We start from the raw sequence: 56,730 nt of genomic DNA, 5'->3' as shown, positions 1-56,730 counted from the left end.
GACCTGGCGTCGGGGCGGGTCCGGTGGTCGCTGCCGCAGTCGCTGGTCACGTTCAACTACCACCGCCGGGGCGAACTGGTCGACCGGGTGGTGGTGACCTCCGACCTGCTGCCCGGAGCCGACCGGGACGGGCGGATCGAGGTGCGGGACGTCGTGTCCGGGGCGGTGCTGGCCGCCCGGGACCTCAAGGGCCGGGAGCGGCCGACGTACCGGCAGGTCAACCTGGCCGGGGAGCTGCTGCTGGTGACCGAGGGGGAGCCCGGCGGGGGCGCCGTGGTCACGGCGTACGGGCTGGCCGCTCTGGACCGGCGCTGGGAGCGGCGGCTGGCGGAGTTCGGGCAGGCCGAGCAGTGCGGGGCGCTGCTCTGCGTCTCCGCCCCGAGGCGCGGGGAGGTGTCGGCGCTCGACCCGGCGACCGGCCGGACCCGGTGGAGCAACCCGCGCTGGCCGTGGTTCCTGGTGGCGCGGGGGGACCGGCTCCTGGTCGGCGCCGTCGACCAACGGCCGACGGGCGGCGGGTTCGCCGTGCTGGACGCGGCGACCGGGCGGCAGCTCGGCGAGCTGGGCCGCTGGCAGTTGACGTTCGCCCGCGACCCGGACGCGCCGCTGTTCGGCGTCCGGCGCACGCGGGAGGGCGACCTGCTCGTCGCGGAGCTGGACCTGGCCCGGGCGGAGGCCCGGGTGCTCGACGTGCTGCCGGACGCGACGGGGGAGTGCGTCGTCGCGGGGCGCAGCGCGGTCTGCCGCCGTGTCGGCGGGGCGTTCGGCTGGTGGCGGCTGCGCCGGTGAGCCCGGCCGCCCCGGCTACCAGTTGGGCTGGGCGGGTGGCGGGGGCAGTGGCACGTCGGGCGGCCGGATCACGTACACGATCCCGCCGCTGCCGCCCTGCCACGCCGCCTCGAACCGGTGCCGGTCCCCGGTCCGGCGGACCCCGGCGTCGTCCGGGGCGTACGGGTCGTTGAGCACCGGGTCGCCGTCGGCGGTGAACCCGACCAGCACCATCAGGTGACCCCGGGTGTCGTAGTCCAGCCCCGGCACCTCGCCCCGCGGAACGCGGCGGAGAGCACGAGCGGCACCCCGGCGGCCACGAACGCGCCCGCCTCGGCCAGCGACCGCAGCCGGGTGACGAACGCGTCCACCCCGTGCCCGGCCGCGTACGCGGTGTTGAGCGCCCAGTTGCCCGCCCCGCCGTACGCGGGGTCGTAGCAGTGCCGGGCGGCGTGCGTCACCGCCGGCCGGGGACCGGGGGGCGACACCCAGGCGTACCGGTCGGGGGTGGGACCCACGTCCCAGAAGTCCAGCACCATGGTGACGCTGGTGGGGCTGCACCAGGAGTCCCGCCGCCGCCCCACCGGCGCTCCGGCCCGCCGTGCAGCCGCTGCGAGTACCGGGTCATCGCCGCTCCCTCCGCTGCACATCAGCGCCGCGAAGCATCCCGTACCTGAAGGTTTCTGCAACGCCGGGAGGTCGGGGCCTGCCGGCCGCGGCCGTGGTCCGACCGGTGGGACGCTGGTTTGGCGGGCGGCACTAGGTTGTCGGGGAGTCCGCGGCGAGGAGGTCTGGTATGCGGGTACTGGTGGTCGAGGACGAGCGCAACCTCGCCGACGCGATCGCGCGGGGGCTGCGCAAGCGCGGCATGGCGGTCGACGTCGCGTACGACGGGGACACCGGCCACGAGATGGCCTTCGTCACCCGGTACGACGTGGTGGTGCTCGACCGGGACCTGCCCGGCATGCACGGTGACCAGATCTGCGCCGAGCTGGCCGCCTCCGGCACCCTGACCCGGGTGCTCATGCTCACCGCCAGCGGCACGGTCGCCGACCGGGTCGAGGGGTTGCAGCTCGGCGCGGACGACTACCTGCCCAAGCCGTTCGCGTTCGACGAACTGGTGGCCCGGGTGCAGGCGCTGGGCCGGCGGGCCACCCCGGCCGCCCCGCCGGTGCTCGCCGTGGCCGACCTGGTGCTGGACCCGGCCCGGCGGGTGGTCACCCGCGGCGGCGCGCCGGTCGACCTGACCAACAAGGAGTTCGGGGTGCTCTGCGAGCTGCTGAAGGCGCGCGGGGCGGTGGTCTCCAGCGAGGAGCTGCTGGAGCGGGTCTGGGACGCGAACACCGACCCGTTCACCACCATCGTCCGCGTCACCGTGATGACGTTGCGCAAGAAGCTCGGCGACCCGCCGCTGATCGAGACGGTCGTCGGGGCCGGCTACCGCACGGCGGAGACGGCCCTGTGAGCGCGAGGAGTGAGCCGGGGTTGCGAGCCCCGCAGTCGCGAACCGAGGTGGCCCTGTGAGCGCGAGGAGTGAGCCGGGGTTGCGAGCCCCGCAGTCGCGAACCGAGGTGGCACTGTGACCGGGCGGTTGCGGCCCACGCTGCGGCTGCGGCTCACCCTGCTCAACGGGATCCTGCTGGTGGGCGCCGGGGCGATCCTGGTGCTGCTCGCCTGGCTGCTGGTGCGCGACGCGCTGCGCCCCACCGACGAGCTGCTGCCCGGCACCACCGTGCTGCTGGCCGACGGCCGCTCCCTGGACGCCGCGACCTGGCAGCGGCAGCTCGTCGACGCGGCCTCCCGGGAGCTGCTGGCCAAGGGTCTCGTGGCGCTGCTGGCGATCAGCGTCGTCGGCGTGGCCGGCGCGTACGCGGTGGCCGGGCGGGCGCTGCGCCCCCTGCACCAGGTCACCGCCACCGCGCAGCGGCTCGGCGAGGCCACCCTCGACCAGCGGATCGGCTGGTCCGGGGCGGACGACGAGGTCGCCGAGCTGGCGAAGACGTTCGACGCGATGCTGGACCGGATCACGGCCGCGTTCGAGGCGCAGAGGCGGTTCGTCGCCAACGCCTCGCACGAGCTGCGTACCCCGCTGGCGGTGATGCGTACCGAGATCGACGTGACGCTGAGCGACGACGAGGCGGACGCCGCCGAGTACCGCCGGATGGCCACCGTGGTCCGGGACGCCTCCGAGCGGGCCAACAGCCTGGTCGACGCGCTGCTGGTGCTCGCGCGCAGCGAGGCCCAGGCGGGCCGGCGGCTGGGCCGGCGCACCGAGTGCGACCTCGCGACCGGCACCGCCAACGCCCTGTCCGCGATGCGCCGCGAGGTGGAGCGGATCGGGTTGCGGGTGCAGACCGCGCTGGCGCCCGCCCCGGTGGTCGGCGACCCCGGCCTGCTCGACCGGCTGGCCGGCAACCTGATCGAGAACGCGGTCCGCTACAACCACCTCCAGGGCCGGATCTGGGTGCGCACCGGGTCGGACGGCCGCTCGTCCTGGCTGGTGGTCGGCAACACGGGGTTCGAGGTCAACCAGGCGGACGTGCCGGGGCTGTTCGAGCCGTTCCGGCGGGGTGGGCAGGAGCGCACCGGCGCCCGGGGATCGGGGCTCGGGCTGTCCATCGTCCGGGCGGTCTGCGACGCCCACGGCGGCACCGTACGGGTGGTGGCCCGGCCCGGGGGCGGCCTGGAGGTCACGGTGACCCTGCCCGCCGCCGACGGCGCGCCGAGCGTGACCGCGCCGGTCCCGGGCGGCGGTCGCGGCGGGGCGGACCGCTAGGCCCGGCAGAAAGGGCCGTCGCGGGGTGGACGCCGGCTGCGTCGTCGGCCAGGGTGTGTGATGGCACCGTCTACGCACGGTGCGCGCCCCGGCCGGTCGGTGCCCACGCCGTCCGGGTGGGGCCGCTTCTCCGTGTCCGCATCCGCTCCGGGAGTTGCCCGTGACCCATTCCTCGGCCCTGCTCCGCCGCACGCTGGCGGGGCTCACCGCGGTTGCCGTGACCGCCGTCGGCCTCGCCGTCGCGCCGGCGGCGCACGCCGCGCCCGACCACGACACGGTGGTCTCCGCCGTCCCGTCCGCCGCGTCGCCGAACATCATGGACGGCACGGTCTTCGCCATCCACGACGCCGGCACGAAGATCATCGCCGCCGGTTCGTTCACCAGGGTGCGTGACCGCGGCTCCGACGTGGACATCACCCGCAACTACGTGCTCGCCTTCGACAAGGCCACCGGCACCGTAGACACCGCGTTCGCGCCGGCCGTCGACAACGAGGTGTACGACGTGGCGGCCGGCCCGGCCGCCGGCACCGTCTACCTGGCCGGCAAGTTCAACACCGTCAACGGGATCACCCGGCGCAAGGTGGCGGTGGTCGACGTCGCGACCGGCGCCACGGTCACCAGCTTCGCGGGTCCGGCGTTCAACGGCCTGGTCAACGACGTCGCCGTGGCCGGCAACCGGCTGCTGGTGGGCGGCATCTTCACCACCGCAGGCAACGCCAACCCGCGCGGCGGGCTCGCGTCGCTCAACGCCGGCACCGGCGCGCTCGACGGCTACCTCACCACCTCGCTCACCGAGAACCACAACTGGGACGGGGTCAGCGGCGCCAAGGCCGGCGTCGGCGCCGACAAGCTGGCGCTCTCCCCGGACGGCACCCAGCTCGTGGTGATCGGCAACTTCCGCAAGGCCGACGGGGTGGTGCACGACCAGATCGTGCGCCTCGACCTCGGGGCGACGGCGGCCACCGTCGCCGACTGGAACACCAGCCGGTACACCCCGCGCTGCTCGTACTGGGCGTACGACTCGTACGTGCGGGACGTGGCCTTCGCCCCGGACGGCAGCTACTTCGTGGTGGTCACCACCGGCGCGGCGCACGGCGGGACGCTGTGCGACACCGCCGCCCGCTGGGAGGCCGCCGCCACCGGCGACGGGCAGGAGCCCACCTGGGTGAACTTTTCCGGCGGCGACACCTTCCTCTCCGTCGGGATCAGCGAGCAGGCCGTCTACGTCGGCGGGCACCTGCGCTGGGTCAACAACAGCTTCGGCTCGGACGCCGCGCAGGCCGGTGCGATCGGCCGGGCCAGCATCGCCGCGCTCGACCCGCGCAACGGGCTGCCGCTGTCCTGGAACCCGGGCCGGCACCCGCGCGGCTACGGCGTGGCCGAGCTGCTGGTCACCCCGGAGGGCATCTGGCTCGGCTCGGACCAGTCCTGGATCGGCAACTTCCGCTACCGGCGGGAGCGGATCGCGTTCTTCCCGCTGACCGGCGGCGACGCCCCGCACCCGACCACCACCGCCGGCCTGCCCGGCACCGTGTACCGGGCCGGCGTGCCGGCGCCCACGAACGTGCTGTACCGGGTCAACGCGGGCGGCCCGGCGGTCCTCGCCGCCGACAACGGGCCCGACTGGAGCGCCGACGACGGCGGCAACCCCAGCCCGTACCACAACACGGGCAGCAGCACGGCCGGGTTCGCCGCGGTCGGCAGCCTGGACGCCACGGTGCCGGCCGGCACCCCGGCCGCGCTGTACAGCGACGAGCGGTACGACGGCGGCGGCGCCCCGGAGATGCAGTGGGACTTCCCCGTCCCCGCCGGCACCGAGGTCCAGGTCCGCCTCTACCTGGCCAACCGGTACGACGGCACGGCCGCACCCGGCGCCCGGGTGTTCGACGTGACGCTGGACGGCACGCTGGTGCTCGACAACCTGGACCTGTCCGCGAGCGTGGGCCACAACGTCGGCACCATGCGGTCGTTCACGATCGTCAGCGACGGCACCGTCGACATCGACTTCGGGCACGTCGTGGAGAACCCGCTCGTCGACGCGATCGAGATCGTCAAGACCGGCCCGCCGCCGGCCGGCACCGGCAACGAGGTGCAGGCCCGGTCGTACGACGGGGCGGCCACCGTCGGCGCGCCGGTCGACGTGGCCAACCCCGACGGCACCGCCTGGTCCACGGCCAGGGGCGGGTTCTGGGTCGGCGGCACCCTGTTCTACGGGATGAACGGGGCGCTGTGGCGGCGCACCTTCGACGGGTCCACGTTCGGCACGCCGAGCCTCGTCGACCCGTACCACGACGCGTACTGGGACACGGTGGTGACCGATTCCGGCCCGGAGGGCCAGACGTACGCCGGGTCCACGGTCAACTTCTACCCCGAGGTCCCCAACGTCACCGGCATGTTCTACACCGCCGGTCGGCTCTACTACACGCTCGCCGGCCAGAGCGGGCTGTTCTGGCGCTGGTTCACCCCGGACAGCGGCGCGGTCGGCGCCGAGCGGTTCACCGTCGCGGGGGTCACCGGCTTCACCGACAGCGGGGGCGTCTTCCTCGCCGGCGGTACCCTCTACCGGGTCAGCCGCTCGACCGGGGCGCTCGCCTCGACCTCCTGGTCCGGCGGCGCGCCCACCGGCACGTTCACCACGGTCAGCGGCCCCGCCGTCGACGGGGTGGACTGGCGGGCCAAGGCGGTCTTCGTCGGCCCGTGACACCCCGCCCGTCAGGTTCCCGGCCCGGTCCCGCGTCCCGCGGGGCCGGGCCGGCCCCTTTTCGGCGTACGCCGCAAGCCCCCCAAGCCGAACACCTGGCCCGAACGCGCCCACCCGGACGCGGTTGATCCACTCCGTGTCGGCGACGTGGGGGGCCTTCCGGCGCCCGGACACCGCCGTGTCGCCGACATGGCACCTAATTGAGCCAAGATGGCTTGTTCGTGTGCCATCTGTGTGCCAATATGGTGCCATGGACTTGACCCCGTATGTGAGCAACCTCGGACGTGAGTTCGCCACGCTTGCCGAAGCCGGCGGTGAGGAGGCGCGTGCGCTGGTCGAGCGCCTGACCGGCTCGCTCGAGTCGGCGATCCGGATGACGCTGCTGGACGCGCTGTCGGCCGCCGCCGACGAGATCACCCGGGACCTGGCTCCGGGTTCGGTGGAGCTGCGCCTGCGCGGCCGCGATCCGAACTTCGTCGTGACCCCGCCACCCGCCGACCCGCTCGGGCCTGCGGCCGGGGAGGCCTCGGCGACGGTCGGCGGCGCGCCGGACAGCGATCTGCTGATCGCCGAGGACGGCCCCGCCGCCCGGATCAACGTACGCATGCCCGAGCAGCTCAAGGCCGCGATCGAGGAGGCCGCGGCCAAGGAGGGGCGCTCGGTCAACGCCTGGCTGGTCCGGGCGGCCGCCGCCGGCCTGCAGCGGTCCGACCGCGATCAGCGTCCCGAGCCACGCCGCAGCGGGAAACGCACCCAGCAGCGCTTCACCGGCTGGGTGCGCTGACCACACCGCACCGTTCCGCACACCACGTCCCCGACCTGCGGGGACGACTCACCCACCCAGGATGCGGGGACAAGCATGCCCAGTTACGAGACGCCCGAACCGATCTCCGTCACGCTCGAACTCGGCGTCGGCAACGTGCGGATCGCCGCGAGCGACCGCACCGACACCGTCGTCGAGGTCCGGCCGAGCGACGAAACCGACGAGTCCGACGTGCAGGCCGCGGCGGAGGTCCGGGTCGACTGCACCAACGGCGTACTCCAGGTCACCGGCCCGAAGCGCACCTTCGACTTCTCCAAGAAGAGCAGGTCGGTGAACGTTTCCATCGAACTGCCCAGCGGTTCCCAACTGTCCGCTCACCTGCAGATGGGCGACATCCACTGCGCTGGCCGGCTCGGCGAGTGCCGACTCAAGACCACCGGCAACGTCCGGCTCGAACGAACCGGCCCGCTGCGACTGCACACGGGGATCGGTCACGTCACCGTCGACGGCGTCACGGGCAACGCCGAGATCTCCACCGGCTCCGGCAGGATCGAGATCGGCGAGGTCGACGGCGCCGTGATGGTCAAGAACTCCAACGGCGACACCACGATCGACGCGGTCAGCGGCGACGTGCGGGTGCGCAACGCCAACGGCGCCATCGCGGTCGAGCGGGCCGGCGCCGGCGTCGACGCGAAGACGTCCAACGGCGGCATCCGCCTCGGCGAGGTGGTCCGCGGCTCGATCGTCCTCGGCACCGCCATGGGCGACCTGGACCTCGGCATCGCCGAGGGCACCGCCGCCTGGCTCGACGTCAACACCGGATTCGGGCACGTACACAACCTGCTGGAGCACACCGCCCGGCCCGACGAGACCGACCAGACCGTCGAGGTACGCGGCCGTACCTCCTACGGCGACATCACCATCCACCGCTCCTGATCGACTTCCGGCCCCGGAGAAGAGGAACCATGACCAGCACGCAATACCGGCCGGCGATCGCCGCGACCGGGCTACGAAAATCGTTCGGCGACCATGTCGTGCTCGACGGTCTCGAGCTGAACGTGCCACGGGGAACGGTCTTCTCGCTGCTCGGCGCGAACGGCGCCGGGAAGACCACCACGGTCAGGATCCTGTCCACGTTGATCAGCGCCGACGCCGGTGACGTCCAGGTCGCCGGGCACGACCTCGCCCGCGAACCGGACGCGGTGCGCGCCGCGATCGGCGTCACCGGTCAGTTCTCCGCGGTGGACAACCTGCTCACCGGCGAGGAGAACCTGCTGCTGATGGCGGATCTGCACCACCTCGCCCGACGCGAAGGCCGGCGGCGCGTCGCCCGGCTGCTCGAACAGTTCGACCTGACCGAGGCGGCCCGGAAGCCGGCATCGACCTACTCCGGGGGCATGCGGCGGCGGCTCGACCTGGCGATGACCCAGGTCGGCAACCCGCAAGTGATCTTCCTCGACGAGCCGACCACCGGACTGGACCCGCGCAGCCGCCGGACCATGTGGCAGATCGTCCGGGACCTGGTGGCCGACGGCGTCACCATCTTCCTGACCACGCAGTACCTGGAGGAGGCCGACGAGTTGGCCGACCGGATCGCGGTCCTCGACCACGGTCGGGTGGTCGCCGAGGGGGCCGCGGAGGAACTGAAGCGCCGTGTCCCCGGTGGACACGTTCGCCTGCGGTTCGCCGACCCGCAGGGCCTCGACGCGGCCGTACGCGTGCTGGGGCAGGCCGCACGCGACAACGACGCGCTCGCCCTGCGGGTGCCCAGCGACGGCAGCCTGCGCTCGCTGAAGACCCTGATCGGCCGGCTCGACGACCGGGCCATCGAGGTCGAGGAGCTGTCCGTGCACACCCCCGATCTCGACGACGTCTTCCTCGCCCTCACCGGCGACTCCACCCCGGGAAGGTGACCATCCGATGAGCACCAACACCCTCGCCGGCCCGGCGTCGGCGAGCCTCCGTTTTCACCCGCTACGCGACTCGGCGACCATGCTGCGCCGCAACCTCAGGCGCATGCTGCGGTACCCGTCGATGACCCTGACGCTCGTCGGGATGCCCGTCGTCTTCCTGCTGCTGTTCGTCTACGTGTTCGGCGGCACGCTGGGCGCCGGGCTCGGCGGGCCGGCGTACGGCGGTGCGGCCGGCGGACGCGCCGAGTACGCCAACTACGTGGCGCCCGCGATCATCCTGATGACCGTGACCGCCACGGTCCAGGGGACCGCGATCTCGATCGCCATGGACATGACCGAGGGCATCATCTCCCGGTTCCGCACCATGCACATCGCCCGCGTCTCGGTGCTGACCGGACACGTCCTGGGCAGCATGATCCAGGCCGTGTTCAGCCTGGCGATCGTGATCGGCGTGGCGCTGCTGATCGGCTTCCGGCCCACCGCCGGGCCGGGCGCGTGGCTGGCCACGGCCGGTTTCCTGATGGCGGTGACCTTCGCCCTCGTCTGGTTGTCCGTCGCGCTCGGTCAGGTGAGCGGGAGCGTCGAGACCGCGAGCAACCTGCCGATGCCGCTCGTTCTGCTGCCGTTCCTCGGCAGTGGGTTCGTCCCCACCGACTCCATGCCGGCCGGTCTGCGCTGGTTCGCCGAGCACCAGCCGTTCACGCCGATCATCGAAACCCTGCGCGGCCTGCTGATGGACAAGCCGATCGGGAACAACGCGTGGGTCGCGCTCGCCTGGTGTGCCGGCATCGCGCTGGGCGGATACCTCTGGTCGAAACGGCTGTTCAACCGCGAGTCCTGACCCAACGTCCGTGGTTCTCCGCACGGCGCAGGTCTCCGCGCTGATCCCCGGAAGGGTGTGGCTGTTCGACGCGGAACAGCCACACCCTTGCGGGAGATCGGCCTCGTCCGCCCGCCCGGCGGCTGAGGGACGGGGGACGCCTCAGGCGGGCAGGCTGGCCACCCCGGCCGGCAGGAACCGCCGGCCGGTGACCCGCTCGCTGGTGCCCGTCCGGTCCAGGTACGGCGTGACGCCGCCCAGGTGGAACGGCCAGCCGGCGCCGAGGATCATGCACAGGTCGATGTCCTGCGCCTCGGCGACGACGCCCTCGTCGAGCATCAGCCGGATCTCCTGCGCCAGCGCCTCGAGCGCGTTCTGCCGCACCTGCTCGGCGGTCAGCGGCTGGTCGCCGACCACCAGCAGCTTCGCCACCTCGGCGTTGATCTCGTCGTCGACCACGATCGGCTGGCCGGAGTCGGCGATCCGCCTGAGGTTCTCGCTGACGTCGAACCGGTCGGGGAACGCGGCGTGCAGGGTGCCGCCCACGTGGTACGCCACCGCCGGCCCGACGAGCTGGAGCAGGGCGAGCGGCCGCATCGGCAGGCCCAGCGGGTCCAGCGCGCTGTCGGCCACCTCCAGCGGGGTGCCGGCGTCGACCGCGGCGAAGACGGTGCCGAGGAAGCGGGTCAGCAGCCGGTTCACCACGAACGCGGGCGCGTCCTTCACCAGCACGGACGACTTCCTCAGCTGCTTGCCGACCGCGAACGCGGTGGCCAGGGTGGCGTCGTCCGTGCGCTCGCCACGGACGATCTCCAGCAGCGGCAGCACCGCGACCGGGTTGAAGAAGTGGAAGCCGACCACCCGCTCCGGGTGCTCCAGCTCGGCCGCCATCGCGGTGACCGACAGGCTGGAGGTGTTCGTCGCGAGCACCGCCTCCGGGGAGACGATCTTCTCCAGCTCGGCCCAGACCTGCTTCTTGACGTTGAGGTCCTCGAACACGGCCTCGATGACGAAGTCACAGTCAGCGAACGAAGTGAGCTGGCCCGGCGTCGACGCGGCGAAGGCCTCTGCCTTTGGGGAGCCGCTGATCAGGCCGTACAGCTTGGCCGCCGTGCCCTTGTCCATCCGGCCCTTGCTGACCTGCTTCTCGATCTGGGTGTGCACGTAGCCGACGCCCTTGTCGACCCGGGCCTGGTCCAGGTCCGTCATGACCACGGGCACCTGCAGGCGGCGGGCGAACAGCAGCGCGAGCTGGCTGGCCATCAGGCCGGCGCCGACGATGCCGACCTTGGTGACCGGGCGGGCCAGGTCCTTGTCCGGCGCGCCCGCCGGCCGCTTGGCCCGCCGCTGCACCAGGTCGAACGCGTACAGGCCGCTGCGCAGCTCCTCGGAGAAGACCAGGTCCGCCAGGGCCTCGTCCTCGGCGGCGGTGCCGGCCGCGAAGTCCGCGTCCTTCGCCGTGTCCAGCAGGTCCAGCGCCCGGTACGCGGCCGGGACCGCGCCGTGCAGCCGCTGGTCCAGCGTCTGCCGGGCGAAGTAGAGCACGCCCGCCCACATGTCCCGGTCGACCTCGGGCCGGGTCACCGTGATCTCGCCGCGGACCACGCCGGCGGCCCACTCCAGGGACCGCTCCAGGAAGTCCGCCGGCTCCAGCAGCACGTCGGCGATGCCCAGCTCGGCGGCCTGCTTCGGCTTGAGCATCCTGTTCTGCATCAGCGGGTTCTGGAGGATCACCTGGGTCGCGGCGGGGATGCCGATCAGGTTCGGCAGCAGCTGGGTGCCGCCCCAGCCCGGGACCAGGCCGAGGGAGACCTCGGGCAGCGCGAGCGCGGTGGCTCCGCCGGACAACGTCCGGTAGTGGCAGTGCAGCGCCAGCTCCAGGCCGCCGCCCATGGCCGCGCCGTTGACGAAGGCGAACGTCGGGACCGCGCTGTCCTTCAGCCGCGCGAAGACCCGGTGGCCGAGCCGGCCGATCTCCAGCGCCTGCTCGCGGTCGGCGAGCTGCGGCAGGCTGGTGAGGTCCGCGCCCACGCAGAAGATGTACGGCTTGCCGGTGACCGCGACGAACGCCGGGTCCCCCGCCAGGGCGGCGGTGATCGCCTCGTCCAGGCTGGCCAGGCCGCCCGGGCCGAAGGTGTTCGGCTTGGTGTGGTCGAAGCCGTTGTCGAGGGTGATCAGGGCGGCCGGGCGGTCCAGCCCCGGCACGTTCACCTGGCGCAGCAGCGCCTTCGTGACCACCTCGTTCGGTGCGGTGAGCGCGCTCACTTGTCTCCACCCTTCCAGTGGGGGTTCTCCCAGATCACGGTGCCGCCCATGCCGATGCCGACGCACATGGCGGTGAGGCCGTAGCGGACCTCGGGGTGCTCGGCGAACTGCCGGGCGAGCTGGGTCATCAGCCGCACCCCGGAGGAGGCGAGCGGGTGCCCGATGGCGATCGCGCCGCCCCACGGGTTGACCCGCGGGTCGTCGTCGGCGATGCCGAAGTGGTCGAGGAAGGCGAGCACCTGCACGGCGAACGCCTCGTTCAGCTCGAACAGGCCGATGTCGTCGATGGTCAGGCCGGCGATGCGCAGCGCCTTCTCGGTCGACGGGATCGGACCGACGCCCATCACCTCGGGCTCGACGCCGACGAAGCCGTACGAGACCAGCCGCATGGCCACCGGGAGGCCCAGCTCGCGGGCGGTGGACTCGGCGGCGATCAGGCTGGCGGTCGCGCCGTCGTTCAGGCCGGCCGCGTTGCCCGCGGTGACCCGGCCGTGCGGGCGGAACGGGGTCTTCAGGGTGGCGAGCTTCTCCATCGAGGTGTCGCGGGGCGCCTCGTCCGCCGTGGCCAGGCCCCAGCCGCCGTCGGCGTCGCGGGTGGCCACCGACACCAGGTCGCCCTGGAGCTTGCCGTTGGCGTACGCCTTCGCGGTCTTCTGCTGCGAGGCGAGCGCGAACGCGTCCGCGCGCTCCTTGGTGACGTGCGGGAGGCGGTCGTGCAGGTTCTCCGCGGTGGCGCCCATGACCAGGGCGGACGGGTCGACCAGCTGCTCGGCGACGATGCGGGGGTTCGGGTCGACGCCCTCACCCATGGGGTGCCGGCCCATGTGCTCGACGCCGCCGGCGATCGCCACGTCGTACGCGCCCACGGCGATGCCGCTGGCCACGGTCGTGACGGCGGTCATCGCGCCGGCGCACATCCGGTCCATGGCCAGGCCGGGCACCGTCTTGGGCAGGCCGGCCAGCAGGGCGGCGGTGCGGCCGATGGTGAGGCCCTGGTCGCCGATCTGGGTGGTGGCGGCGATGGCGACCTCCTCGACCCGCTCCGGCGGCAGTTGCGGGTTGCGGCGCAGCAGCTCGCGGATGCAGCGGATCACGAGGTCGTCGGCGCGGGTGTTGGCGTACATGCCACCCGCCTTGCCGAACGGGGTGCGGACGCCGTCGACGAAGACGACATCCCGGACTTCACGGGGCACTGGAGCCTCCTTTTCGACCATGATTCGGTCGCGCGCCGACAGGCGGCGCCACGGACCGAACGACGGTCGCCGGCACGGGCGTGGTCCCTCGGATGCTACTCGTCAGTAACCAGTGCCGGCACCCGCCCCGGTGTGGCCCACCCCACACCGCCGGCCGCGTCGTCGATCATGGGGTTGGCGGCCGGTTCGAGCTCCGAAACGGCCGCCAACCCCATGATCATCCGTTGGCTGGGGGCGCGGGGGGCAGGAGGGCGGGGGTCAGGTCCGGGAGCAGGAGGGTGAGCTGCCACTCGCGGGCGCCGTACCCGCGCAGCGTCTCGGCGACGGTGTCCTCGGTGATCTCGTCCGGCGGCGCCCAGGCGAGGCGGCGGATCGAGTCCGGCGCGATCAGGTTCTCCGGCGGCAGCGTGTGCGCCCCGGCGATCCGGATCACCACCTCCCGGCACCGGGCCAGCCGGCCGGCGGCCACCGGGTCCCGCTCCGCCCACCGGTGTGGCGGGGGCGGCCCCTCCACCGCGGGGGCCACCGGCAGCGCGTCGTCCGGCAGTTGCCGGGCGTCGTCCAGCGCCGCCAGCCACGTACGGGCCAGCCGGCGCACCGAACGGCCGCCGAACCCGGGCAGGGTGAGCAGGGCCTTCTCGTCCTTCGGGTCCAGCTCGGCCGCCGCGACGATCGCCGAGTCCGGCAGCACCCGGCCCGGGGCGGCGTCACGGCGGGCGGCGATCTGGTCCCGCGCGTACCAGAGGGAGCGGACCCGGGCCTGGGCCCGGGCGCCGCGCACCCGGTGGATGCCGGAGGTGCGCCGCCAGGGCTCCGCGCGCACCCGGGGCGGGCGCGCGCCGGCGCGGATCGACGCGGCGAACTCCTCCGCCGCCCACGCCGACTTGCCCTGCCGGGCCAGCTCCTCGTCGAGGGCGTCGCGCAGGTCGACCAGCAGCTCCACGTCGAGCGCGGCGTAGGTGAGCCAGGACTCCGGCAGCGGCCGGCTCGACCAGTCCGCCGCCGAGTGGTGCTTCTCGAGGCTGAACCCGAGTAGCTGATCGGTCAGCGCGGCCAAGCCGACCCGCTCGAATCCGGCCAGCCGAGCGGCCAGTTCCGTGTCGAAGAGGCGCCGCGGGCGCAGCCCCAGCTCGGCCAGGCAGGGCAGATCCTGGCTCGCGGCGTGCAGCACCCACTCGGCGTCGGCGATCGCCGCGTCGAGGGTGCTGAGGTCGGGCAGCGGGAGCGGGTCGATCAGCACGGTGCCGGCGCCGGCGCGGCGCAACTGCACCAGGTACGCGCGCTGGCTGTAGCGGTAGCCCGAGGCGCGCTCGGCGTCCAGGGCGACGGGGCCGGTACCGGCCGCGAAACGGGCGACGACCTCGGCGAGCTCGGCCTCGGTGGCCACCGGCTGAGGGGTGCCCTCGCGGGGGGCGGTCAGCGGCACGGGCGCGCCGCCGGTCGGTTCGGGCCCCGCGTCCGCCGGCTCCGGCGCGGCCGACGGGGTGTGGCGCGGCTCGTCTCCCGTTCGGCTCTCGGCGGCCCGACGGCGCAGGGGTGGTTCGTCGGTCACCTGACAACCCTAGTGCGCGGGGCCGACAGCCGCGTGCAGCCGGGTACGGCCGTGTCGGCGCCGCGGACTTGACGCGGCATGGCAGGGTCGGACATCGGGGGAGACAAAGCGCGTTCGTGCCGGTACGTTCCTTCGGGCCGTCGTCCGGAGATCGCGCCGGCGTCGGCGCGATGCACCGGGGCGGCTACGGGGAGGGCGTTGGCCATGACGACGGCTGGATACGGTCCGACGGGCGGGGGGCAGGTCCCCGGCGACGGGTCAGGCTGGCGCGACCCGGTCGCTCCCGCGACTTCCGCCCCTCCTGCTGCTTCCGCCCCTCCTGCCGCTTCGGGCGCTGCCGCCGGTTCCGCCGCCGCTCCTGCCGCCCCCGCCGGTGCGGGCGCTCCCGGTGCGGCCCCGGACGCCGGCACCCGCCCCGGCCCGCTGCCGCCGCGGATGGAGCCCCCGCGCGGGGCGGCTGCCCCGTACCCGCCGCCGGCCATCCCCGGCCAGGCGGCCGTGCCGGCGCAGGCGGCGGTCCCCGGCCAGTGGGGCGGCGGCTCGCCCCCCGCCGGCTGGCCCGCCCCCGGGCAACGCCCCGCCGCGCCCGTCGCGCCCGTCGCGCCGCCGGTCGCCGGCCCGCCGCACCCGCAGCCCGCGCCGGGCGCTTCGGCGTACCCGCAGGCGTCGCCGGCCGCCGCGGCGTTCCCGCAGCAGGCCGCGCCGGTCGGCCCAGCGTTCCCGCAGGTGTCGCCGGGCGGGCCGTCGGCTCCGCAGGTGTCGCCGGGCGGGCCGTCGATTCCGCAGGCGCCGCCGGTTGTCGGCCCCGCGCACCCGCACACCCCGGGCGCGACCGGGGCGGCGTATCCGCAGGCCGGGGCGTCCCCGGTCCCCGGGCCGGCCTGGCCCGCCCAGGCGGCCGGCACCCCCGCCCCGGGCACCCCCGCCAGGGGACGGGCGCTCACCCTGGTCGCCCTCGGGCTGGCCGTCGTCCTGGCCGTGGCGGCCGGCGTGCAGGCGTACCAGATCAACCGGCTCTCCGACCGGCTCGCCGACACGAACCAGCGACTGACCGCGATGCAGGACGGCGACAACACGCGGTTCGACGGCCTGGACCAGCGGACGCAGGCCCTGGAGAAGCAGGCCGGCGCCCAGTTCAACCCGGAGGCGGTGGCCAGCGCGGTGCTGCCCAGCGTGTTCCGGGTCCGGGCCGGGCAGTTCACCGGCACCGCGTTCGCGGTCGGCAAGCCGCCCGCCGGCGGCGGGGCCAACCTGTTCACGAACTTCCACGTCGTCGAGTCGGTCTGGAACGGCGGCGGCCGGGAGGTCTTCCTGGAGCGCACCGACCAGCGCTTCCCGGCCACCATCGTCAAGGTCGACGAGGAGAACGACATCGCGCACCTGCGCACGACCGGGCGGTTCACCGGCCTCGTGACGGCGTCCACCCCGGTCAAGTCCGGGCAGCAGATCGTCGTCGTGGGCGCCCCGCTCGGCCTGGAGGACAGCGTCACCACCGGCGTGGTCAGCGCCTTCCGCGACGCCGACGCGGGCTCCGGGCCGGTCATCCAGTTCGACGCCCCGATCAACCCCGGCAACTCCGGCGGCCCCGTCATCAACGGCCAGAAGCAGGTGGTCGGGATCGCCACCGCCAAGGCCCGCGACGCCGAGGGCATCGGGCTCGCCGTACCCATCAAGGTCGCCTGCGACGGCTTCCGGATCTGCTGACCGCCGCCGCCCTCGTACCAACCGGTCCGTCGGCCTCGCCCGGCCGCCGGGCCAGCCAACTGGAGGAAGAAGAGACATGACCCAGCCACCGACCGGGCCGGGGGGCCAGTACCCGCCGCCCGGCGGCGCCGGCTACGGCCCCGGCCAGCCCGTGCCCCAGCAGTACGGCCCGACCGGTCAGCCGAACGAGCCCACCCGCCAGTTCACCCCTGGCCAGTACGGGGCGCCGCAGCCGACCGAGCCGACGCAGCAGATGCCGCAGTACCCGGGCCCTCGGCCGGGTCAGCCGGCCGCGCCGCCGGCCCCGCCCACCGCCCCGCTGTCGGTTCCGCCCGCCCCGCAGTCGGCCCCGCCGGCACCGGCCTTCGGTCAGCAGCCCCAGTCGGCCCCGCCGTTCGGGCAGCCGGTCTCCACGCCCCCGGTCTCCGGGCCCGGGTACCCCCAGCAGATGTCGGTGCCCCCGGCCTTCGGTCAGCCGATGTCCGGCCCGCCCGGCTCCGCGCCGCCCTACGGCGCGCCCGCCCCCGCCGGGGGCAAGGGCGGACGCACCGCCCTCGTCCTGGGCCTGGTGGCCGGGCTGCTCTTCGTCCTCGGCGGGGTGATGACCGGCCTCTACGTGACCAAGAGCAGCGAGCTGGACCGTACCGAGAAGCGGCTGACCGCCCAGGTCGGCGAGCGGGACGGGACGATCGCGGCGAACAAGACCGAGATCGAGAAGCTGAAGGCCGACCTGCAGAGCGTGCGGGACAAGCTGGCCGACACCGAGCAGGACCTCACCGGCACCCGCAACGACCGGGACGAGCAGGCCCGGCAGAAGAAGGTCATCGCGACCTGCCTGGACAAGCTCACCTCGGCGCTGGCCGCCGCGGCGGCGAACAACAAGGCCGCGTACGACAGGGCCACCCAGGGCATGAACAAGGTCTGCGACGAGGCCGAGAACTACCTCTGACGGGTACGCCCGCACCGCGGGTCGCGCCACGGACACCGTTCCGGCGGCGCGGCCCGCGCTGGTCTGTCAGGCCGCGCCGGCCGGTGCTCTGGTCAGGCTCCGCCGGCCCGCGGTGCTCTGGTCAGGCCGCGCCGGCCGGGCGGTGTTCCGGCAGCGCGGTCACCCCGGGCGGCGGCAACCCCGCCGTCGAGGACAGCAGCGCGCACCAGGCGAGCAGGTGCGGGGTCAGGTCCTCGCCGAGCGGCGTCCAGGAGGCCCGGATCTCGATGTCGCCCGCCGTGGGCGGGCCGGCCAGGTCGCCGAAGCGGGTCGACATGGTCTGGGTGACCGTGCCGCCGATCGCCCGGTGCCGGGCGTCCTGCCCGTCGAGCGCGTCCGTCAGCCACGTCCAGCCGACCCCGGGCAGCAGCGGGTCGGCGGCCAGGTCGACCTCCAGCTCCGCCGTCACGTAGGTGACCAGCCGCAGGGTGCCCTGCCACGCCTCGTGCCCGGCCGGGTCGTGCAGCAGGATGAGCCGCCCGGTGGCCACCTCGTCGCCGTCGCGCAGCACGCTCGCGGCGAGCGCGAAGGCGTACGGCGCGAGCCGCTGCGGCGCGCCGACCTCCTCCAGGATGATCTCCGATCGGGGCGCGGCCGACCGGAGCCCGGCGACCGCGCGGGCGAAGGTCTCCGGGAGCGCGATCGGGGGGGCCATGTCGGGCAGCCTATGCCGCCCGCGCGCCGGTCGCCGGAAACGGCGCGCCGACGTCCGGCCCGCCCGCCGGGTACACGTCACAAAGGTGACGGGGGTGGCGGGAGCGAGCCGGGGCGCATGGCACGATTGCCGCGATGACCACCGACACCACGGGCACTGCCGCCCGAGACGGAGAATCCCGCCCCGGCGGGCCGGCCGACTCCCCGTTCGTCCGGGCCTGTCGGCGCCAGCAGACCACGCACACCCCGGTCTGGTTCATGCGACAGGCCGGTCGGTCGCTGCCGGAGTACCGCGAGATCCGGGCGAACGTGGGGATGCTCGACTCCTGCCGCCGCCCCGACCTGGTGGCCGAGATCACCCTCCAACCGGTCCGCCGGCACGGGGTCGACGCGGCGATCCTGTTCAGCGACATCGTGATCCCGGTGGCCGCCGCCGGGGTGGACCTGGACATCGTCGCGGGCACCGGGCCGGTCGTGGCCGAGCCCGTGCGGGCCCGCGCCGACGTGGAGCGGATCCGCCCGATCACCCGCGACGACGTCTCCTACGTGGACGAGGCGGTGCGGCTGCTCGTCGCCGAGCTGGGCGACACCCCGCTGATCGGCTTCGCCGGCGCGCCGTTCACCCTGGCCAGCTACCTGGTCGAGGGCGGGCCGTCGCGCACCCATGCGAAGACCAAGGCCCTGATGTACGGCGAGCCGGAGCTGTGGCACGCGCTCTGCGCCCGGCTGGCCGAGGTGACCCTCGCCTTCCTGCGGGTGCAGATCGACGCCGGGGTGTCCGCGGTGCAGCTCTTCGACTCGTGGGCCGGCGCGCTCTCCGAGGCCGACTACCGCCGGTACGTCCTGCCGCACTCGACGGTCGTGCTGTCCGGCCTGGCCGACGCCGGGGTGCCCCGGATCCATTTCGGGGTGGGCACCGCCGAGCTGCTCGGCGCGATGGGCGAGGCCGGCGCCGACGTGGTCGGCGTGGACTGGCGTACGCCGCTGGACGTGGCGACCCGGCGGATCGGCCCGGACAAGGCCGTGCAGGGCAACCTCGACCCGTCCGTGCTGCTCGCCCCGTGGCCGGTGGTCGAGGCCGAGGTGCGCAGGATCCTCGACCAGGGCCGGGCGGCCCCCGGCCACGTGTTCAACCTCGGCCACGGCGTGCTGCCGGAGACCGACCCGGACGTGCTGGCCCGGGTGGTCGCCCTGGTGCACGAGGTGTCCGCGCGCCGGGCCGGGTGATCCGAGTGACCGTGCGGAAGCCGTGGCGGGTGGCGGTGGTGGGCGGCGGGATCGCCGGCCTGGCCGCCGCGGTCCGGCTGCGCGACCGCGCCCCCGCCGGCACCGAGATCACCGTGTACGAGCAGTCCGGCGCCCTCGGTGGAAAGCTGCGCACCGGGGCCCTCGCGGGCCGGCAGGTGGAGTTCGGCGCGGAGTCGTTCCTGATGCGCGACCCGGCCGGCGGGGAGTCCGCCGCCGTGGCCCTGGTGCGCCGGCTCGGGCTGGCCGGCGACGTGGTGCATCCCAGCGTCGGGCAGGCCGCGCTCGCCGTCGACGGCGGGCTGCGCCCGATCCCCGGCGGGACGCTGGTGGGCGTACCCGGGGATCTGGACAGGGTGGCGGCGGTCGCCGAGCCGGCCGCGGACGCCGACCGCGACGAGGGCCGGCCGCTGCTCGCCCCCGGGGCGGACGTCGCCGTCGGGGCGCTGGTCCGGGCCCGGCTCGGCGACCAGGTCGTCGACCGGCTGGTCGACCCGATGCTCGGCGGCGTGTACGCGGGCCGGGCCGACGGCCTGTCCCTGGCCACCACCATGCCGGCGCTGGCCCGCGCGGCCCGGGTGGAGCACACCCTCGTCGGCGCGGTACGGGCGGCGCAGGCCGCCGCCCCCCGCGCGCCCGGCGCGCCGGTCTTCGGGACCCTCGCCGGCGGGCTGGGCCGGCTGGTCGAGGCCGCGGCCACGGCCAGCGGGGCGATGATCCGCCGGGACGCGGCCGTGCGCGAGCTGGCCCCGACCGGCGCCGGTTGGCGGCTGACCGTCGGCCCGACCCGCGACCCCGAGCTGGTCGACGCCGACGCCGTGCTGCTGGCCCTGCCGGCCCGCCCGGCCGCCCGACTGCTCGACGCGGTCGCGCCCGAGGCCGCCGCCACGGTCGGCGGGCTGGACTACGCCGGCGTCGCGCTCGTCACCCTGGCCCTGCCCGAGCCGGACCTGCCCGCGCTGTCCGGGTTCCTGGTGCCGGCCACCGAGGGGCTGCTCGTCAAGGCGTCGACGTTCTTCACCGCGAAGTGGGGGCACCTGGCCCGGCCGGACGGGCTCGCCCTGGTTCGCGCCTCGGTCGGCCGGTACGGCGAGGAGACGTCGCTGCAGCTCACCGACGCCGACCTGGTCGCCACCGTGCACCGGGAGCTGTCCGCGGTGCTGGGCGTCGCGCTGCCCGCCCCCGTCGCGAGCCACGTCCAGCGCTGGGGCGGCGCGCTGCCGCAGTACGCCCCGGGGCACCTCGACCGGGTGGCCGCCGTCCGGGCGGCGCTGCGCGGGGCGCACCCCACCCTCGCGCTGGCCGGCGCCGGCTACGACGGCGTCGGCATCCCGGCCTGCGTCCGCTCCGGCGAGACCGCGGCCGAAGAGATCATCACGGCACTGGGAGGATCGGCATCATGACCGAGCAGACCAACGCGGCCCGGCTGCGCGAGCTGAACGCGAGCATCCGCTACACCATGTGGTCGGTGTACCGGGCCACGGGCCCGCTCCCGTCGCTGCGCGACAACGTCACCGGCGAGGTCGAGGCGCTGTTCGAGGAGCTGGCCGGCAAGGACGTGACGATCCGCGGCACGTACGACGTCGCCGGGCTGCGCGCCGACGCCGACCTGATGATCTGGTGGCACTCCTCGTCCAGCGACGCCCTCCAGGACGCGTACCTGCGGTTCCGCCGGACCACGCTGGGCCGGGCGATGACCCCGGTCTGGTCGCAGTTGGCCCTGCACCGGCCGGCGGAGTTCAACAAGAGCCACATCCCGGCGTTCCTGGCCGGCGAGGAGGCCCGCCCGTACCTGTGCGTCTACCCGTTCGTCCGGTCGTACGAGTGGTACCTGCTGCCGGACGCCGAGCGGCGCGAGCTGCTGGCCGAGCACGGCCGGCTGGCCCGCGGCTACCCCGACGTGCGGGCCAACACGGTGGCCTCGTTCGCCCTCGGCGACTACGAGTGGATGCTGGCCTTCGAGGCCGACGAGCTGCACCGGATCGTCGACCTCATGCGCGACCTGCGGGCCTCCGGCGCGCGCCGGCACGTCCGGGAGGAGATCCCGTTCTACACGGGCCGCCGCCGCCCGATCGCCGACATCGTCACCTGCCTGCCGTGACCGGAGTCTGACCCGCCACCTGTCCTGCCCGCGGTGGCCCTGGTCGCGGTCGCCAGGCCGTCCCCACCCCTGGTTTGCGCCGGGGGCGGTCAGCCGGCGGCGGGCTCCCGGCGCATCGGGGTGTGCGGGATGCCGTCCTCCACGTACTCCGGCCCGCTGACCGTGAACCCGTGCCGGGCGTAGAACGCGACCAGGTGCGACTGCGCCTCCAGCACGCACGGCCGGTCGCCCACCACGGCCAGCGCCTCGGCCATCAGCCGGCCCGCGTACCCGCCGCGCCGGGCCTGCGGCGCCACCACCACCCGCCCGATCCGCGCCACGCCGCCCGGGTCGGCGAGGATCCGCAGGTACGCCACGACGTCGCCGTCCACGGTCAGCCAGACGTGCCGGGTGCCCGGCTCGACGTCCCGCCCGTCGAGTTCCGGGTACGGGCACGCCTGCTCGACCACGAACACGTCGATGCGCAGCCTCAGCAGGTCGTGGAAGGTACGGGCGTCCAGCTCGGCGAACGAGGCGATCCGGGTCACGAGGGTCTGCGCGGGCACCCGGCGATGGTAGCCGGGGGAGGCACCCCTCTCACCCGTCGGCGGGCTCCCCGCTCAGGCGGGCCGGGCGCCGACCGCGTCGCGGATCTCCGCGCCCTGCTGGCCCTCCTTCGCCCTGGCGCAGTGGGCGCAGCAGAAGAAGCGCCCGGAGACCTCCACCCCGTGGCCGAGGACCTTGACCTGGCAGTGCTCGCAGATCGGCGCCAGCCGGTGCGCCGCGCACTCCAGGCTGTCGAAGGTGTGCACGTCGCCGCTGACCGTCCGTACCTCGAACGCCATCCAGTAGTCGTTGCCGCAGACCTCGCACGTCGCCATGGCCGGACCCCCCGCAGAGAAGGACAGTTTCTCTGCCCAGCGTGCGACAACGTCGCGGCCTGGGCGGCGGAAACGGCCGGATCCGGCCGCCTGCGGCGCGTCGCAGCCGGCGTGTCGCCGGGTCAATCGAGGATTTGGGTCCGAAACGACCCCGTTGAGGCCGTTTCGTACCCGGATCGCCGGGTGTCGTAGCTCAGCCCTGCGTCGGCTCCAGCCGGATGGAGACCGAGTTGACGCAGTGCCGGGTGTTCTTCGGGGTGAAGCCCTCACCGCGGAAGACGTGGCCGAGGTGGCTGTCGCAGCGGGCGCAGCGGATCTCGGTGCGCCGCATGCCGTGGCTGTTGTCCTCGATCTCCTTCACCGTGCCCGGGATGGTGTCGTCGAAGCTCGGCCAGCCGCAGTGGGAGTCGAACTTCGTGTCGCTGCGGTACAGCTCGAGCCCGCAGGCCCGGCAGTGGTAGACGCCGGGCGTCTTCGTGTTGACGTACTCGCCCGTCCACGGGCGCTCGGTGCCCGCCTGGCGCAACACCCGGAACTCCTCCGGGCTCAGCCGGACCCGCCACTCTTCCTCGGTGCGGGGCAGTTCGCTCTCGTCAAGACTCACCCGACAACCGTACGACGAGTGTCGGCGGGGTGGAATATGGTCGCGGGATGGGTGGTACGACGAAGGCCGCGGCCGAGATCGAGGTGGCCGGGCACACCGTGCGGCTGACCAGCCCGGATCGGGTGATCTTCCCCGAGCGGGGCTTCACGAAGGCGGACGTCTTCAACTACTACCTGGCGGTCGGCGACGGGATCATGCGGGCCCTGCGGGACCGCCCGACCACGCTGCAACGCTTCCCCGAGGGCATCGGCGGGGAGATGTTCTTCCAGAAGCGGGTGCCGAGCCGGGGCGTGCCGCCGTGGGTGCGTACCGCCCGGATCAGCTTCCCCAGCGGCCGCACGGCCGACGAGCTGTGCCCGGCCGACCTCGCCCACGTGGCCTGGGCCGCGCAGATGGGCACCGTCGTGTTCCACCCCTGGCCGGTCCGCGCCGCCGACGTCGACCGCCCCGACGAGCTGCGCGTCGACCTCGACCCGCAGCCCGGCACGGACTTCGTCGACGCGGTGGCCGCCGCCGGCGAGGTGCGCGCCCTGCTCGACGAGTTGGGCGCGACCGGCTGGCCGAAGACGTCCGGCGGCCGGGGCGTGCACGTCTACCTGCGCATCCAGCCACGGTGGACGTTCGTCGAGGTGCGCCGTGCCACCATCGCGCTCGCCCGGGAGCTGGAGCGCCGCCGCCCGGAGCTGGTCACCACCGCCTGGTGGAAGGAACAGCGGGGCGCCCGGGTCTTCGTCGACTACAACCAGATGGCCCGCGACCGGACGATCGCGTGCGCGTACTCGCTGCGCGCCAACGCCAGGGCCACAGTCTCCACCCCCGTCACGTGGGACGAACTGTCCGACGTCGACCCGGACGACCTGCACCTGGGCAGCGTGCCGGCCCGGCTGGCCGAGCGGGGCGACCCGCACGCCGGCATCGACGACGCCCCGTGGGACATCACCCCGCTGCTGGAGTGGGCCGACCGGGACGCCACCGGCGGCGCGGGCGACCTGCCGTACCCGCCGGAGTATCCGAAGATGCCGGGCGAACCCAAGAGGGTCCAACCGAGCCGCGCGAAGCGTCCTACGAGCTGAGACATCGCCAGCCGAGCAGCTTGCGTCCTCCCGCCCAAGGGCGGAGTCCCCGGCCGCCCACCACGCGCCTCCGGGCGACCGGGCCGCGCAAGCCCCGCAAGATCCGGACAACTTCACGGAAACTGGTGCCTCCGACGGCGCCGGAGGCCACAACTTCCGCGAAGTTGCACCCACGCCCGGGGCTACCGGCGAGGTCAGCGTGCGGGCGCGGGCCGCCAGCGGCGGGTAACGATCAAGTAACGGGCGCGAACCTTTTCCCGACCGTCGTGGCTCTTCCTGGTCGTCGGCCCTGTGGGGGCCCGGGGAGGGGTCGGATGAGACTGGTGTGGAGGCGCGCCCGCGAGGCACGGGGGCTGCTGCTCGCCGGGGTGGTCGCGGCGCTGGTCGCCGTCGCCCTGGTGACCGGGCTGTCCGAGTACAACGGCCGCGCCGTCGACGCCGGCCAGCGGAGCATGCTGCGCGCCGCGCCGGCCGAGGAACGCAGCGTGCTGCTCAGCGGCGCCGGGGGGCGCGACGTCGCCGAGTTCGCCGCCCGGGACCGGGTGGTCCGGGACCGGTTCGCCGCCGGCCTCGGCGGCGTGCCGACCCGGGTGGCCGGCGCCCGGTACGGGACCGGGCGGGAGTTGACCGGCGACCTCGGTGCCGCCCGCACCAGCGACGATCCCGTCTTCGCCAACCTGGTGGACCTCGGCGAGGTGGCCGCCCACGCGGAGCTGACCAGCGGGGCCTGGGCCGTCCCCGGCGCCACCCCGACCCAGGTGACCGTGCCCGAGCGGGTCGCGGCGGTGCTGGGCCTGGCGGCCGGGGACCGCGTGCCGCTGCTGGACCGCGGCTCGGAGCGGCGGGGCGAGGTGCTGGTGGCGGGCGTCTGGCGCCCACGGGACCCGACGGAGGCGTACTGGCGACTGGCGCCGGGGGTCGGCGCGACCGACGGCACCGCCACCTCGTACGGGCCGTTCGTGCTGGACCCCGCCGACTTCACCCGGACGTTCCCCGGCTCGGTCTCGGTGTCCTGGCTGGTGGAGCCCGACCTGGCGAGCGTACCTGCGAACCGGCTCGGCGCGGTGAAGCAGGCCGTCGCGGTCGCCGCGGAACGGGTGCCGCGGGAGGCCGGCCTCGGCTCCTCCGCGCAGACCGTCACCGGCCTCGACCGCCTCATCGACCGGCTGGGCCGGGCCGACCTGGTGGGCCGCTCGGCGCTGCTCACCCCGCTGCTGCTGATCCTCGTCCTCGGCGGCTACGCGCTGGTGCTGGTCGCCGCGCTGCTCAACGAGGACCGGCGGGCGCAGACGGCGCTGCTGCGGGCCCGGGGCGCGGCGCGCGGCCAGCTCGCCGGGCTGGCCGTACGGGAGGCGACGCTGGTGGTGCTGCCGGCCGCGCTGCTCGCGCCCCCGCTGGCCGGGGAGGCGCTGCGCCGGATCGGCGGCGACGGCCCCGCCGGCCTGCCACTCGACGCGGGTGGCGGCCGTACGGTCTGGGCGGTGGCCCTGGCCGCGGCGCTCGGCTGCCTGCTGGCGATGGTGCTGCCGGCGCTGCGCCGGGCCGGCACCTACGTCGCCGACATGGCCGCCCGGTCCCGCCCCACCCGGGGCGCGGCCGTGCAGCGGGCCAGCGTCGACCTCGCGCTGGTGCTGCTCGCCGTGCTCGCCTGGGCGCAGCTGCGGCAGTACTCCTCGCCGCTGGCCGGCGCGGGCGGCCGGCTCGGCATCGACCCGCTGCTCGCGGCCGCACCGATCGTCGGCGTGCTGGCGGGTGCGGTGCTGGCGCTGCGGCTGCTGCCCCCCGCCACCCGGTACGCCGAGCGGTTCGTCGACCGCAGGCCGTGGACGGCCACCATGTTCGGCATGTGGCAGGCCGGCCGCCGCCCGCACGCCGGCCCGGTGCTGCTGCTCGCCCTGGCCGTCGGCGGCAGCACCCTCGCCTGGTCCCTGGTGACCACCTGGGAGCGGTCGCACGCCGACCAGGCCGACTACGCGGTCGGCGCGGACCTGCGGGCCGTCGAGCGCACCGGGGCCGCCCCGCGGGACCGGGCCGCCCGGCTCGCGGCGGTGCCCGGGCTGGCCGGGGCGCTGCCGGCCTGGCGGGACGAGGTCCGGCTCGGCCGTGACGACCTGCCGACCACCGTGGTCGCCCTGGACGCCGCCGCCGCGCCGCAGGTCGTCCGGCTCGACGAGCGGCTCGCCGACGAGCCGCCGCGTACCCTGCTGGACCGGATGGTGGCGGCCCGCGGCGCGCCCGCCGGGGTGCCACTGCCGGCCACCGCGCGCCGGCTCACCGGCATCCTGCGCACCCCGGTCCGCGACGCGATCGCCCCGCACCGGATCGACGTCACCGCCCTCCTCGCCGGCCCCGGCGGGCTCACCTGGCGGGTGCCACTGGGCGCCGGCGGGAGCGACGGGCGGCCCGTCCCGTTCGACGTCGAGCTGCCCGCCCCCGTCGGCGGGCAGCTGCGGCTCGTCGGGTTCGGCGCCGACGCCGGCGACGCCCAGGGCCGGGCGTACCGGCTGGTGGTCGGCGACCTGGCGCAGGCCGACGCGGCCGGCGCGAGCAGCCGCGTGGCGCTGCCCGGTACGTGGGCCCTGGCCGACACCGCCGAGGATCCCAAGCCCACCCTCGGTGTGGGCCCGGCCGGGATCGACGTCACGTACGAGGTGCGGTTCCAAGCCGGCGGCCGGTTCGCGTACCAGCCGCCCGCCCGGTTCGCCGTGGTCCCGGGCGGCCCGAATCCGCCGGTGCCGGCCCTGCTCACGCCGGCCGTCCGGGAGGCGCTGAGCCTCCGGCTCGGCGACACCGTCACGGTGTCGCTGTCCGGGCTGTCGGTGCCGGTCACCGTCGTCGGCGAGCTGGACGCGGTGCCGACCACCAGGGCCGCCGGCATGCTGCTCGACCTGCCCGCCGCCGCGGAATGGCTGGTCCGGCAGCGGGGCGGGGACCGGCCGGCGACGGAGTGGTGGCTGCGCGTCGACGACGGCGACCGGGCCGGGGTGGTCGACGCCGTCCGGAAGCTGCCGGGGGTGACCGTCCTCGACCGGCGGGAGACCGCCGAGGCGGCGGCGCGCGACCCGTACTGGCTGGGTGCGCGCACCGGGCTGCTCGCCGCGGCGCTCGGCGCGGTCCTGCTCGCCCTGGTCGGTCTGGGCGTGGACGGGTGGGCCACCGCCCGGCACCGGCTCGGCGAGTTCGCCGTGCTGCACACCCTCGGCGGTTCGCCCCGGCTGCTGGCCCGGGCGCTGCTGGCCGAGCAGACGTTCCTGGCCGGCATCGGGGTGGCGGTCGGGCTGCTGGTCGGGGCCGGCGTCGCGGCGACGATGGCCCCGCTGGTGATCCTCACCCCGGCCGCCGACCGCCCGGTGCCCGAGGCCGCCTTCGTGCTGCCCCTGGTGCCGGTCGGGCTGACCGCGCTCGGCCTGCTCCTGGTCGCGCTGGCGTTCAGCGCGGCCGTCGCCACCGGCCTCCGGCAGCGGGTGGCCGCCCTGCAACTGCGGATCGGGGGAGACCGGTGAACGTCGCGGAGGCCGCCCGCCGGGTGCGGGCGTACGGGGGCCACTTCCTGCTGCTCGGGCTGCTGACCCTGGTCGCGGCCCTGCTGCTCACCGGGGTGCCCCGGGTCGTCGACCGGCTCGGCGGCCAGGGGCTGCGGGAGCAGGTGGCCGCCGCGCCGGTCGCCCAGCGGGACCTGCTCTACACCGCGCCGGAGGACGTGGTGCCCCAGCAGGGCCCGCACGCCCGGCTCGCGGCGGCGCGGCTGACGCAGCTGGAGGCGGCCATGCCGCCGGCCGTGCGGGACGCCGTCGGCCAGCGCTGGTACGTCGCCCAGACCGCCCTCGCCCGGCTCCGCGGGCCGGCCCTCGACCCCGGCAAGGGCCTGATCGACCTGACCGCCCGCACCGTGAGCGGGGTGCGGGACGCGGCGACGCTGGTCGACGGCCGGTGGCCGACCGACGCCGCGCCCGGCGACGACGAGGCCGTGGAACTGGCGCTCGCCGAGCCGGTCGCCGCCCAGCTCGGGCTGCGGGTCGGCGACCGGCTCCGGCTGACGCCACCCACCCGACCCGTCAGTACGCCCCCCGCCAGCCCGGTGGCCGTGGTCGGCGTCTTCCGGCCGAACGACCCCGCCGACGGGGTCTGGGCGTCCCTGCCGTCGGCGCTGCGGCTCGCCGAGCCCGAGGGCGACGGCGAGCCGTTCCTGACCGCCGGGGTGACCGGGGAGGGCGGCTTCGAGGCCCTCGCCAACAGGGGCTGGGACGTCGGCTTCGCCTGGCGCTACCGGGTGGACCCGCAGCGGCTCGACCCGCGGCGGCTCGACGGGACGATCGAGGGGCTCGCGGCGATGGACCGCACCCGACCGAGCGGCCTGACCTTCACCCAGGGCCTGGACATCCCGCTGCGGCAGTTCGCGGCCTCGCTCCGCGCCGCCCGTACGCTGCTCGCGGTCATCGTGGCCGGGATGCTGGCCACCCTGGCCGGCCTCGCCGTCCTCGCCGCCGGCCTGGCGGTACGCCGCCGCCGTGCCGAGTTCGTGCTGCTGCGCGCCCGGGGCGGCGCGGCGCGTACGGTGGTCGCCCGCGGCCTGGCCGAGTCGCTGCTGGTGCTGCCGGCGGCCGCCGCGCTCGGCTGGTACCTCGGCGGCCGGCTGCCCGGTGCGGGCCCGGCGGACGCGCTCGCCGCCCTGCCCGCCGCGGCGGCCGCCACGCTCGTGCTGCCGCTCGCGGTGCTGGTCGCCCAGCGGGCCGGCGGGGGCCGCCGCGACCTCGGGTCGCGGTCCCCGGCCGGTCGACTCACGGCGGAACTGACCCTGCTGCTGCTCGCCGGCGTCGGCGCGTTCCTGCTGCGGCGGCGCGGGCTGGGCACCGGCGGCGCGGTGGACCCGCTGCTGGTCTCCGTGCCGGTGCTGCTCGCGATCGCCGCGGCCGTGCTGGCGCTGCGCCTGTACCCCTGGCCGCTGCGGCTGGCCAGCCGGGTGGCCGCGCGCGCCCGGGGCAGCGTCGCGTTCCTCGGCACCGCCCGGGCCGGTCGGGCCGGGGTGGGCGCCCCCCTGGTCGTGGTGGTGCTGGCCGTCGCCACCGCGGCGTTCTGCGGCGTGGTCGCCGCCGGCATCGAGGCCAGCCGGGACCGCGCCGCCACCCGCGCGGTGCCCGGCGACGCCCTGGTGACCGGCATGCGCTTCGCCCCCGACACGGCGACCGAGCTGGCCGCGCTGGCCGGCGTGGGTGCGGTCGCCCCGGTGCTGGCCGAGCCCCGGCAGCCGGTGCTCGCCGATGCCGCCGGCCGGTCCACCGACATCCGGAACGTGCACGTGCTGCTGGTCGACGGCGCGGGGCTCGCCGACGTCGCCCGCCGCGCCGGGGTCGAGGTGCCAGTCCCGCCGGCGCTGGCGCGCGGCGCCACCCCGTCGACGACCGCCGGTGCGGGCACCGCTGGTCCGGCGGTCCCGCGCACCGCCGGCACCGCCGCCCCCGGCGGTCCGGGCGGGGGCGGCGGGCAGCCACTGCCCGCGCTGGTCTCCCCGGCCCTCGCGGCCGACCTCGCCGACGTCGGCCTCGATGCGGCGGCCGGGCGGCCCGCGTTCGTGGACGTGCAGGGCAACCGGCTGCCGCTGCGGGTGGCGGCGACGGTCGAGGGGTTCCCGCTGGTCGACCGGGACACCGAGCGGTTCGTGGTGCTGCCCTGGCCGGACGTGTCCGGCGGGCCTCACCCGCTGGCGCCGACCGGCTTCGTGCTCGCCGCCGACCCGCCCGCGGCGGACGCGGCCCGGGCCGCCCGGATCGACGAGGCCGCGCTGTACCGGATCGCCGAGGAGGGGCAGCGCCGCTACCAGCGCCTGGGCGCGGTGACCGGCGGCGAGCCACCGCTCCCGCCGCAGGTGTCCACCTGGTCGGCGCACCGGGCGCAGCTCGGCGGCGCCGGGGTGAACGGCGTGCTGGTCTTCGGCTTCGCCACCGGGGCGGCCGGCGGCGCCGCGCTGGGCCTGCTGGCGCTGGCGTTCGTCGTGCTCGCCGGGGCCCGGGACCGGGGACAGGCGCTGTCCCGACTGCGCACCATGGGGCTGTCCCGCCGGCAGTGGCGGGGCCTGGTGCTGGTCGAGCTGGCGCCGCTGGTGCTGGTGTCGGTGCTCACCGGGGCGCTGGTGGGCGCGCTGCTGCCGGTGCTGCTCACCCCCGTGCTCGGCCTGGGCGCGTTCACCGGGGGCGCGCCCGTGCCCGTCCGGTTCGAACCCGGCCTGGTCGCCGCCGGCCTCGGACTGGCCGTGCTGGCCCTCGGCTTCGCGATCGCCGTCGAGACCCTGAACAACCGTCGGTTGCGCCTCGGTGAGGTGCTGCGGCTCGGAGAGGAGAGCTGACATGACAGCCACCGCGGAGGCGTCCGTCGTACCGGACCTGGCCGCCCTGCAACAGCGGGCCGCGCAGCGCGCGGCCGACCGGGCCGGCGGGCACGACCGGCTGCGCGGGCACATCGTCTGCGACGGACTGGTCCGCATCTTCAAGACCGAGGGCGTCGAGGTGGTCGCGTTGCAGGGGCTCGACCTGGTCATCGACCGGGGCGAGCTGGTCGCGATCGTGGGCGCGTCCGGGTCCGGCAAGTCGACCCTGCTGAACATCCTCTCCGGCCTGGACACCCCGACCGCCGGGATCGCCCGGGTGGCCGAGTACGACCTGCTCGCCCTCTCCGCCCGGCGCCGGCTGAGCTACCGCCGGCACATGGTCGGGTTCGTCTGGCAGCAGACCGGGCGCAACCTGCTGCCGTACCTGACCGCGCTGGAGAACGTCGAGCTGCCGATGAAGCTGGCCGGCCGGCGCGGACGGCGGCCCCGCCGGGAGCGGGCGCGGGAGCTGCTCGACCTGGTCGGCGTGGGGTACTGCGCCGACCGGCGGCCCGGCCAGCTCAGCGGCGGCGAGCAGCAGCGCTGCGCGGTGGCCGTGGCCGTGGCCAACGACCCGGAGGTGCTCTTCGCCGACGAGCCGACCGGCGAGCTGGACGAGGCCACCGGGGCGGAGGTGTTCGCCGCGCTGCGGCAGATCAACGCCGAGCTGGGGGTGACCGTCGTCGTGGTCACCCACGACCAGGCGGTCGCCACCCAGGTCCGCCGGACCGTCGCGATCCGCGACGGCCGGACCTCCTCCGAGGTACGCCGCACCGCGCGGATCGGCGCGGACGGCAGCACGGAGCTGGTCAGCGAGGAGTACGCGGTGCTCGACCGCACCGGCCGGATGCAGCTGCCGGCGTCGTTCGTCGATGCCCTGGCCCTGCGCGACCGGGTACGCCTCAACCTGGAGACCGACCACGTCGAGGTGCGGCCGGGCGACCGGGCCGACGCCGAACGGAGCGAGAATGACTGAGCAGTTGTCCGCAGGGCCAGCCACCGGCACCACCCTCGACGAGGTGGTGCGGGTGGACGGGGTCAGCCGCACCTTCGGCCGGGGCGAACACGCCGTGCACGCCGTCCGGGACGTCTCGTTCACCGCCGGACGCGGCGAGCTGGTGGCCGTCCGGGGGCGCTCGGGCGCCGGCAAGACCACCCTGCTGAACCTGGTCGGCGGCCTGGACCGCCCGGACTCCGGCCGGGTCCGGGTGGCCGGGCACGACCTCGGCGCGGCCGGCGAGCGGGAGCTGCTGCGGCTGCGCCGGGGAACGGTCGGGTTCGTGTTCCAGACGTTCGGGCTGATCCCGATCCTGTCGGCCGCCGAGAACGTCGGGGTGCCGCTGCGGCTGGCCCGGGTGCCCGCCGCCGAGCGGGAGGAGCGGGTGGCGGTGCTGCTGGAGCTGGTCGGGCTGGGTGGGCACGCGGCGCAGCGGCCGTACGAGCTGTCGGGCGGGCAGCAGCAGCGGGTGGCGCTGGCCCGCGCCCTGGCCAACGAGCCGGACCTGCTGATCGCCGACGAGCCCACCGGCCAGCTCGACTCGGAGACCGGGCGGTCCATCATGGACCTGCTCCGGGCGGTGGTGCACGCGCGGGGGATGACCGCGCTGGTCGCCACCCACGACCCGGCCCTGATCGAGCTGGCCGACCGGACGCTGACCCTGCGCGACGGCCGCCTGACCGACGCCTGACGGGCTGCCTCGCCCCTTGGCGGCGGCGATCAAGAGGTTTGCGTCAGGCCGAGGCGCTCAGCCCGACACAAACCTCTTGATCGTCAGACCCGGCGGGGCCCGGCGGCGGGGCGGGGGCGGGGCGGGGGCGGGGTCAGAGGGTGAGCTTCATGCCCTCGTGGCTGGCCACGAAGCCGAGGCTCAGGTAGAAGCGGTGCGCGTCCGTCCGGGTCCTGTCCGTGGTGAGCTGCACCAGCGCGCAGCCCCGCCGGCGGGCCTGCTCGATCGCCCACGCCATCATCTGCCGGCCCAGCCCCTGCCCCCGCCGGTCCGAGCGCACCCGCACCGACTCGATCAGGGAGCGCTCCGCGCCGTGCCGCCCCAGCCCCGGGATGTAGGTGATCTGCATGCAGCCGACCAGCGTGCCGTCCTGCTCGGCCACGATCAGGTGGTTGCGCGGGTCGGCGGCGATGTCGGCGAAGGCCCGCTCGTACGCCTCGTCGACCTCGGTGAAGTCGCGGGCCTTGCCCAGCACGTCGTCGGCCAGCAGGGCGATGACGGCGGGCAGGTCGGCCCGGACCGCCTCCCGGAAGATCACCTCGCGCATGCCGGCCAGCCTGCCACAGCGGGACCGGCCGATGCGGGCCGGCGTTCCCCCCGTGGGCGCGCGTTTGGCCCCACCAGGCACCATGCTTCGGCATGGACGTCCTGCTGTTGCCGTTCCGCAAGATCTACCGGGGGCTGGTCTGGTTCGCCAACTCGCCCCGGACGCTGATCGCGTCGTACCTGCTGATGATCGTGGTGGCCGGGGTCCTCTACAGCCAGGCCGAGCACAGGAGCGCCGCCGACTCGGTGTGGTGGGCGGTGGTGACCGCCTCCACCGTCGGGTACGGGGACATCTCCCCGGCGACGTGGCAGGGGCGTACCCTCGCCGCCCTGCTCATCTCGACCATGGTGCTGCTGGTCATTCCGCTGATCACCGCGCACTTCGCCAGCCAGCTGATCGTGGACGACGATGCCTTCGAGCACGCCGAGCAGGAGGAGTTGAAGGCCGAGGTGCGGCGGATGCGGATGCTGCTGGAGGAGATGGCGGCGCGGCAGGGGATCGCACTGCCGACCGGGCCCACCCCGCCGGAGGCGGAGCCGACCGACGGGCCGGCCGCTCGGGCGTCTGACGGCTCGGCGGGCGGGCCTGATGGGTCGGCCGTGGGGTGACGGGTCGGCGGTTCGGCGGGCAAGCCTGACGGCTCGGCGGTTCAGCGGGCCGGGCAGCGCAGGCCCTCGCGCGGCAGCCACAACGAGATCAGGTAGGCGTCCACGGCGTCGGTGACGCAGGTGGTCTGCGGGTACGCCGTGTGCCCCTCGCCCTCCCACGTCAGCACCCGGCCCACGCCGAGCATCGCGGCCAGCTTCGACGTCTGCTCGTACGGGGTCGCCGGGTCGCCGGTGGTGCCCACCACCACGATCGGCGACGCGCCGGTCGCCTCGCCGGTCGGGTACGGGTCGCTCGCCCCGGGCCACTCCCGGCAGCTGAGCATCCCGACCGCCAGCGCCGGGCCGAACAGCGGGTACTTGCTCCGCCACTCCGACTGCAGCTCGCGGATCCGCTCGACGCTCGGCTTCTCCGTCTCGTCCGTGCAGTTGACCGCGAGGTTGGCGTCGAAGAGGTTCGAGTAGTGCCCGTCGTCCCCGCGGCCGGCGTACGCGTCGGCCAGCCGGAACACCTCCGCCGGGTCGCCGCCGTCCAGCCGGTCGATCGCCCGGGCCAGCTCCTGCCAGCCCGACTCCGTGTAGAGCGAGGAGATGACCGCGTAGAAGACCCAGCCCGGGGTGGCCTCCCGGCCGTCGGCGCCGCGCGCCGGGGAGACCCGGGCCTTGTCGATCGCCGAGGTCACCGCGGCCCGGGCGTCCGGGGCGAGGGGACAGCGCCCGGCGTTGACCGTGCACCACCGGGTGAAGTTGCCGAATGCCCGCTCGAAGCCCTTCGCCTGGCTCTCCGAGCTGTCGACCAGGTCTTGCGTCGGGTCGACCGCGCCGTCGAGCACCAGGGCCCGGACCCGCTCCGGGTAGAGCTGGGCGTACGTGGCGCCGAGCAGCGTCCCGTACGAGTAGCCGAGGTAGGTGAGCCGCTCGTCGCCGACCGCCGCGCGGACCGCGTCCATGTCCCGGGCGGCCTGCTCGGTGCCGTACAGCGCGAGCTGATCGCCGTACTTGTCGCCGCAGCCCCTGCCGATCCGTCGGTTGAGGGCCAGGTAGCCGGCGAAGGACTCCTGCGAGCGCGGGTCCGGGTCGTAACCGAAGCTGGCGTCCAGGTCGGCGTCCGGGATGCACTTGACGGGGCTGGACCGGGACACCCCGCGCGGGTCGAAGCCGACGATGTCGAATCGCTCGGTGACCGCCGGGGGCAGGCCACCGAACGCCGGGCCGAAGGAGAGGTAGACGGCCATGTCCACGCCCGAGCCGCCGGGGCCGCCCGGGTTGACCACCAGGGAGCCGAGCCGGTCCCGCTGGTGCGTCGACCGGGCCCGCAGCAGGGCGATCTCGAAGGTCCGCCCCGCGCCCGGGCCGGTCGTCGCGCCGGTGCCGCCGCCCCAGTTGCGCGGCACGGCGATGCGCGCGCACTCGTAGCGCATGTCCGGCGCGCCGCGGCCCACCAGGTCCTCGGCGACCTCCGGGCAGGCCCGCCAGGTCGGCGCGGTGCCCGGAGCCGCCGCCCCGCCGGTGCCCTCGGTGCGCGGCGCCAGCGCCGGCAGCGTGCAGCCGGCGGCGACCACCGTCGCCGCGACGAGCCCGGCCAGGGTCAGCCGGACCCGGCGGATCCGGTCGGGTAAGCGCGTCACCAGTGGGCCCCTCATGATCGTGTCGACGCCTCCAGGCTACGCCCGGGCCGGCCCGGGCTTCGCCGTCGCCGCCGGGTCGCCGCGCAGCACCTGGTCCACGTCGTAGCGCACCGGGCGGTCGAGCTGCTCGTACCCGCAGGAGCGCGGGTCACGGTCGGGCCGCCAGCGGACGAACTGGGCGGTGTGCCGCAGGCGGTCGCCCTCCATCGCGTCGTACGCCACCTCGGCCACCAGGTCGGGGCGCAGCGGCTCCCACTCCAGGTTCCTCGCCCCCGTCCACCGGCTGACCCCGCCCGGGATGCGCTGGCCGCGCTCGTGGTCGCCGTGCACCCACGGGTGGTCGGGCCCGACGTCCCGGTACGGCTCCAGCTCGTCCAGCAGCTCCTTGCGCCGCGCCGCGGTGAACGACGAGCTGACGCCGATGTGGTGCAGCACGCCGGCGTCGTCGTAGAGACCGAGCAGCAGTGAGCCGACCACCGGGCCGGACTTGTGCCAACGGAAGCCGGCCACCACCACGTCGGCCGTGCGGGCGTGCTTGACCTTGAACATGAGCCGCTTGCCCGGCTCGTACGGCAGGTCGGCCGGCTTGACGATCAGCCCGTCCAGCCCGGCGCCCTCGAAGACGTCGAACCAGCGACGGGCCGTGTCGGGGTCGGTGGTGACCTGGGTGACGTGCACGGGCGGGCGGACCCCGGCCAGGGCCTGCTCCAGCCGGGCCCGCCGCTGCGGGTACGGCTGGTCGGTGAGCAGCTCGTCGTCGATCGCGAGCAGGTCGAACGCGACGAAGTCGGCCGGGGTGGTCTCGGCGAGCAGCCGCACGCGGGAGGCGGCGGGGTGGATCCGCTGGGCGAGCAGCTCGAAGTCGAGCCGGGGCTGGCCGTCCGGGCCGTCCCGGCGGATCACGATCAGCTCCCCGTCGACCGCGCAGCGCTCCGGCAGCTGCCGCAGCGCCTGCTCGACCACCTCGGGGAAGTAGCGCGTCATCGACTTTCCGCCCCGGCTGGCCAGCTCCACCTCGTCGCCGTCGCGGAACACGATGCAGCGGAAGCCGTCCCACTTCGGCTCGTACGTCGTCCCGGGGTCGGTGGGCAGCCGGGCCACGGCCTTGGCCAGCATCGGTTCGACCGGCGGGTTGATCGGCAGGTCCACGGCGACAGTCAACCAGACACCACCGACAGCCGTGAGGCACATCACCGGCGGTGCGGGTGCGGCGTGTTCCGCTCCGCTCCCCGTGTCCCCACCGTCCGGATGGCGTAACCGCAGGTCAGAGCTACCGTCGCCGGGTGCGTGAGTGGGTCTGCGGTTGCTGCGGGCGCTGGCGGGTCAGCGTCGAGCTGATCCGCGGCCGGTACCGGTACCGGCTGGTGCGCCGCTACCCGGCCCGCTTCGGCGGCGGCAAGAACGTGCTCGGCGAGGCCGCCACGATCGCGGAGCTGGAGGAGCTGCTGCGCCGGCGCACCCCGCTCACCCTCGCCGACCTCCACGAGGCCGCCTGACCTCGGCCCGGCCCGGCCCGGCCCGGCCCTGCCCGGCCCGGCCCGGCTGGGACGAGGCGATGTCGGCGACATGGCGGTGTCCAAGCCAACGGGATGCCGCCATGTCGGCAACCAGGGTTTCCGAGCCGAGTGGTCCGGGTGTCCGATGATGGGGGCGTGGCTCGGCGCGCAGACTCGTCCGGGTCAGGCGACGCCGACCGCCGGGCGTGGCCGCAGTGGCCCGCGCTCGGCCGGCGCGGAAGGCGGGGGAGGAAAAGATGCGCTTCGAGGTCGTCACGGAGATCGGCGCCGACGCCGAGCGGGTCTGGGCGGTGCTGACCGACGTCGAGCGGTGGCCAGAGTGGACCGCCTCGGTGCGGTCGGCGCGACGGCTGGAGCCGGGGCCGCTGACGGTGGGCTCGACCGCCCGGCTGGAACAGCCCCGGCTGCGTACCGCGGTGTGGCGGGTCGTGGAGGCCGAGCCGCCGTACGGCTTCGCCTGGGTCTCCCGGGCCCCGGGCGTACGCACCCGGGGCGACCACCGGATCGTCCCGCTGACCGAGGGGCGGGTCCGGGTCGAGCTGACCCTGGAGCAGTCCGGCCTGCTGGCCGGGCCGGTCGGCCGGCGTTACGGCGAGCTGGTGCGGGGCTACCTCGAGATGGAGGCCGAGGGCCTCAGGCGCCGCTGCGAGCGGAGGTGACCGTGGTACCGCACCGCGTGCCGCCGGCGTCGGCCGTAGGCTCACCCTCGGCCCCAACGACGAGGAGGTGGGCGTCGACGTGCCCGAGCTGACGTACCCGGAGGTGGGCGCCACCCGGGCGGGCCGGCTGCCCGCGGGCTACCACCATCTGCGCCACCGGCGTCGGCTGCCGGACGGCTGCTTTCCCGTCGCGGCGGAGGCCGTGCTGAGCTGGCGGCTGCACCGGGCGGCCGGCGTGCGGATGCGCACCGACGCGCCCCGGGCGGCGGCCACGGTGGCCGTCACGCCCGGCCTGGGGCTGGGGCCGCTGCGGCTCTGGGGGCCCTGCGAGGTGGTCTGGGCCGAGGAGGGCGACCGGCGGGCCGGCTTCGGGTACGGCACCCTGCCCGGGCACCCGGAGCGCGGGGAGGAGGCGTTCGTGGTCTCGCGCGACGACGCCGGCGCGGTCTGGTTCGAGGTGCGGGCGTTCAGCCGACCGGACCGCTGGCTGATGCGGGCCGCCGGGCCGCTCGGCCGGGCCGTCCAACACGGGTACGCCTGGTGGCTCGGCCGCACCCTGAGCCGGCTCTGCGCCCGGCGCTGACCCGGCTGCCACCCCGCTCCGATCCCGGGGGAGCCGGTGGGCAGAGGCGGCCCCGGGGCGGCGCCCTGCCTCAGTATCCCGCGAAGGAGCGGATCGGCGCCCGCGGCCCGTACCGGGGGGCGTGGACGCCGTCGGCCTCCAGCAGCCGGCAGACCCGCCCCCGGTGCCCCCGGAACGGCTCCAGCAGCGCCAGCATCCGGGCGTCGTCGCCGCGCGGCTCGCCGGCCAGCGCCCACGCCACCGTGTTCGGTACGTGGTAGTCGCCGACGCTGACGGCGTCCGGGTCCCCGTACGCGATGCGCACCACCTCGGCGGCGGTCCACGGGCCGATCCCGGGGACGGCGGTGAGCCGGCGGGTCGCCTCGGCGGAGTCGGCACAGCGTTCCAGCCGGTCGGCCTCGGCGGCGGCCCGGCGCAGCGTGTCGGCCCGTCGCTGCTCCACCCCGAACGGGTGGAAGACCCAGTACGGCGCGGCGGCCACCGCGGCCGGTTCGGGCGGCAGCAGCAGCCGCGCCGGGCCCGGCGCGGGCTCGGCGAAGTGTCGCACGGTCGCCGCGTACGCCCGGTACGCCTCCGTGCCGGTGACCTTCTGCTCCAGGACCGCCCGCAGCACGCGCGGGAACAGCAGGCCGGTGGCGGGCATCCGCAGCCCGGAGTGCCGGGCGGCCAGCTCGGCGACCAGCGGGTGCGCGCCGGCCAACTCGGCGAACCCGGTCAGGTCGTCGCGTAGCCCGGCGATCCCGTCGGCCCGCTCGACGACCCAGCCGGCGCCCGGACCGTACCCCTCGGCGAGCAGCTCCCCGCCGCTCGGACGCAACGCGAGGGTGGCCGGGCCGGCCGGGGTGCGGGTCGCCCACCAGAACTCCCCGCCGGTGATCCGGGCGCACGGGTCGTACGGGCTGAAGGTCAGCGGCCGGACCGAGGCGGCCATCCGGTAGCCGGCGGGCGGGCGCAGCAGCCGGCGGGCGGAGGGTTCGGTCACCCGGACACTCTGCCACGCCGGCGGGGGACAGTGGTCGCTCCATGTCGCCGACATGGCGGAGTCCGCCTGGCGTGGTTGACCCCATGTGGGCGACATGGGGTCAACCCCAACCGCCCGGTCACCGGTCGACGGAGAAGAGCCCCGGCGGCGGCGGGGTGGAGTCGGTGGCGTCTACGTCGCGGACCACCCGGGCGCTCCCGGCGAAGCGGTCGAGCTCGTCGCCGGACAGCACCCGGCCCGGGAACCAGTCCCCGGCCACGCGCCGGGTCAGCTCCGGCACCGGCGGCTCCGTCCGGCCCGCCACCAGCACCAGGTTGCCGTAGCGCCGGCCGCGCAGCACCGCCGCGTCGCTCACCAGGCAGGCCCGGGGCAGCACCGCGCGGACCGTGGCGACCTGGGCGCGGGCGTGTCGCAGCGGCGGGCCGTCGGCGACGTTCGCCAGGTACCAGCCGCCCGCGCGCAGCACCCGGGCCACCTCGGCGGCGTACTCCACGCTCGTCAGGTGGGCGGGGGTGCGGGCGCCGGCGAAGACGTCGGCGACCACCACGTCGTAGACGGCGTCCCGGCTGGCGGTCAGGGCGGCCCGGGCGTCGCCGACGCGCACCCGGAGCCGGGGGTCGGCGGGCCAGGGCAGCTCCCGCCGGACCAGGTCGACCAGGGCGGCGTCCACCTCGACGACCCGCTGGGTGGAGCCGGGCCGGGTCGCGCCCACGTACCGGGGCAGGGTCAGCGCCCCGCCGCCCAGGTGCAGCACCCGCAGCGGCGCGCCGGCCGGGGCGAGCAGGTCGACGGCGGCGGCCAGCCGCCGGACGTACTCGAACTCCAGGTGGGTCGGATCCGCGAGGTCGACGTGCGACTGCGGCGCGCCGTCGAGCAGCAGCGTCCACGAGCCCGGGCGGTCGGGGTCCGGGACCAGCTCCGCCTCGCCGGTGTCGACCCGCGCTGCGATCCGGCCGGCGTCCCGCTTGCGGCCCATCAGCGGCGGTGGCCGCGGCCGGCGCGGGCCGCGGCGGTCAGCGCCCGGTGCAGCAGGCGGGCGTCGCCGAGCAGGGCCCGCAGGCGGCGCTCCAGGCCGGCGATCGGGATCAGGTTCTGCGGCGCGCGCGGATCCTTGTACGGGGTGGACGCGAACCGGGGGAGGGTGACCAGCGACAGGTCGGCCAGCGCGATCGCCTCCTGCTCGCTCAGCTCCGCCGAGCACTCCACCCGCACGATGCCGGCCCACGGCGCGCCGCTCGCCACGGGCAGCCGCAGGTACCACGAGTACCCGCCCCAGGCCGTGCCCAGCCGGAACACCGGGCACCGCTGGCCGGCGCGCAGCCCGGTCACCACCGTGGTCAACCGGGCGTCGAGATACTGGCTGTGCTGCGTCTTGACGTAGCCGAGGGTGCGGGGAAGCTGGCGGCGGTTGCGCAGCGGGCCGTCGACCACCAGCAGGTCCCCGTCGATCCGGGCGGCCCCGGAGACCTCCACCTCCAGCGCGGTCAGCGGCCCCTGCACCGCCGCCTGGAGCTTGTTCAGCTCGCCGGAGCCGCCGACGCGATGCACCGGGTAGCGGACCGACCCGGCCCGCACCTCCCGCGCCGAGGGGCTGGCCGTGAACAGGCCCCGCCCGACCTTCGCCCCGGCCAGCGCCGCCGCGCCCCGCTCCAGGTCGCAGCGCACCACGCCCGCCGCGTACGAGGCGGCCACCCCCGGGTACGACCCGCCGTCCGCCTCGGCCGTCCAGACGCTGGCGTCGATGCGGCGTACCCCGTCGACGAGCAGCACCACGTCGGGCGCCCGCATCCCGCGCCGGACGTCGATCGCCCGCCAGTCCACCGCCGGCAGCTCGACGTTCGCGTCGACCTGCTGGCTGCTCGGCGCCGCCGGCCCGGCCGGGGCGGCCTCGAAGGACGCCCCGAACCCCGGGTCCCAGACGTCGACGAACAGCTCCGGGGCCGCCTCTTCCGTGCCGCTCACGGTGCCGGCCTTTCGTTCGCGACTGCGGGGCTCCGCTGCGCTGTACTCCTCGCGCTCACGGGCCCGTCCGTTCCACGCGGGCGGTGCGGGCGTTCTTGCGCACCTCGAACCGCACCGGGATGCGCTCGGCCAGGGCCGGCACGTGGGTGACCACCCCGACCATCCGGTCGCCCCGGGCGGCCAGGCTCTCCAGTGTGGCGGCCACCGTGTCCAGGGTGGCTGTGTCGAGGGTGCCGAAGCCCTCGTCCAGGACGATCGACTCCAGACTCGCCGCCGTGGTCGACATGCCGGCGAGCTGCTCCGACAGGGCCAGCGCCAGCGCCAGCGACGCCTGGAACGTCTCCCCGCCCGACAGCGTGCGCACCCCGCGCCGCAGCCCGGCGTCGTGGTGGTCGACGACGAAGAACTCGCCCTTGTCGTGCACCAGGTCGTACTGGCCGCCGGACAGCTCGCGCAGGATCCGGGACGCGCCGTCGACCAGCAGGTCCAGCGCCTCGGCCAGCAGCCAACGCTCGAAGTTGTTGGCCCGCAGGTGCCCCGCGAGGGCCCGGGCGACCCGGGCGTCCCGCTCGTGCCCGGCCCGCTGCTCGCGCAGCTCCGCCGCCTGTTCCCGGCGCTCCAGCAGCCGGCGGTGGGCCGCCTCGGCCCGCTCCACCGCCACCGTGGCCGCGCGCACCGGGTCGTCCTCGGCGGGCAGCCCGGCGGCGGCGAAGATCCCGGCGATCCGCTCCTCCACCTCGGCCGCGTCCGCGTCCGCCTCGGCGACCGCCGCCGCCAGCCCCGCCCGCTCCGCGTGCCGCCGGCCCGCCTCTCCGCCGGCCCAGTCGGCCAGCGCGGCCCACGCGGCGGCGAGGTCCTCCCGGTCGGCGGCCGGCGGGCCGAGCCGGGCCAGCCCGTCGCGGGTGGCGTCGAAGTCCCGCCACGCGGCCCGCAGCCGCTCCTCGGCCGCGTCCACCGCCCCGCGGGCCCGCCGGGCGGCGTCCCGGCCGGCCCGGACGGCGCCGGCCGCCTCCTCCAGCGCCCGCCGCAGCCGGGCGTGCTCGGCCAGGTCGTGGCGCAGCGCCTCCGGGGCGGCGGCCCCCGCGAGCTGCCCGTCCAGCTCGGCCAGCCGCGCCGCGAGCTGGTCGTGCTCCGCGCGCGCCCGCAGCAGCACCCGCTCCTGCTCGCGCGCCGCCGCGTCCCGCTCCTGCGCGGTGCGTTTGGCCGCGTCGCTGGCGGCCCGGGCCGCCTTCCCCGCGGCGACCGCCTTCGCCACCGCCGAGCCGGCGGGCACCGGAGGCACCTCGTGCACCACCTGCTCGCAGACCGGGCAGGCCGCGCCATCGACCAGGTGCGCCCGCAGCGCCACCGCCTGGTCGGCGGCCTTCGCCTCCTCGTGCGCCCGGAACGCCGCCTCCAGCGCGGCCTCAGCCCGCTCGGCGGACGCCCGGGCCTCGCCCAGCGCGGCCACCGCCGCGTCGTGCCCGCCCTGCGCCGCGCCCAGCGCCGCGCGCACCGACTCGGCCTCGCCGGCCAGCCGGTCCCGGTCCGCGTACGCCTTCAGCAGCAGCCGCAGCGCGCTCTCGTCGCCCGCGCCGGCCAGCTCGCCGCGCAGCTTCTCCTCGCGCTCCTCCGCCAGGGCCACCGCCGTGGCCGTAGCGTCCGCGCCGGCCCGCGCGGCGGCCACGGCCCGAGCCACCTCGGCCACCCCGTCCGGCGGGCACACGGCGTCCAGCACGGCCAGCTCGGCGTCCAGCGCGGCCAGCGCCGCCCGCGCGTCCCGCGCCGCCGCCCGGGCCAGCTCCCGCTCCGGTACGGCCGCCGCGACCGCCTCCGCCAACTCGTGCGCCCCCGCCACCCGCGCCTGCGCCTCGGCCAGCGCGGCGTCGTCGACGTCGGCGAGCCCGCCGAGCATCCGGTCGACCGTCTCCAGCTTCGCCTCGGCCTGCCCGGCGCGCTCGGTGGCCTTCTTCTGCACGTCCTCGTAGACGCCGAGGCCGAGCAGGTTCACCAGGATCTGCTGCCGGGTCGCCGGCTTGGCGTGCAGGAAGTCCGCGAACTGCCCCTGCGGCAGCACCACGCAGCTGGTGAACTGCTCGTACGGCAGCCCCACCGCCTCCAGCACCGCCTGCTCCATCTCGGCGGGGGTGCCGGCCACCACCTCGCCCAGATCCTCCGGGCTGAGCCCCGTGTCCAGCTTCGTCACGTCGAACCCGGCCGGCATGAGCTGCAACCCGGCGTTGGCCGTCTTCACGTTGCCCCGGCCGTCCCGGCGCGCCACCCGGGTCGCCACGTACCGCGCGCCCGCGGACTCGAAGACCAGCCGCACCCGCGCCTCGGTGGCCGACGGGGCCAGCGCGTTGGCCAGCCCCCGGGCGCCGCCCCAGCGGGGCACCGTGCCGTAGAGGGCGAAGCAGATCGCGTCCAGGATCGTGGACTTGCCGGAGCCGGTCGGGCCGACCAGGGCGAAGAAGTCCGCGTCGGTGAAGTCGACGGTGGTCTCGTCGCGGAAGACGGTGAACCCCGCCATGTCGAGCCGCATCGGGCGCATCAGCGGTCCACCTCCTCCAGCAGCTCGTCGAACAGCTCCCGGACCCCGTCGTCGGCGTGGCCCCGGCTGTCCAGGTAGTCGGCGAACAGCTCCCGCGGCGACCGGCCGGCCCGCTGCGCAGCCCGCGCGCCGCTGCCGGGGGCGGGCACCAGCTCCGGGTCGATCCGGATCTCCAGGGCCCGGGGGAGCAGCTCCTGCACCTCCTCGCGCAGCCCCGCCCGGGGCTGCTCGCGGACGTACACGCGCAGCCAGCCGTCCGGCGGGGCGAGTTCGGCGAGCTGGGCCAGGGTGCCCCGGACGGTGCGCAGCGGCACCGCCGCCGACACCGGCACCTCCCGGATACGGGCGGCGGTCGTCGGGGTCACCTCCACCACGGTCACCGACGGGACGTTCTCCTGCTCGCCGAAGTCCACGGCGAGCGGGCTGCCGCTGTACCGGATCGGGCAGGGGCCGTCGACCCGCTGCGAGCGGTGCAGGTGGCCCAGCGCCACGTAGTGTGCGTTGCCCGGGAACACGGTCGCCGGGACGGCGTACCCGAGGACGGTGTGCGCGTCCCGCTCCCCGCCGCCGGTCGCCGCGCCCACCACCGTGAGGTGGGCGGTGACCAGGTGCACCCGGTCCGGCTCGGTGAAGCCCTCGGTGAGCCGGCCGAGCAGCCGGCGCAGGTGGTCCGCGTACGTCTGGTTGGCCTCGGCGGCCGTCAGCTCGTACATCTCCACCGCACGGACGGCGTACCGCTGGGACAGGAACGGCAGGGCCGCCAGCCGCCACCGCTCGCCGCCCGGCGTCGTGCCGTCGATGACGTGCTCGTCGGGGTTGTCCCGTACGCCGCCGCGCAGGGTGATCCCGGCCGCCTCCGCCCACGGCCGCAGCGCGTCGAGGGCCTGGCCGTTGTCGTGGTTGCCGCCGATCGCCACCACGTCCGCGCCGGTGCGGCGCAGCGCGGTCAGCGCCCGGGTGACCAGCCGGGTCGCCTCGGGGGTGGGCGCGGCCGTGTCGTACAGGTCCCCGGCGACGATCACCAGGTCGGGCCGCTCCGCGTGGGCGACCTCGATCACCCCGGCGAGGACCTGTTTGTGCTCCTCGGCCCGGGACTGCCCCTTGAGCACCTTGCCGACGTGCCAGTCCGAGGTGTGCAGGATCTTCACGGTGCCCGCCTTTCGTTCGCGACTGCGGGACTCCGCTGCGCTGCGTTCCTCGCGCTCACGGTGCCCGCCTTTCGTTCGCGACTGCGGGGCTCCGCTGCGCTGCGTTCCTCGCGCTCACGGTGCCCGCCTTTCGTTCGCGACTGCGGGACTTCCTCGCTTCGCTCGGGCGTTCCTCGCGCTCACGGTTACCCGCCCCCCTAGAACGGGATGTCGTCGTCGGTCGCGCCGCCGCCGGAGCCGACCACCGCGAACGGGTCGGCCGCCCCGGTGATCGAGCGCAGCGTCTGCGACGGCACCCGGCCGGCCTCGGAGACCCGGGTCGCCCAGGCCGGGAACGGGAACTCCAGACACAGCGGCACCGGGATGTCCGGCTGGTTGACGAACATCGTGCCGGGCTTGGCCAGCAGCGCCCGCTGCCGCTGGGCCGGCGGCAGGAAGCCGTACTCGGGGCGGGACGCCTCGGCCGGGTCGAGCCGGCCGACCACCCGGATCGCCGAGTTGGTGACGATCCGCCGCTCCACCTCGCTCGCGGTCTGCTGCGCGCCGACCAGGATCACCCCGAGCGAGCGGCCCCGCTCGGCGATGTCGAGCAGCACCTCCTTGATCGGCGAGGAGCCCTCCCGGGGGGCGTACTTGTTCAGCTCGTCGAGCACGACGAACAGCAGCGGCTTCGCGGTGCCCGCCTTCTCCTTGCGCTCGAACTCGCTCTTGAGCGTCACGCCGACCACGAACCGCTGCGCGCGGTCCGGCAGGTTGTGCAGGTCGACGACGGTGACCTGGGCGCTCTCGGCGGTGTTGATGCTGTGCGGGCGACGGGTGGCCAGGTCGCCCCGGATGAGCCGGCCCAGGTCCTTCTTGCTGCCGATCAGCCGCCGGGCGAACGCGTTGACCGTGCCCAGCCCGACCGCGCTGCCGGCCCAGTCGCCCCGGGTCTCGTCGTCGTTGAGTTGCGCGACGACGTGGTCCACCAGGTCGGCGTACGACCCCAGCCGGACCCCGTCGACGCTCACCCCGCCGTCGGCGGGCTGGGCGTACCGGGCCAGGTGGGCGGCGACCGAGTGGACCACCATCGTGTACTGCTGGCGCTCGTCGTCGGCGTCGGCGAACACGTACGGCAGCAGCCGGTCGGCGCAGAACTCGCTCAGCGTCCAGTAGAAGCTGTCCACGCCGGTGAGCCGGCTGCTCACGTCCGGGGTGCCGGAGGAGTCGCCGACCCGGGGCGGGGCGTACACCCGCACGTCGGGGAACGCGCCGGCGTCCAGCCCGAGCTTCGCGTACCCGGCCCGGGTGGCGTCGTCCAGCCTGACGTTCGGGTGGTCGAGGAAGAGCAGGTCCTCGCCCTTGACGTTGAAGATCAGCGCCTTGGCGTTGACCGCGTCGCCGCCGAGCACCCCGGACCGGAAGACGGAGTAGAGCAGGAACGTGGCGAAGCTGGTCTTGGTGGCCACGCCGGAGATGCCGGAGATGGAGACGTGGGCGCCCCGGGTGCCGTCGAGGAAGTCGGCGTTGAGGTAGACCGGCACCCCGTCGCGGCCCATCCCCATCGGGATGCGCCGCTCCATCCGGTCGAAGTGCAGCGCCCGGGCCCGGGCGTCGCCCTCGGCCCGGTGCACGACCGCGCCGGGCGTCGGCGGCACGTAGAACTCGGGGTCGACCCGGGTGGTGGTCACCTCGGCGGCCTCCTGCACCTGGGCGGGCAGCGTGCCGTCGGCGATGGCGAACACGTCGGAGTCGAACTGGGCGCCCTCGTGCCGGGCGCGTACCTGGGTCACCACCCCGGCGATCGTCACCGGCTCCCGGTCGGGCAGCTCCCGGCGGGTCACCACCACGTCGTCGAGCTGCAGGTAGCTGCCGGGGGAGACGGCCGTCCAGAACTGCAGGGGGGTGGCGTCGGCGGTGCCGAGCACCCGGCCCACGCCCTCGCTCGAGCCGTCGAAGCCGTCGTCGGCGATTCCGTCGTCGGCGATCGGCACGCTGTCCGTCATCCGCGCGCTCCGGTCAGTCGGTCGTCTCGCTGAGGGCACAACACGAGGAGCATCCTGCCCGAGGGATGCGACAGGTTGCCACGCGACGCGGCGGACGCCACCCGTCGACCAGACCCGCGTAGCCTTTCGTGTCGCGACAGTTACCGAAAGTCATCCCAGAAATGTTGGCCGCAGGGCGCGACAGACGGGGGACGGGTGGCGCGAGAACAGGCTGCGGGTGACATCGAAGATCTTCCCCCAATCGATCTTTGTGTGCGCCCTGGCGGCCCTTCACCTGCGGGCCGTCGCCCGGTCCGCCGCCACACTGGCGGGCCGTCGCCGGTCGGTACCCCCCCCGACCGGCCGTCCCTGGCGAAGGCAGGAACCCATGCGTCGTACCACCCTCCTGGGCGGACTGGCCGCGGCCGCCGTGCTGGCCGCGGCCGTGCCCGGCGCGGCCCCACGGCCGCCCCCAGCCCCGCCGCCCCCGCCGCCGACGCGCTCAGCCGCGCCGTCGCCCACCTCAAGGCCCGCTCCGCCAGCGTGTTCGTCGCCGACGGGCAGAGCTTCACCCTCAAGAACGTGGCGACCGACGCCGACGGCACCGAGCACGTCCGCCTGCACCGCTACCAGGACGGGCTGCCCGTCCTCGGCGGCGACCTGGTCGTCCACCTGGGTAGGGGGAACTCCTGGCGGGGAGTCACCCAGAGCCTCACCGCCGCCCCGCGCCGGGACGCGCGGGCCGCGGTCGGGGCGCCCGCCGCGGGCCGCGTGGCACTCGCCGCCTCCACCGCCACCGGACGCACCGTCGACGGCACCCAACTGGTGTACGCCGCCGACGCCGCCGGCACCGCCCTGGCGTACGAGGTGGTCGTCGGCGGGGCGTACGCCGACGGCACCCCGAGCGAGCTGCACGTCGTGGTCGACGCCACCAGCGGCGCGGTCCGGGACTCCTGGGAGGGCGAACGGCGGCACCAGCGGCACCGGCACGCTGGTCACCTCGGCGTCGAACGTCTTCGGCGACGGGACCCTCGCCAACCGGCAGACCGCCGCCGCCGACGCCCACTACGGCGCGGCCGCGACCTGGGACTACTTCAGGGACACGTTCGGCCGCAACGGCATCCGCAACGACGGCGTCGCCGCGTACAGCCGGGTGCACTACAGCACCAACTACGCGAACGCGTTCCGGAGCGACTCCTGCTTCTGCATGACGTACGGCGACGGCGGCTCCGGCTGGTACCCGCTGACCTCGCTCGACGTGGCGGGGCACGAGATGAGCCACGGCGTCACCAGCAACACACCGCCGGCCTGCGCTACAGCGGCGAGTCCGGCGGCCTCAACGAGGCGACCAGCGACATCTTCGGCACCCTCGTCGAGTTCTCCGCCGCGAACAGCCGGGAGCCGGGCGACTACCTGATCGGGGAGAAGCTGCGCAGCAGCGGCGTCCCGCTGCGGTACATGGACCAGCCGTCGAAGGACGGCCGCTCGGCCGACTGCTGGTCCAGCTCCGTCGGCCGCTGGACGTGCACTACTCCTCCGGCGTGGGCAACCACTTCTTCTACCTGCTCGCCGTCGGCAGCGGCTCCTCCGCGTACGGCACCAGCCCCACCTGCAACGGCAGCACCGGCATCGGCATCGGCAACGCCAAGGCGGGCGCGATCTGGTACCGCGCGCTGACCACGTACATGACCTCGCGCACCAGCTACGCGGGGGCGCGCACGCACCGCCACCCTGTCGGCCGCCGCCGACCTCTACGGCAGCGCCAGCACCGAGTACCAGACCGTCGCCGCCGCCTGGTCGGCCGTGAGCGTCAACTGACCGGTACGCGCACCGCGGGCGCTGGCGGCTCCGGGGCTGCCGGCACCCGCGGTGCGCGGGGGCTCAGTCGCGGGCGTACCGGAGCAGCAGCGTGCCGTCGGACGCGGCCAGGACGTGCCGCAGCGGCAGGTGGCGGGGCGCGCTGGCGTCCCCGGCGGTGATCCGGCCGGCCCCGGCGCCGGCCAGCAGCGGCGCCACGGTCAGGCAGACCTCGTCGACCAGGTCGGCGGCGGTGAGCGCGCCGAACAGCAGCGGCCCGCCCTCGCAGAGCAACTGCCCGAGGCCGCGCCGGCGCAGCTCGGCCAGCCCAACCGTCAGGTCCACCCGGTCGGCGCCGCAGCGCACCAGCTCGGCCACCTCGGTCAGGCCGGGCGGCGCCTCGGCGGCGGCGGAGGTGAGCACGATCGGCCGTACGGGCGCGTCCGCGAAGGCCGCCTGCGCCGGGTCGAGGTCCAGGGAGCCGGAGACCACGATCAGGGTCGGGTACTCCGCCAGCCCCTGCTCCCGCCGCCAGGCCCGGCGCGGCTCGCTGAGCCGTACGGCCCGGTAGCCCTCGTGGCGCAGCGTGCCGGCGGCCACGACGAGGCCGTCGCAGAGCATCCGCAGCAGGCCGAACACCCGCTTGTCCGGTTCGCCCGACAGCCCCGCCGAGTAGCCGTCGAGGGCGACCGCGCCGTCGACGCTGGTCACGAAGTTGACCCGCAGCCGGGGACGCTCCGTCCGGCCGTACAGCGCCGTCAGCTCCGCGTCGTGCAGCGGCTCGGCGGCCGGGACCGGCCAGAGCCGGGAAATCGGGGCCGTGGCGCTCATTCGCCCGCCGGACCGGTGACCGGAGGGGTGGGTTCGGGGGTACGGTGCTGGCAGTCGCACCACTTCCGGCCCGGACAGTCGTCGTGCCGCCGCTCTCGGCAGGCTCGGCAGATCATGCCGGCAGCCTATGTCGTGGAAGGATGGGACAGCACATGCCGCGTCAGATCTACCAGCTGAAGGTATCCCTCGCCGGGGTTCGCCCGCCGGTCTGGCGGCGGGTGCTGATTCCCGGCGGATACACCCTCGACCGGCTGCACCGCGTGGTGCAGCACGCCATGGGCTGGCGGCACTGCCACCTGCACTCGTTCGAGATCGACGGCAGGCAGTACGGCGCGCCCGACCCCGACGGGGAACTGGCCCTGCGCGACGAGCTGGACGTCCGGCTCGACGCGGTGCTCGGCAAGGGCAGCCGTTTCCAGTACGTGTACGACTTCGGCGACTGGTGGGAGCACGACCTGCTCGTCGAGGACGCCTTCGCGGCCGACCCGGACGAGCGGTATCCGATCTGCCTGGCGGGGGAGCGGGCCTGCCCGCCGGAGGGCATCGGCGGCCCGCCCGGGCACCAGCTGATGCTGGCCGCGCTGGCCGATCCCGCCCACCCCGAGCACCGCTCGATGCGCGACTGGGTCGGCGACTGGTACGACCCGGACGCCTTCGACCCGGGCCGCGCCACCACCCTCCTCCGCCACCTCTGCTGACCGGCGCAGGACCGCCTCGTCGACGCTCCGGCCCGACGCCGGCCGAAGGCGCCGCTGGCCGGCACCCCGTCCTGTGGGGTGCCGGCCAGCGGCATTTGTTGTCCCTGTGTCAGCTGTTCCAGTGCTGGGCGACGAGGTCGGCGGCCTGCTGCTCCCACTGGGCGTACGCGTCCGGGTACGCCGACACCTGCACCGTCTGCGCGGCGTCGGTCAGCGGCATGTCCTGCCACCCGTCCACCTGCTTCAGGCCCTTCAGGAACGCCGTCGTCGAGTACTGCGGGTCGGTGATCTGCTCCGGGGTGCCCCAACCCGACGACGGCCGCTGCTGGAACAGGCCCAGCGAGTCGTGGTCGTTACGGTCACCCAGGTGCCCCAGGTTCTCCAGCTTCGACTCCTGGAGACTCGTGGCGATCGAGATGACGGCGGCCCGCTCGGGCAGGCCGGCCTTCTTCGTCGCGGCGATGATCGCCTTCGCGTTCGCCACCTGCTCGCCGTCAAGGTCGATGCGGGACTGCGCGCCCTGCACCCCGTGCGGGATCAGCTTGCCGCTGTCGGGCTTGTCGGCCTGCACGGCCACGGCAACCGGCTTCGCCTCGACCGGCGAGGCGGTCGTGGCAGTCGTGGCGTGCAGGGGACCGGCGGCCAGCCCACCGGCGAACGCGAGACCGGCAACACCGAGAACGCTCTTACGCAGCATCGTGTTCATCATCAAAGCTCCATTCGGGGGTCGACACCCACGCCGGGCCGTATGGGGGACGGCCCTGTGCAGGGTGTGAGCACCGTCAGGCGCTCGAAAGCTTGAGGGGAAGAGGGGGAGGAGTCTCTGCCCGGTGCGACCGCGGGGGCGGGGGATGCCCCGGTCGGGCCAAGGGGTGCCTCGTCGCGGGCGCCGGGACCATGCACAACGACCGGCGGCCCGTCACCATTCCGGGCCCGGCCCACCCGCCTCACGGACACGGAAGCGGGACGCCGTCCTCGGTCGTGCGCCAGGTGTAACGACCCCGGCCCGGCCACGATTCCGCCCCCACGATGCCGCCGATCACACCCGGCAGCAGCCGCGAACCGGACACACGGTGGCGAATGGCCGCACCCCGGGGCCGGGGTGATCCACTCCGTGTCACCGACATCGGCGCATCCGTGTCACTCGGATAGCCCCATGTCGCCGCCATGGAGTCGATCACGGCACCGGCATCCACCCCGCCCCGGCCACGATGCTGCCCCGGCGGTGTCCCCGGTCGCCCGCCAACACCGCCCAGACCGGACATTCGATGCGAACGGGTACACCCGGACGGGTTGATCCACTCCATGTCGCCGACATGGCGGTGTCCGAGCCCTGGGATGCCCGCCATGTCGCCGACATGGAGTCGATCACCATCTGGACCGCCCACAGCGAACGCGAACACCGTGGCAAACAAGACCCGCCGGCCCACCGAACGAGCGTGGCCCACCGAACGAGCGTGGCCCACCGAACGAGCGTGGCCCACCGAACGAGCGTGGCCCACCGAACGAGCGTGGCGTACGGAACAGACGGCGCGAACGGCTACCGGATCGCAACGAGGCCGGATCGGCAACGACCGGAACGAACCGATGGACAGCAACCGGGACGGGGGCCGGGTGGGGCCCGCCGTGACCGGCGCAGGGATCAAGCCTGACCGCCCGGAGCCGGTCACGGCGGGTCCCACCCCCACCGCAACCAGCTCGGACCAGGCACGGCGGGCCCACCCCAACCGCAACCACGACGCACCAGCACGGCGGACGCCACTCCCACCGCAACCACCGAGCGCCAGTCACGGCCGGCCCCGTCCGAGCGAGCCGAGCGCCAGTCACGGCCGGCCCCGTCCGAGCGAGCCGAGCGCGAGCACGGCCCGCCCCAACCCTCATCGCAACGAACGAACGCAAGGCACGCTGTGCAGCTACTTTGCCTGGTCGTTGATGGATAATTCGCGGGAGACACCGGGGCCGCCGGCTGTCGGAGGAGCAGACGATGACGACGCAGCCCACCCGGTCGCTCGGGCGTCCAACCCTCGATGCGGTCGCCGCCCGCGCCGGGGTCGGCCGCGGCACGGTCTCCCGCGTGGTCAACGGCTCAACCCAGGTGAGCCCGGGGGCTCGGGCCGCCGTGCAGCGGGCCATCGCGGAGCTGGGGTACGTGCCGAACCGGGCGGCACGCGCGCTGGTCACCCGGCGGACCGACTCGGTGGCGCTGGTCGTGTCCGAGTCCGGGGGCGGGGCCTTCACGGAGCCGTTCTTCGCCGCGATCGTCCGGGGAATCAATGCGGCGCTGCTGGCGACGCCGATGCAGCTGTGGCTGGCCATGGCGCGGTCCCCGGTGGAACGGGAGCGGGTCGAGCACCACCTGACCAACCAGCATGTCGACGGCGTGTTGCTGCTGTCGCTGTACGACGCCGATCCGCTGCCCACCCTGCTCGAGGAGCGCGGGCTGCCGACCGTGCTCGGCGGCCGGCCGGCCCGGACGCTCCAGCCGGGCGCACAGCCGGCGTACTTCGTCGACGTGGACAACGCCGGCGGTGCGCGCAACGCCACGCGGTACCTGTTCGACCGCGGCCGGCGGCGGATCGCCACGATCGCCGGGGCCCAGAACATGGGCGCCGGCCTGGCGCGGTTGACCGGCTACCGGGAGGCCGTCGAGGCCGTGGGGGTCGGGCTCGACCCGAACCTGATCGCGTACGGCGACTTCGGCGAGGAGAGCGGGGCGGCCGGCATGCGCCACCTGCTGGAGGTCCGCCCCGACCTCGACGCGGTCTTCGTCGCCTCCGATCTGATGGCGTTCGGCGCGCTGCGTACGCTGCGCGAGGTCGGCCGGCGGGTGCCGGAGGACGTGGCGGTGATCGGCTTCGAGGACGCCCCGGTGGCCCGGTACGCCGACCCGCCGCTGACCACCGTCGCCCAGCCGATCGAGGAGATGGGCCGGCGGATGGCCCAGTTGCTCGTGGCCCGCATCCGCGGCGACGAGCTGCCCGCCCCGTACGTCCTGCTCGACACCCACCTGGTGCGCCGCGCCTCCGCCTGACGCCCGCCCCCGCCCCGCCCACCGCCCCCGGATCCCGCGATCTTGCACTTCGTGCCCCGGCACAGGGGGCAAAGGTCGCAAATTAGGGGCCGAAAGTGCAAGATCGGCGAGGCCGTGGGCGGCGGGGAACCCGGGGTGGGAGCGGGCCGGGCGGGCCGGGATGGGGTGGGGTGGGGTGGGAACGGGCCGGGGTGGGGGGTAACGGGGGATCAGGGGGTGGGGGAAGACCAGCGGCGCAGTTCGCGTCTGGCCAGCGAGGCGCGGTGCACCTCGTCGGGGCCGTCGGCCAGGCGCAGCGTGCGGGCCTGCGCCCAGAGGGCGGCGAGGGGGGTGTCCTGGCTGACGCCCGCCGCGCCGTACCCCTGGACGGCCTTGTCGATCACCCACTCCGCCATGGCCGGGGTGGCGATCTTGATGGCCTGGATCTCGGTGTGCGCGCCCCTGTTGCCGACGGTGTCCATCAGCCAGGCGGTCTTGAGCACCAGCAGCCGGGCCTGCTCGATGCGGACCCGCGACTCGGCGATCCACTCCCGGACGACGCCCTGCTCGGCGAGCGGCCGGCCGAACGCCACCCGGTCCAGCGCCCGCCGGCACAGCAGCTCCAGGGCCCGCTCGGCCATGCCGACCAGCCGCATGCAGTGGTGGATGCGCCCCGGGCCGAGGCGGGCCTGGGCGATGGCGAACCCGGCGCCCTCCGCGCCGACCAGGTTCTCCGCCGGCACCCGTACGTCGGTGAAGTCGATCTCGGCGTGCCCGCCGTGCGGGGCGTCGGTGTAGCCGAAGACGGTCATGCCGCGGCGTACGGTCACGCCCGGGGTGTTCCGGGGGACCAGGATCATGCTCTGCTGGCGGTGCCGGTCGGCGCCGGGATCGGTCTTGCCCATGACGATGAAGATCTCGCAGCGCGGGTCCATCGCCCCGGACGACCACCACTTGCGGCCGTTGATCACGTACGAGTCCCCGTCGCGGGCGATGCGGGTGGCGATGTTGGTGGCGTCGGAGGAGGCCACCTCCGGCTCGGCCATGCAGAACGCCGAGCGGATCTCGCCGTCGAGCAGGGGCTTCAGCCAGCGCTCCCGCTGCGCCGGCGAGCCGAACTCGGCCAGCAGCTCCATGTTGCCGGTGTCCGGGCGGCGCAGTTGACCGCCTCGGGGGCCAGGTGCGGGCTGCGGCCGGTCAGCTCGGCCAGCGGGGCGTACTGGAGGTTGGTCAGCCCGGCGCCGTAGCGGGGGTCGGGGAGGAAGAGGTTCCACAGGCCGCGCCTGCGCGCCTCGGCCTTCAGCTCCGCCAGCACCGGCGGACGGGCCCACGGGTCGCCGGCCGCGGCCACCTGCTCGGCGTGCGCCACCAGCGGTGCGACCAGGTCGCCGATCCGGTCGAACCCCCCGCCGAGCGTCTGCCCGAGCGTGTGCCGGTAGTGGATGCCCTCGCAGATCACCGCGAGCTTGAAGCAGCCCAGGGCGACGTGCCAGTGCAGCGGGCCGACGTCGACGTCGGCGCGCCCGGCGTACCGGGCGATCAGCTCGGAGCCGGTGGGGAAGCCGGCGCGCGAACCCAGCCCGTCGGCGACCGGGTTGCCGGCGGCGGCGTCGCTGTCGCCGAGCACGTCCCAGTACGTCAGCAGCAGCCCCAGGTCGGCCAGCGGGTCGCCGAGCGTGGCCATCTCCCAGTCGAGCACGGCCCGTACCGACACCGGGTCGACGGTGGCGAGGAGGTTGTCCAGCCGGTAGTCGCCGTGCACGATCCGCCCGGCGTTCGCCCCCTCGGGCACGGAGGCGGCGAGCGCGTCGCGCAGCTCGTCGACGCCCGGCACCGGGCGGCTGCGGGACTGGTCGAGCTGCGCGGCCCAGCGGCGTACCTGCCGGCCGAGGAAGCCGTCGGGGCGGCCGAAGTCGGCCAGCCCGACCGCCGCGGGGTCGACCGCGTGCAGGGCGGCGAGGGTGTCCATCATCGCCAGGGCCAGCTCGCGCCGCTGCCCGACGGTCAGCTGATCGGTCTGCGACCGGCTGTGGAACACCTCGCCGGTCACCCGTTCCATCAGGTAGAACGGCGCGCCGATCACGTCCGGGTCGGGGCAGTACAGCAGCGCCCCCGGCACCGGCACGGCGGTGGCGGCGAGCGCCGAGACGACCCGGTGCTCCCGGGCCATGTCGTGCGCGGTGGCCAACACGTGCCCGAGCGGCGGCCGGCGCAGCACCACCTCGCGGTTTTCCCGTCGGGACATGCCGCGGCAACAGGGGCGAAATGGTCAACCGGCAGGCTGGGGTCCAGCCTGCCGGCCGCCCCGCGCCGGCCCCACCGAACGGAGGGACGACCATGTTGCTGAGAGTTCGGGTGACCCTGCCGGACCGCCCCGGCACCCTCGGCCAGGTGGCCCGCACGCTCGGCGTCGCGGGCGCCGACATCGTCCAGGTGGTCGTCCTGGAGCGGCTCGGTGGGCGGGCGGTCGACGACTTCACGGTGGTCTGGCCGGGCGCCGCCCGGGTGGAGCGGCTGCTGGCCGGCCTGGCCGCCATCCCCGGCGTACGGGTCGACGGGGTCTGGCGGGCGATCGGCGCCCCGACCGCCACGGGCCAGGACGCCGAGCTGCTGGCCCAGGTCGCCGGCAACCCGGCCGACGGGTTGGCCACCCTCGTCGACGCGGTCCCCGGGCTGCTCGGCGCGGACTGGGCGGTGGCGGCGGCGGTCCCGGCGGACTGGGCGTCGCGGACCGGGGGCACCGGCGACGCCACCGTGGGGCACGCGAGCTGGCGGGCGCCCGTACCGGCCCGGCTGCCCGAGATCACCCCGCTGCGGGCCCGCGCGCTGACCGGCGCCGACGGCCGCCACTACGCGGTCGCGCCGTTCGGCCGGGCGGGGCTGGTACTGGTGGTGGCCCGGGAGCACCACGAACCGCTGACCGCCGCCGCGTTCCACGCCACGGAGGTGGACCGGCTCGCCCTGCTCGTCCGGGCCAGCGCCGTGATCCTCGGGGGCCGGCTGGACCTGGTCGGCGCGCCGCCGGTGGTGGCCGGCGGGTGAGGTGAGTGGGCCCCGGTGCGGGGCCCGTGGGTCGGCCGGGTCCAGGTGCGAAAGACCCGGCCGACCGGGTGGTGTGGGCCCGGCCGGTGCGGCCGGGCCCAGGTGCGTCGCACGGGCACCCCGTCCGTCGGCGCGCCGGGTGTGTCGGGCGTCATGCCGGACGGTCCGGACCGTCACGCCCGGGCAACGCCTCCGCAACAGGCGGCGGGCATCGTCGATGGTGGGAGAAGGGAGTCCAACCATGACGCTGTGGCGGATCCGGGCGACCGTGGACGACCGGCCGGGCTACCTGTCGGTGCTCACGGCGAGCCTCGCGTTGCGCGGGGTCAACATCCTCAGCGTGCAGGTGCACACCACCGAGGCCGGCGCGGTCGACGACTTCCTGGTCGACGCGCCGGACACCCTGGATGAGTCGGACCTGATCGCCGCCGTGGAGCGGGGCCGGGGGCGGGACTGCTGGGTGGCGCGCAGCGAGGCGCGCGGCCTGGCCGACCAGCCCACCCGGGTGCTCGGCCTGGCCACCCGGCTGGTGCACGGCCCGGAGGAGACGGGGGACGCGCTGCGGGCGCTGCTCGGCGCCGACGACGTCGCCTGGCGGCCGACCGGGGTCACCGGCGGGATCGACGGCACGACCATGCTGCTGCCCGACCCGGCCGGGGGGTCGTACCGGCTGCGCCGGGCCGCGCCGAGCTACACCCCCGCCGAGTACGCCCGCGCCCAGGCGCTCGTCGAGCTGGCGGCGGCCGTGTCCCGCCGGGCCGCGGACCACGTCACCCTGGCCCTGCCGGACGGCGCCGAGCTGCTCGTGCGGCCCGCGACCGCCGACGACCTGGCGGGCGTACGGGAGCTGCACGAGGGCTGCTCGGCGCGGAGCCGGCAGCGGCGTTACTTCGCCGGGGCGGCGCTGCCGTCGCCGGCGCGGCTGCGCCGGCTGCTGGCGCCGGCCGAGGGGCTGACCCTGCTCGCGACGACGACCGGCGGCCCGGGCGGGCCGGCCGGTCGGGTCGTGGCGATGGCGAACCTGGTCGCCGAGGGGGACGAGGCCGAGGTGGCCCTGCTGGTGCGGGACGACTGGCAGCGGCGCGGGATCGGCACCGCGCTGCTCCGGCGCCTGGTCGGGCAGGCCGAGCGGGCCGGTGTCGCGGCCGTGCTCCTGCAC

General features: G+C 75.4%; 47 protein-coding genes and 6 pseudogenes (2 of these 53 cut by a window edge). 31 read left to right on the top strand and 22 right to left on the bottom strand.

Going from position 1 to position 56,730, the window contains the following annotated elements:
- Positions 1–789, top strand: partial view of a PQQ-binding-like beta-propeller repeat protein gene (locus ACGFIZ_RS09385; protein ID WP_393417441.1) — the 3' portion only. It extends 537 nt beyond the left edge of the window; the window shows 789 of its 1,326 coding nt (coding positions 538–1,326); its start codon lies beyond the left edge, outside the window; its stop codon occupies positions 787–789.
- Between the two features lie 15 nt (positions 790–804).
- Here the strand turns inward: ACGFIZ_RS09385 and ACGFIZ_RS09380 are convergent, their stop codons facing one another.
- Positions 805–1,002 (bottom strand): hypothetical protein, encoded by a 198-nt coding sequence (locus ACGFIZ_RS09380; protein WP_393417439.1) that lies wholly within the window; start codon positions 1,000–1,002, stop codon positions 805–807.
- The gene (locus ACGFIZ_RS09375; RefSeq protein ID WP_393417437.1) at positions 1,002–1,352 is read right to left on the bottom strand and encodes a C39 family peptidase; all 351 of its coding nucleotides are present in this window, start codon (positions 1,350–1,352) and stop codon (positions 1,002–1,004) included. Before ACGFIZ_RS09375 ends, ACGFIZ_RS09380 begins: the two co-directional genes overlap by 1 nt.
- Before the next feature lie 212 nt (positions 1,353–1,564).
- On the opposite strand from ACGFIZ_RS09375, the gene ACGFIZ_RS09370 reads away from it, so the two are divergent.
- The 7 genes from ACGFIZ_RS09370 (at position 1,565) to ACGFIZ_RS09340 (ending at position 9,762) form a co-directional block, all read left to right on the top strand.
- The gene (locus ACGFIZ_RS09370) at positions 1,565–2,233 is read left to right on the top strand and encodes a response regulator transcription factor (RefSeq protein ID WP_393417435.1); all 669 of its coding nucleotides are present in this window, start codon (positions 1,565–1,567) and stop codon (positions 2,231–2,233) included.
- A 114-nt stretch (positions 2,234–2,347) separates the two neighbouring features.
- On the top strand, positions 2,348–3,544 hold the full coding sequence (locus ACGFIZ_RS09365) for a sensor histidine kinase (protein WP_393417433.1): 1,197 nt from the start codon (positions 2,348–2,350) through the stop codon (positions 3,542–3,544).
- A gap of 160 nt (positions 3,545–3,704) precedes the next feature.
- Positions 3,705–6,245: a malectin domain-containing carbohydrate-binding protein gene (locus tag ACGFIZ_RS09360; protein ID WP_393417431.1), complete on the top strand. Its 2,541-nt coding sequence runs from the start codon at positions 3,705–3,707 to the stop codon at positions 6,243–6,245.
- 250 nt (positions 6,246–6,495) lie between these two features.
- Positions 6,496–7,029: a ribbon-helix-helix protein, CopG family gene (locus tag ACGFIZ_RS09355; protein WP_393417429.1), complete on the top strand. Its 534-nt coding sequence runs from the start codon at positions 6,496–6,498 to the stop codon at positions 7,027–7,029.
- A gap of 75 nt (positions 7,030–7,104) precedes the next feature.
- On the top strand, positions 7,105–7,944 hold the full coding sequence (locus ACGFIZ_RS09350; RefSeq protein ID WP_393417427.1) for a DUF4097 domain-containing protein: 840 nt from the start codon (positions 7,105–7,107) through the stop codon (positions 7,942–7,944).
- Positions 7,945–7,973: 29 nt separating this feature from the next.
- Complete coding sequence (locus tag ACGFIZ_RS09345) at positions 7,974–8,921, top strand: ATP-binding cassette domain-containing protein (RefSeq protein WP_393417425.1); 948 nt, start codon at positions 7,974–7,976, stop codon at positions 8,919–8,921.
- A 7-nt stretch (positions 8,922–8,928) separates the two neighbouring features.
- Positions 8,929–9,762 (top strand): ABC transporter permease, encoded by an 834-nt coding sequence (locus ACGFIZ_RS09340; protein ID WP_393417423.1) that lies wholly within the window; start codon positions 8,929–8,931, stop codon positions 9,760–9,762.
- A gap of 141 nt (positions 9,763–9,903) precedes the next feature.
- On the opposite strand, the gene ACGFIZ_RS09335 is transcribed toward ACGFIZ_RS09340, so the two are convergent.
- The 3 genes from ACGFIZ_RS09335 to ACGFIZ_RS09325 all read right to left on the bottom strand — a co-directional run bounded on the left by ACGFIZ_RS09335 (position 9,904) and on the right by ACGFIZ_RS09325 (position 14,751).
- Positions 9,904–12,006, bottom strand: a complete 2,103-nt coding sequence (locus tag ACGFIZ_RS09335) for a 3-hydroxyacyl-CoA dehydrogenase NAD-binding domain-containing protein (protein ID WP_393417421.1) — start codon at positions 12,004–12,006, stop codon at positions 9,904–9,906.
- Positions 12,003–13,199 (bottom strand): thiolase family protein, encoded by a 1,197-nt coding sequence (locus ACGFIZ_RS09330; protein ID WP_393417419.1) that lies wholly within the window; start codon positions 13,197–13,199, stop codon positions 12,003–12,005. Before ACGFIZ_RS09330 ends, ACGFIZ_RS09335 begins: the two co-directional genes overlap by 4 nt.
- Positions 13,200–13,416: 217 nt before the next feature.
- On the bottom strand, positions 13,417–14,751 hold the full coding sequence (locus ACGFIZ_RS09325) for a ribonuclease D (protein WP_393417417.1): 1,335 nt from the start codon (positions 14,749–14,751) through the stop codon (positions 13,417–13,419).
- 435 nt (positions 14,752–15,186) lie between these two features.
- On the opposite strand from ACGFIZ_RS09325, the gene ACGFIZ_RS09320 reads away from it, so the two are divergent.
- Positions 15,187–16,455 (top strand): trypsin-like peptidase domain-containing protein, encoded by a 1,269-nt coding sequence (locus ACGFIZ_RS09320; protein WP_393417415.1) that lies wholly within the window; start codon positions 15,187–15,189, stop codon positions 16,453–16,455.
- A gap of 76 nt (positions 16,456–16,531) precedes the next feature.
- Positions 16,532–17,404: a hypothetical protein gene (locus tag ACGFIZ_RS09315; protein WP_393417412.1), complete on the top strand. Its 873-nt coding sequence runs from the start codon at positions 16,532–16,534 to the stop codon at positions 17,402–17,404.
- A 121-nt stretch (positions 17,405–17,525) separates the two neighbouring features.
- Here ACGFIZ_RS09315 and ACGFIZ_RS09310 read toward each other — a convergent pair whose 3' ends face one another.
- Positions 17,526–18,098: a DUF3000 domain-containing protein gene (locus ACGFIZ_RS09310; protein WP_347667420.1), complete on the bottom strand. Its 573-nt coding sequence runs from the start codon at positions 18,096–18,098 to the stop codon at positions 17,526–17,528.
- 134 nt (positions 18,099–18,232) lie between these two features.
- Between ACGFIZ_RS09310 and hemE the strand changes: the two genes are divergently transcribed.
- The 3 genes from hemE to hemQ are packed head-to-tail and all read left to right on the top strand — an operon-like array spanning position 18,233 to position 21,443.
- A complete protein-coding gene (gene hemE, locus ACGFIZ_RS09305; RefSeq protein WP_393417410.1) occupies positions 18,233–19,324 on the top strand; it encodes a uroporphyrinogen decarboxylase in 1,092 nt (363 codons plus the stop codon).
- Between the two features lie 11 nt (positions 19,325–19,335).
- Positions 19,336–20,745: a protoporphyrinogen oxidase gene (gene hemG / locus ACGFIZ_RS09300; RefSeq protein ID WP_393417629.1), complete on the top strand. Its 1,410-nt coding sequence runs from the start codon at positions 19,336–19,338 to the stop codon at positions 20,743–20,745.
- A complete protein-coding gene (gene hemQ, locus ACGFIZ_RS09295; RefSeq protein ID WP_393417408.1) occupies positions 20,742–21,443 on the top strand; it encodes a hydrogen peroxide-dependent heme synthase in 702 nt (233 codons plus the stop codon). Before hemG ends, hemQ begins: the two co-directional genes overlap by 4 nt.
- 89 nt (positions 21,444–21,532) lie before the next feature.
- Here hemQ and ACGFIZ_RS09290 read toward each other — a convergent pair whose 3' ends face one another.
- From ACGFIZ_RS09290 to msrB, 3 genes are all read right to left on the bottom strand, one after another.
- Complete coding sequence (locus ACGFIZ_RS09290) at positions 21,533–21,988, bottom strand: GNAT family N-acetyltransferase (protein WP_393417406.1); 456 nt, start codon at positions 21,986–21,988, stop codon at positions 21,533–21,535.
- 54 nt (positions 21,989–22,042) lie between these two features.
- Positions 22,043–22,303, bottom strand: a complete 261-nt coding sequence (locus tag ACGFIZ_RS09285) for a Prokaryotic metallothionein (protein ID WP_393417404.1) — start codon at positions 22,301–22,303, stop codon at positions 22,043–22,045.
- Between the two features lie 193 nt (positions 22,304–22,496).
- On the bottom strand, positions 22,497–22,907 hold the full coding sequence (gene msrB, locus ACGFIZ_RS09280) for a peptide-methionine (R)-S-oxide reductase MsrB (RefSeq protein WP_347667425.1): 411 nt from the start codon (positions 22,905–22,907) through the stop codon (positions 22,497–22,499).
- A 47-nt stretch (positions 22,908–22,954) separates the two neighbouring features.
- Here msrB and ligD point away from each other — a divergent pair, with 47 nt between their 5' ends.
- From ligD to ACGFIZ_RS09255, 5 genes are all read left to right on the top strand, one after another.
- On the top strand, positions 22,955–23,980 hold the full coding sequence (ligD, locus tag ACGFIZ_RS09275; protein WP_393417401.1) for a non-homologous end-joining DNA ligase: 1,026 nt from the start codon (positions 22,955–22,957) through the stop codon (positions 23,978–23,980).
- Positions 23,981–24,294: 314 nt separating this feature from the next.
- Complete coding sequence (locus tag ACGFIZ_RS09270) at positions 24,295–27,483, top strand: FtsX-like permease family protein (protein WP_393417399.1); 3,189 nt, start codon at positions 24,295–24,297, stop codon at positions 27,481–27,483.
- The gene (locus ACGFIZ_RS09265; RefSeq protein WP_393417397.1) at positions 27,480–30,320 is read left to right on the top strand and encodes an FtsX-like permease family protein; all 2,841 of its coding nucleotides are present in this window, start codon (positions 27,480–27,482) and stop codon (positions 30,318–30,320) included. Before ACGFIZ_RS09270 ends, ACGFIZ_RS09265 begins: the two co-directional genes overlap by 4 nt.
- 1 nt (position 30,321) lies before the next feature.
- Positions 30,322–31,317: an ABC transporter ATP-binding protein gene (locus ACGFIZ_RS09260; protein ID WP_393417395.1), complete on the top strand. Its 996-nt coding sequence runs from the start codon at positions 30,322–30,324 to the stop codon at positions 31,315–31,317.
- The gene (locus ACGFIZ_RS09255) at positions 31,310–32,029 is read left to right on the top strand and encodes an ABC transporter ATP-binding protein (RefSeq protein WP_393417394.1); all 720 of its coding nucleotides are present in this window, start codon (positions 31,310–31,312) and stop codon (positions 32,027–32,029) included. The genes ACGFIZ_RS09260 and ACGFIZ_RS09255 overlap by 8 nt, the downstream gene beginning before the upstream one ends.
- Positions 32,030–32,162: 133 nt before the next feature.
- Here ACGFIZ_RS09255 and ACGFIZ_RS09250 read toward each other — a convergent pair whose 3' ends face one another.
- Entirely contained in the window at positions 32,163–32,615 is a 453-nt protein-coding gene (locus ACGFIZ_RS09250; protein WP_393417392.1) for a GNAT family N-acetyltransferase, read from the bottom strand.
- A gap of 92 nt (positions 32,616–32,707) precedes the next feature.
- On the opposite strand from ACGFIZ_RS09250, the gene ACGFIZ_RS09245 reads away from it, so the two are divergent.
- On the top strand, positions 32,708–33,223 hold the full coding sequence (locus ACGFIZ_RS09245) for a potassium channel family protein (RefSeq protein ID WP_393417390.1): 516 nt from the start codon (positions 32,708–32,710) through the stop codon (positions 33,221–33,223).
- A gap of 41 nt (positions 33,224–33,264) precedes the next feature.
- Here ACGFIZ_RS09245 and ACGFIZ_RS09240 read toward each other — a convergent pair whose 3' ends face one another.
- Both ACGFIZ_RS09240 and ACGFIZ_RS09235 read right to left on the bottom strand, forming a co-directional pair.
- On the bottom strand, positions 33,265–34,863 hold the full coding sequence (locus ACGFIZ_RS09240; protein ID WP_393417388.1) for an alpha/beta hydrolase: 1,599 nt from the start codon (positions 34,861–34,863) through the stop codon (positions 33,265–33,267).
- Between the two features lie 21 nt (positions 34,864–34,884).
- Positions 34,885–35,997, bottom strand: a complete 1,113-nt coding sequence (locus ACGFIZ_RS09235) for an ATP-dependent DNA ligase (RefSeq protein WP_393417627.1) — start codon at positions 35,995–35,997, stop codon at positions 34,885–34,887.
- A gap of 134 nt (positions 35,998–36,131) precedes the next feature.
- Between ACGFIZ_RS09235 and ACGFIZ_RS09230 the strand changes: the two genes are divergently transcribed.
- From ACGFIZ_RS09230 to ACGFIZ_RS09220, 3 genes are all read left to right on the top strand, one after another.
- Positions 36,132–36,344: a hypothetical protein gene (locus tag ACGFIZ_RS09230; protein WP_393417386.1), complete on the top strand. Its 213-nt coding sequence runs from the start codon at positions 36,132–36,134 to the stop codon at positions 36,342–36,344.
- Positions 36,345–36,601: 257 nt separating this feature from the next.
- Positions 36,602–37,024: an SRPBCC family protein gene (locus ACGFIZ_RS09225; protein WP_393417384.1), complete on the top strand. Its 423-nt coding sequence runs from the start codon at positions 36,602–36,604 to the stop codon at positions 37,022–37,024.
- A gap of 67 nt (positions 37,025–37,091) precedes the next feature.
- The gene (locus tag ACGFIZ_RS09220) at positions 37,092–37,607 is read left to right on the top strand and encodes a DUF1990 family protein (protein ID WP_393417382.1); all 516 of its coding nucleotides are present in this window, start codon (positions 37,092–37,094) and stop codon (positions 37,605–37,607) included.
- Positions 37,608–37,677: 70 nt separating this feature from the next.
- Here the strand turns inward: ACGFIZ_RS09220 and ACGFIZ_RS09215 are convergent, their stop codons facing one another.
- The 6 genes from ACGFIZ_RS09215 to ACGFIZ_RS09190 form a co-directional block, all read right to left on the bottom strand.
- Complete coding sequence (locus ACGFIZ_RS09215) at positions 37,678–38,643, bottom strand: DNA-3-methyladenine glycosylase family protein (protein ID WP_393417380.1); 966 nt, start codon at positions 38,641–38,643, stop codon at positions 37,678–37,680.
- Between the two features lie 64 nt (positions 38,644–38,707).
- Entirely contained in the window at positions 38,708–39,565 is an 858-nt protein-coding gene (locus ACGFIZ_RS09210; protein ID WP_393417378.1) for a spermidine synthase, read from the bottom strand.
- Entirely contained in the window at positions 39,565–40,521 is a 957-nt protein-coding gene (locus ACGFIZ_RS09205; protein WP_393417625.1) for a hypothetical protein, read from the bottom strand. The genes ACGFIZ_RS09210 and ACGFIZ_RS09205 overlap by 1 nt, the downstream gene beginning before the upstream one ends.
- Positions 40,522–40,606: 85 nt before the next feature.
- The gene (locus ACGFIZ_RS09200; RefSeq protein ID WP_393417376.1) at positions 40,607–43,081 is read right to left on the bottom strand and encodes an AAA family ATPase; all 2,475 of its coding nucleotides are present in this window, start codon (positions 43,079–43,081) and stop codon (positions 40,607–40,609) included.
- Positions 43,081–44,229, bottom strand: a complete 1,149-nt coding sequence (locus tag ACGFIZ_RS09195) for an exonuclease SbcCD subunit D (protein ID WP_393417374.1) — start codon at positions 44,227–44,229, stop codon at positions 43,081–43,083. The genes ACGFIZ_RS09200 and ACGFIZ_RS09195 overlap by 1 nt, the downstream gene beginning before the upstream one ends.
- 197 nt (positions 44,230–44,426) lie before the next feature.
- Positions 44,427–46,181, bottom strand: coding sequence for an ATP-binding protein (locus ACGFIZ_RS09190; RefSeq protein WP_393417623.1), 1,755 nt, complete (start codon positions 46,179–46,181; stop codon positions 44,427–44,429).
- A gap of 228 nt (positions 46,182–46,409) precedes the next feature.
- Between ACGFIZ_RS09190 and ACGFIZ_RS09185 the strand changes: the two are divergent.
- The 5 genes and pseudogenes from ACGFIZ_RS09185 to ACGFIZ_RS09165 all read left to right on the top strand — a co-directional run.
- Positions 46,410–46,892, top strand: a pseudogene (locus tag ACGFIZ_RS09185) (hypothetical protein); the annotation flags it as partial.
- A 292-nt stretch (positions 46,893–47,184) separates the two neighbouring features.
- A pseudogene (locus ACGFIZ_RS09180) lies at positions 47,185–47,427 on the top strand (M4 family peptidase); the annotation flags it as partial.
- Positions 47,391–47,693, top strand: a pseudogene (locus tag ACGFIZ_RS09175) (M4 family metallopeptidase); the annotation flags it as partial. The pseudogenes ACGFIZ_RS09180 and ACGFIZ_RS09175, both read left to right, overlap by 37 nt.
- A gap of 23 nt (positions 47,694–47,716) precedes the next feature.
- A pseudogene (locus ACGFIZ_RS09170) lies at positions 47,717–47,857 on the top strand (M4 family metallopeptidase); the annotation flags it as partial.
- A 67-nt stretch (positions 47,858–47,924) separates the two neighbouring features.
- Entirely contained in the window at positions 47,925–48,011 is an 87-nt protein-coding gene (locus tag ACGFIZ_RS09165; protein ID WP_393417621.1) for a hypothetical protein, read from the top strand.
- Positions 48,012–48,074: 63 nt separating this feature from the next.
- On the opposite strand, the gene ACGFIZ_RS09160 is transcribed toward ACGFIZ_RS09165, so the two are convergent.
- Positions 48,075–48,821: a pyrimidine reductase family protein gene (locus tag ACGFIZ_RS09160; protein ID WP_393417372.1), complete on the bottom strand. Its 747-nt coding sequence runs from the start codon at positions 48,819–48,821 to the stop codon at positions 48,075–48,077.
- A gap of 152 nt (positions 48,822–48,973) precedes the next feature.
- Between ACGFIZ_RS09160 and ACGFIZ_RS09155 the strand changes: the two genes are divergently transcribed.
- A complete protein-coding gene (locus tag ACGFIZ_RS09155) occupies positions 48,974–49,519 on the top strand; it encodes a plasmid pRiA4b ORF-3 family protein (protein WP_393417370.1) in 546 nt (181 codons plus the stop codon).
- Positions 49,520–49,628: 109 nt separating this feature from the next.
- On the opposite strand, the gene ACGFIZ_RS09150 is transcribed toward ACGFIZ_RS09155, so the two are convergent.
- Positions 49,629–50,225 carry a hypothetical protein gene (locus ACGFIZ_RS09150; protein ID WP_393417619.1) on the bottom strand — a complete coding sequence of 199 codons (597 nt, stop codon included), beginning with the start codon at positions 50,223–50,225 and terminating at the stop codon, positions 49,629–49,631.
- 1,278 nt (positions 50,226–51,503) lie between these two features.
- On the opposite strand from ACGFIZ_RS09150, the gene ACGFIZ_RS09145 reads away from it, so the two are divergent.
- On the top strand, positions 51,504–52,550 hold the full coding sequence (locus ACGFIZ_RS09145; RefSeq protein WP_393417369.1) for a LacI family DNA-binding transcriptional regulator: 1,047 nt from the start codon (positions 51,504–51,506) through the stop codon (positions 52,548–52,550).
- Between the two features lie 209 nt (positions 52,551–52,759).
- Here ACGFIZ_RS09145 and ACGFIZ_RS09140 read toward each other — a convergent pair.
- Together ACGFIZ_RS09140 and ACGFIZ_RS09135 are read right to left on the bottom strand one after the other, a co-directional pair.
- A pseudogene (locus ACGFIZ_RS09140) lies at positions 52,760–53,913 on the bottom strand (acyl-CoA dehydrogenase family protein).
- Positions 53,890–54,768 (bottom strand): annotated as a pseudogene (locus tag ACGFIZ_RS09135) (phosphotransferase family protein); the annotation flags it as partial. The pseudogenes ACGFIZ_RS09140 and ACGFIZ_RS09135, both read right to left, overlap by 24 nt.
- A gap of 98 nt (positions 54,769–54,866) precedes the next feature.
- Between ACGFIZ_RS09135 and ACGFIZ_RS09130 the strand changes: the two are divergent.
- Positions 54,867–55,571, top strand: coding sequence for an amino acid-binding protein (locus ACGFIZ_RS09130; protein ID WP_393417367.1), 705 nt, complete (start codon positions 54,867–54,869; stop codon positions 55,569–55,571).
- 241 nt (positions 55,572–55,812) lie between these two features.
- Positions 55,813–56,730 carry the 5' portion of a GNAT family N-acetyltransferase gene (locus ACGFIZ_RS09125; protein WP_393417365.1) on the top strand. It continues 219 nt past the right edge of the window, so the window shows 918 of its 1,137 coding nt (coding positions 1–918); it begins with the start codon at positions 55,813–55,815; the stop codon falls past the right edge of the window.

Source organism: Micromonospora sp. NPDC048830, assembly GCF_043198215.1.
Taxonomy (GTDB): domain Bacteria; phylum Actinomycetota; class Actinomycetes; order Mycobacteriales; family Micromonosporaceae; genus Micromonospora.
This window is presented reverse-complemented; position numbering and strand designations above follow the sequence as displayed.

Bases quoted from the DNA above. Each gene is read 5' to 3' on its own strand.
- ACGFIZ_RS09380 (WP_393417439.1), bottom strand. From the start codon at position 1,002: ATGGTGCTGGTCGGGTTCACCGCCGACGGCGACCCGGTGCTCAACGAC.
- ACGFIZ_RS09370 (WP_393417435.1), top strand. From the start codon at position 1,565: ATGCGGGTACTGGTGGTCGAGGACGAGCGCAACCTCGCCGACGCGATC.
- ACGFIZ_RS09355 (WP_393417429.1), top strand. From the start codon at position 6,496: ATGGACTTGACCCCGTATGTGAGCAACCTCGGACGTGAGTTCGCCACG.
- ACGFIZ_RS09350 (WP_393417427.1), top strand. From the start codon at position 7,105: ATGCCCAGTTACGAGACGCCCGAACCGATCTCCGTCACGCTCGAACTC.
- ACGFIZ_RS09345 (WP_393417425.1), top strand. From the start codon at position 7,974: ATGACCAGCACGCAATACCGGCCGGCGATCGCCGCGACCGGGCTACGA.
- ACGFIZ_RS09340 (WP_393417423.1), top strand. From the start codon at position 8,929: ATGAGCACCAACACCCTCGCCGGCCCGGCGTCGGCGAGCCTCCGTTTT.
- ACGFIZ_RS09320 (WP_393417415.1), top strand. From the start codon at position 15,187: ATGGAGCCCCCGCGCGGGGCGGCTGCCCCGTACCCGCCGCCGGCCATC.
- ACGFIZ_RS09315 (WP_393417412.1), top strand. From the start codon at position 16,532: ATGACCCAGCCACCGACCGGGCCGGGGGGCCAGTACCCGCCGCCCGGC.
- ACGFIZ_RS09310 (WP_347667420.1), bottom strand. From the start codon at position 18,098: ATGGCCCCCCCGATCGCGCTCCCGGAGACCTTCGCCCGCGCGGTCGCC.
- hemE (WP_393417410.1), top strand. From the start codon at position 18,233: ATGACCACCGACACCACGGGCACTGCCGCCCGAGACGGAGAATCCCGC.
- hemQ (WP_393417408.1), top strand. From the start codon at position 20,742: ATGACCGAGCAGACCAACGCGGCCCGGCTGCGCGAGCTGAACGCGAGC.
- ACGFIZ_RS09285 (WP_393417404.1), bottom strand. From the start codon at position 22,303: ATGGCGACGTGCGAGGTCTGCGGCAACGACTACTGGATGGCGTTCGAG.
- ligD (WP_393417401.1), top strand. From the start codon at position 22,955: ATGGGTGGTACGACGAAGGCCGCGGCCGAGATCGAGGTGGCCGGGCAC.
- ACGFIZ_RS09270 (WP_393417399.1), top strand. From the start codon at position 24,295: ATGAGACTGGTGTGGAGGCGCGCCCGCGAGGCACGGGGGCTGCTGCTC.
- ACGFIZ_RS09260 (WP_393417395.1), top strand. From the start codon at position 30,322: ATGACAGCCACCGCGGAGGCGTCCGTCGTACCGGACCTGGCCGCCCTG.
- ACGFIZ_RS09255 (WP_393417394.1), top strand. From the start codon at position 31,310: ATGACTGAGCAGTTGTCCGCAGGGCCAGCCACCGGCACCACCCTCGAC.
- ACGFIZ_RS09250 (WP_393417392.1), bottom strand. From the start codon at position 32,615: ATGCGCGAGGTGATCTTCCGGGAGGCGGTCCGGGCCGACCTGCCCGCC.
- ACGFIZ_RS09245 (WP_393417390.1), top strand. From the start codon at position 32,708: ATGGACGTCCTGCTGTTGCCGTTCCGCAAGATCTACCGGGGGCTGGTC.
- ACGFIZ_RS09240 (WP_393417388.1), bottom strand. From the start codon at position 34,863: ATGAGGGGCCCACTGGTGACGCGCTTACCCGACCGGATCCGCCGGGTC.
- ACGFIZ_RS09225 (WP_393417384.1), top strand. From the start codon at position 36,602: ATGCGCTTCGAGGTCGTCACGGAGATCGGCGCCGACGCCGAGCGGGTC.
- ACGFIZ_RS09215 (WP_393417380.1), bottom strand. From the start codon at position 38,643: ATGTCGGCGACATGGAGCGACCACTGTCCCCCGCCGGCGTGGCAGAGT.
- ACGFIZ_RS09210 (WP_393417378.1), bottom strand. From the start codon at position 39,565: ATGGGCCGCAAGCGGGACGCCGGCCGGATCGCAGCGCGGGTCGACACC.
- ACGFIZ_RS09200 (WP_393417376.1), bottom strand. From the start codon at position 43,081: ATGCGCCCGATGCGGCTCGACATGGCGGGGTTCACCGTCTTCCGCGAC.
- ACGFIZ_RS09160 (WP_393417372.1), bottom strand. From the start codon at position 48,821: ATGAGCGCCACGGCCCCGATTTCCCGGCTCTGGCCGGTCCCGGCCGCC.
- ACGFIZ_RS09155 (WP_393417370.1), top strand. From the start codon at position 48,974: ATGCCGCGTCAGATCTACCAGCTGAAGGTATCCCTCGCCGGGGTTCGC.
- ACGFIZ_RS09150 (WP_393417619.1), bottom strand. From the start codon at position 50,225: ATGAACACGATGCTGCGTAAGAGCGTTCTCGGTGTTGCCGGTCTCGCG.
- ACGFIZ_RS09145 (WP_393417369.1), top strand. From the start codon at position 51,504: ATGACGACGCAGCCCACCCGGTCGCTCGGGCGTCCAACCCTCGATGCG.
- ACGFIZ_RS09130 (WP_393417367.1), top strand. From the start codon at position 54,867: ATGTTGCTGAGAGTTCGGGTGACCCTGCCGGACCGCCCCGGCACCCTC.